Source organism: Mesorhizobium sp. J428 (assembly GCF_024699925.1).
Lineage (GTDB): Bacteria > Pseudomonadota > Alphaproteobacteria > Rhizobiales > Rhizobiaceae > Mesorhizobium_A.
On the sequence record NZ_JAJOMX010000001.1, the window covers coordinates 614119 to 669336 of the forward strand.

Genomic DNA, 55218 nt, shown 5'->3' on the forward strand with positions numbered 1-55218 from the left:
GGCCATGCGCGATGCGGGTTCCGTGCGGCGACGTCCTGGCGAAGGTCTCGTCGACATGGATCGGCGTGAAATCGCCGACGAGGCCGGCGAACAGGTTCACGTCCCCTTCCCCGATGGTGCGGCCCGCCGTCATGGCGGATTGGCCGACTTGCAGTGGAATCATGGTCTGTCCTCAGTTCAGCTTGCCGAGCTCGACTCGGGCGAGCGCCTCGCGATGGACCTCGTCGGGCCCGTCGCCGATGCGCAGGAAGCGGGTTTCGGCGAAGGCCTCGGCCAGGAAGAAGTCCTGCGACAGGCCGGCCCCGCCATGCACCTGGATCGCACGGTCGATCACCTTGCCGGCGGTCTCGGGCACGACGATCTTGGCGACGGCGATCTCGTTGCGCGCGGCCTTGTTGCCGAGCCTGTCCATCGTCCATGCCGCCTTGAGCGTGACGAGGCGGGCCTGCTCTATGTCGCAGCGCGACTGGCCGATCGCCTGGCGGATGGCGCCCATCTCGGCGAAGCTGGAGCCGAAGGCAGTGCGCGACCTCGCCCGCTCGCACATGATCTCCAGCGCGCGCTCGGCGAGCCCGATGAAGCGCATGCAGTGATGGATCCGGCCGGGGCCGAGCCGCCCCTGAGCGACCTCGAACCCCCTGCCCTCGCCGAGGAGAATGTTCTCGGCCGGCACGCGGACATTGTCGAACACGACCTCGCCATGGCCGAGGGGCGCGTGCTCGTAGCCGTAGACGCTCAGCGCCCGCTCGACCGTCACGCCGGGCGTTTCCATCGGCACGAGGATCATCGACTGCTGCTTGTGCTTCGGCGCCGAGCGGTCGCTCTTGCCCATCACGATCGCTACCTTGCAGCGCTCGGAATTGGCACCTGTCGTCCACCACTTGCGGCCGTTGACGACGTAGTGGTCGCCATCGCGGCGGATGTCGGTCTCGATATTGGTGGCGTCGGACGAGGCGACGCGCGGCTCGGTCATGGCGAAGCAGGATCGGATCTCGCCGGTGAGCAGCGGCTTCAGCCAGCGCTCCTTCTGGGCATCGGTGCCATACATGGAGATGATCTCCATGTTGCCGACGTCGGGTGCGTTGCAGTTGAAGATCTCCGGCGCGGCGAGCGAGCGGCCGAGGATCTCGCAGAGCTGCGAATATTCCCAGTTCGACAGGCCCTGTCCTTCCGGGCCGTGGTTGTAGAACAGGTTCCACAGGCCGGCGGCCTTGGCCTTCTGCATCAGCTCCATGGCCAGCGGACGCGGCGACCATTTCTCCGCCTCGCGCGGCGGCTTCAGCAGCGCGTGCTCGTTGGGGTAGACGTGCTCTTCCATGAAGGCGACGAGCTTGTCGCGCAGGGCCGTGGCATGAGGGGACAGTTCAGCGAACATCGATCATTCTCCGTCAGGCGCTCTTCAGCCCGACCTTCTCGCGCTTGATGCGGATGCCGGCGGCATCGCGGTCCCAGGTGTCGTCGGTGATGCCGGCCTCGCGCAGCTTCACCTTCTCGATCTTCGCCGTCGGCGTGCGCGGCAGGCCGTCGACGACGCGCACGTAGCGGGGGATCATGAAGTGGGCCATGCGCGGGCGCAGGAACTCGATCAGCTCGGCGGGATCGAACTCGACGCCCTCCTTGAGGGCCACCACGGCCATGACCTCGTCCTCGGCGATCTCGCTCTTCACCGCCACCGCGGCCGCCTCGCGCACTGCCGGATGGGAGAGAACTTCGGATTCCACCTCGAAGGAGGAGATGTTCTCGCCACGCCTGCGGATCGCGTCCTTGAGCCGGTCGACGAAGTAGAAGTTGCCCTCGGCATCCTTGCGGAAGCCGTCGCCGGTGTGGAACCAGCCATTGCGCCAGGCCGTGGCCGTGGCTTCGGGGTTGCCGGCATAGCCGTGGTTCAGTGCCCACGGGCATTCCGTGCGGACGATGAGCTCTCCGACCGCGCCGACCGGCACCTCGCAATCGTTCTCGTCGACGATCCGCACCTCGACGCCGGAGCGCATCTTGCCGGCGCTGCCCAGCGCTGTCGGATTGGGATCCGATACGATCGGCATCGAGATCTCGGTCATGTTGAAGTGCGTGTGCACCTCGGTGCCGAAGCGCTCGTGGAACTGCGGCGCGGTGTCGTTGAGCGGCACATAGGTGCAGGTGCGCAGCGTGTGGTTCTTGTCGTCGGGGCTCGGCGGACGCTTGAGCAGGAAGCCGCCCATCACGCCGAGCAGGATGACAGTCGTGATCTGCCGCTGCCGGATCGTGTCCCAGAACGTGTTCGTGTCGAAGGCGTCGACCATGACGATCGAGCCGCCATGGACGAGCATGGCAGTCACCGGCATGACGCCGCCGGAATGGAACATCGGCAGGTTGACCATGTAGCGTTCGTCGGAACGCAGGAAGGGCGCCGCCTTCGCCATCGAATAGAGATGCATGTAGGACGACATGACGCCCTTGGACGGACCAGTCGTTCCCGAGGTGAAGATGATCGACTGCATGTCCCACGGCGCGATCTCGCGCTCCAGCGCGGGCGCGGTCGTATCCGTCGACTTGAATGCCTGCGACTGGTGAACCTTGAGGCCCGTGACGTCCTGGCCGGCGCCGCCGAGGACCACGATCTCCTCCAGCCGGCTGAGCTCGACCTCGCCGAGGCGCTGGTGCAGGTCGGCGTGGATCAGGCCGAGGCGGGCTTCCGAGAGCTTGACCGCATGGCGCAGAAGGTTGCCGCGATAGGCAAGGTTGATCGGCACGAAGACCGCGCCCAGCATGTTGAGGCCGAACCAGGCGCGCAGGCAGTCGGCGCTGTTGGGCAGCCAGCACAGCACGCGTTCGCCCTGCTTCACACCCAGCGCCTTCAAGGCATTGGCGGTGGTGATCGCCTCGCGCAGCGTGTCGGCATAGGTCCAGGTCTCGCCGTCCTGGAAGACGGCGAAGACCTTGTCCGGCTGCGCCTTTGTCCAGCGCTCCAGCATGTAGCGCTGGATGCACTGGTCGGGGGGCGGCATTCTGGGATCAAGATGATAGGTCATGGTTCAACCTCGCAGTCATGCTGCCTTCATCACACTTTGGCGCCGTCGCCGCCGCTCGCGATCTCGGCGAACAGCGGCTTGCGCGTGATCTTCATTTCGGCGGCCATCTCGTCGTGCAGGTGCGCCTGGACGAGCGCGGCGGCACGCGCGAAATCCGGCTCGTGCCGGCGCGGCCAGATCGCCGCGATCGCATCGCCGATCGCAGCGTCGAGCATGCCCTTGGCGAGAAGCAGTTCCTCCGCTGTGGCGGCCTGCGCGTCGGCCGTGTCAGGCAGCGCGCCGGGCACGACCTCGGCGATGCCGGCGAGAAGCGCACGCTTCTCCTCGATCTGCCGGGCAAGCGGCGCCTGCGCCCACTCGACGCGCGGCGCGATGTTGTTCAAGAGGTCGATGACGCCGACGGCCTGGCCGCGGGCATAGGAGTCGGCGACGTGCGGGATGACGTCGGAGCGCATGGTGGCGATGATGCCGTCGATCATGCGTTGCAGCGGAATGTTCACGAGGCGCGCTCCATTGCCGATTCCACCTGCAGCAGCAGGCGCGGGATCTGCGCCCCCATGCCGGCCATTCTGAGATCGTTGAAGCCGCGGCGGGCGAAGCAGTCGGTCGCGCCGTAATGCATGATGGCGAGCTTGAAGGTGCCGAACGCCTCCCAATAGGCCATGTCGGCGAGCGAGACCTCGTGGCCGGTGAGCGCGCCGTAGCGGTCGCGCAGCTCCTCGCGCTCGAAGAAATGGCACATATAGGGCGAGCGGCCGCGCCAGGCCTGCAGGCAGACCCAGCCGAGATCCTCCACCGGATCGCCGAGCCGGACCAGTTCCCAGTCGAGGATGGCGGTGATCTCGCCGTCGACCTCGAGGAAATTGCCGATGCGATAGTCGCCATGGGTGATCGAGATGCGCGAGGCGACCGGCGCGTTCTCGCGCAGCCAGGCGGCAGCAAGCTCCAGCATCGGCACGCGGCCAGGCGACCAGCGGGCGAGGTTCGCCATCCAGTTGTCGACCTGCTCGCCTGCCGTACGGCGGACATCCTTGGTGCCGTCGATCGAGGCGACCGGCGTGTCCTCCCAGCGGAACTTGTGCAGGGCGGCAAGGGCAGCCACGAACTGGGTGCCGAGCAGCACGCGCCGCTCCTCGTCGAAGGCCGGACCGCCATCATGCGTCCACGGGATCGGCGCCTCGCCGGGGACGAGGTCGCAGACGAAGAAGGGCGCGCCGAGGATCGAGGTGTCGTCACTGTACCAGTAGACGCGCGGCACCGGCACGGCACTGTCGGAGAGCGCCTTGAGCGTCACGAATTCGGGATAGGCGTGATACGGCCCGAAGATGCCCGTCGGCGGCCCGGCCCGCAGGATCAGGTCGCGCTCGATAGCGACGCCACCCTCCGACCACTTCGCCTGGAAGCCGTAGGTGACCCAGGAGAAGCCGACGGTGAAGCGCCTGAGCGGGCCGATCTCGACCGCGCCGCCCACCTGCGCGCTGGCGAAGGCGGCGAGCGTCGAGCGGATCGCCTCGACGGCGGTCGGGTCGAACGGGACGGGACCATCCCGACGCATGCGAAGGGCACTCGCTGTCATACTGCTGAACTTCCATTATGCACATCGGCGGCGCCGGAGACCGGCAGTCCGAGAAGGCGGCGCATATCGCGGTAGAGGAGACGCGCCATCTCCAGGATCATCAGGCCGAAGGCGAGCGGCATCATCACCAGGATCGGCCAGAGCGGCAGGAAGTTGGTGCCGATCTGCATCGTCCGGTTCTGGACGATGCTGCCCCAGACGAAGCGGAAGATGAACCACATGAAGACGGCATAGACGGCGATCTCGACGATCATGGCCACAGCCGCGATCAGTGCCCGCCGGCGCGGCGGCTGCGCGTCCGCGAAGGTCTCCAGCCGCGGGAACAGCCCGTCGCGATGGGCGATCGGCATCGCCCAGAAGACGAGCAGCGGGAAGAGGATGCGCTCGACGATGTTGTAGGCGCCGGGGATCAGGTCCATCTGCAGGAAATAGCGGCCGGCGACGCTGATGACGGTCACCATCATCATGATGAACAGCATCGAGCCCGCCCCGACCGCCGCGAGGCCCCATTCGAACGCCCAGATCGCTCTCCAGAAACGCATGGGCGGACCTCAGTTCAGGTGGCTCGGCAGCCAGGTGGCAATGCCGGGGAAGAGCATCATCGCTGCGACGACCACAAAGGCGGAGATCGAGGAAAACAGCATGCACGGCCGGAACACCGGTCCGACCGGCGTTCGCGCCGCTGTCGCGGCCGAGAAGGCGACGAGACCGACGGGCGGTGTGAGCAGGCCGAGCGAAATGACGAAGCAGGCGATGACGCCGAACCAGATGAGGTCCACGCCGGCAGCCTGCACCATCGGCAGCACGATCGGGATCGAGAGGACGATGATGGTCACTTCCTCGAGCACCATGCCGGCGACGAACAGGCCCAGCATCAGGACGAGGATCAGCGCGGTCGGATTGGCGACCAGCGGCTCGGCGAAGTGGAGCAGTTCCGTCGGCAGGCGCGAGAAGGACATGAAGCGCGAGAAGATCTGTGCCGCGATGAGCAGCATGAGCAGCATCGCCGAAACCTTGACGGAATCGACCAGCGCGCGGCCGATGTCGCCGAGCCCGACGCGGCGCATCGCGATCATGCCGACGAAGGCCGCGAAGGCCCCCAGCGCACCGGCCTCGCCCACGGTAACGATGCCGCCGTAAATGCCGCCGAAGACAACGACCATCAGCGCCACGACGAAGATGAAGGCGCTGACCGAGCGGCGCGTCGTCGCCGGATCGTCGTCCTCGACCTCGCCGCGCACGCCGTCCTCGACGCCGGGAACGACATCGCCGAAGGCATAGAGGCATCCGACATAGACGAGGATGCACAGAAGCGCCGGCCCGATCGAGCCGATGAACAGGTGGCCGATCGGCGTCTCCGTCAGCGAGCCGTAGATCATGATCAGCAGGCTTGGCGGGATGATGACCGACAGCGAGCCGGAAATGGCTGCGAGCGCTACGGAGAAGCTGCGCGTGTAGCCGACGCGCTGCAGCTCCGGGCCGGCGAGCGTGGCGAGCGCGGCCGCACTTGCCGTGCCGGAGCCGGACACCGCGCCGAGCAGGCCGCCGGTGATGAGCGTTGCGACACCGAGCGGAAAGCGCCGGTAGCCGGCGATGCGGTGGCCGACGCGGAACAAGTCGACGATGACGCCGCCCTTCAGCAGCAGCTGCGCCATGAGGAGATAAAGCGGAATGATCGACAGCGTGTAGGTGGACGCCGTGTAGAACGTATCGGTTCCGATGATGCCGTTGAGCACGCCCGGCCCGATCCACAGAATGATGCCGAGAATACCCGCCCCGAGCAGGCAGGTCGCGACCGCCTGACCTGCCATCATGAAGACGACAATCCACGCGGTGACGGCCCAGATGATCCAGTCCTTGGACATGCCCGATCCCTCGTCCGATCCGACGGCGCCGCGCGAACGCGACGCCGCAAGGATGGTCCTTACTTGGCCAGATAGTCGGCGACGCCGTCCGGCAGGGTGCCGCCCTCGGCCTGGATGAGCTCGGCATAGAGCTTCGCAGCTGCCTTGGCCGGATGGCCGTTGGCCTCGGTCTTCTCGATCCACGCCACCCACGTGTCGGCGGCGGCCTTCTCGATGTGCTGCTTCATCGCGGGCGACAGGTCGTTGATCGAGGTGAACTCGCCGCCATCCTTGGCGATCGACTCGTCCTTCACCTTGGTCAGACGCGTCTGCCACTCCGTCGCATTCGACGCGGCGACCTCGCGGGCGGTCTTGTCGAAGGTCGCCTTCTGCTCGTCGGTAAGCTCGTTCCAGGCGGCGTCGCTGATCGCGAGATAGCTCTCCCAGTGACCGATCGACACGTCGACGATCGAATGGCGCAGCAACTGCTGCAGCGAATAGGACGGCCAGTCGGAGATGGCGATGACGAGACCCTCGATCGTGCCGCGCGACGCCGCCTCGAAAGCCTGCGAACCGGGCAGCGTCACCGGGGTGGCGCCAAGCTTCTCCAGCATGATCGTGTGCAGCGCTGAGCCAGCGCGCAGCGGCGTGCCGTTGAAGTCGGCCGGCTCCTTCAGCACCTTCTTCACGGTCGAGATCGAATAGGGCGCGGTGGCGCCGAGCGCCCAGGCGCGGATGCCCTTGTCGGCGATCTCGTATGCTGATAGAACGTCTTGCCGTCCTTCAGCACCACGTCGGAATCGAGCATCTTCTGGAAGGCGCGTGTGACCATCGGCGAGTCCGTGCCGTAGGCCGGCAGTTGGGTCACGTCGGACAGCGGGAAGCGGCCTTCATGGTACGGCGCGAGCAGAGGTGCTGCGACGGCAATCGTGCCGCTGGTGAGTGCATCCAGTTCCTTGCCGACGCCGACCAGCTCGCCGGCGTAGAAGCGGGTGAACTTGACGTCCGGTATGCCCTTCTCAATCGCATCGGCGAACGGATCCATATGCGCGCCGACCCAGGGGTGCGGCTTGCCGAGGCCGGTCGAGATGATGAGATCGGCCGCGCTGGCGGAGGTGCCCAGCGCCGCACCGAGAAGTGCGGTCGCCGTCACCAATTTACGTGCGAAATGAAACATATGCCCTCCCTTGGGACAGCCGGAATCGTTTCGAGGCCAGGGGGCTCGACATTCGCGGCGCTACATTGGATACGACCGGCCTCCACCGGTCCCGCAAACGTCCCTTCTGCCTGGATCGGCACTCCTCCGGGAACGTCCACATCATTCATGCTAATCTCTTTTGCCGGTTTGTAAACAGAAATGAATCACGAGTCATAATTCATTTCGGTTTGACACATCCGCTTTGCGTCATTAGCGTCCGGTGAGCCATGGCTACCAATCCAACGACAGCAACAGCCGCATCCCGCCTGCCGCGCGAGGTCCGAAAACCCCGGCTTTCCCGCGCGGAAAAGGCAGAGGCAACGCGGGCACGCCTGTTCGAGGCGGCGATCGAGATCGTCGGCGAGCTGGGCTATGCGGGCGCGTCGGTGGCGCTGATCACGGCGCGGGCGAATGTGGCGCAGGGCACGTTCTACAACTACTTCGAGTCGCGGCAGGACCTGCTCGACCAGCTGCTGCCCTCGATCAGCGAGCGGCTGCACGAACTGATCCGCCAGAGGGTCATGGAAGCGCCGGACGACCCGATCGAGCGCGAGAAGGCCCGTCTCGCCGGCTTCTTCGAATTCCTCGAAAAGGAACCGCACCTCTTCAAGATCCTCAGCGAAGGCTCCGTCCAGGCCCCGCGCGGCTTCCGCGCCCATCTGGAAAAGCAGTCGGCGAGCTATCGCCGCGCGCTGGAATATGAGCGACGGCGCGGCAACCTGCTGATCGACGATCCGCTGGAGATCGACATCCTGATGCAGATGCTGATCTCGACCCGTGAATACCTGTCGGGCCGCTTCTGTTATGAGGACGGCGACTTCGTGAGGCCTGCACCGGGCGTCGTCGACACCTATGTGAAGCTTCTGCGCGGCAAGGTCTTCAAATGACGGCAGTCGAAACCGCCCGCGCCGAACGCGGCGACGTGCCGTCCTTCTTCCACATCAACGTCAACTGCTCCGACTTCGACCGGTCGATGGCCTTCTACCGGCTGATCGGCTTCGAGGTCGTCAACGCCTTTGCCGGCGACGCCTCCTTCGGCGAGGTGGGCCTCGGACCCGTGCTGCGGCTGCCCGACGACTGCAAGGGACGCGCCGCGCTGATGATGCTGAAGGGCGACGAGCGCGGCATGCGGCTCGACCTTCTGGAATGGACCTCGCCGCGACTGCCTGCCCCTCCCCCTCGCTCGATGGCCCAGCCGGGCGTCGGCCGCATCTGCCTGCGCACCTTCGACGCCGAAGCGGTCTACCGGCGCCTCTCGGCCGCCGGGCACCTTTGCTACACGGAGCCGACGCGGGTTGTCCTGGGCGGGTCGGTGATCAACGTGTTCTGCGCGGAAGATCCGGATGGGGTGGTGATCGAGTTCATGGAGTTTCTGGGGGCGGCGTAGGGCGTGCCTTTGACGCCCGAGGAAAAAGAGAGCCCCTCACCGTCTCGGGCTACGCCCGATCCACCTCTCCCCCATGCAATGGGGGAGAGGAGTGGCGCCAAGATTTCCGCTGCTACTCCTCTCCCCCACCTCGTGGGGGAGAGGTGGCACGCGAAGCGTGACGGTGAGGGGGAACTCGTAAAGAGCAACCTGACTAAAGCAGCATTGTCGGCATATCCGCGTAAGTCGATAGTTCTCAGCGCAACCGCCGTCGGGAGCCATTGATGGACGACGATGCGTCAAAGCCGTCACGCAGCCGGCGCCGGCCGGGCACGACCGAGCGCGCGCGGGAGCTTCGACACGGCGACAACCTGGCCGAGGGCAAACTCTGGAGCGAACTGAAGGATCGGCGACTGGGCGGCCACAAGTTTGTCCGGCAGTTTCCCATCGGGCCATACTTTGCCGATTTCGCCTGCCGGGAAAAGCGGCTGGTCGTGGAACTGGATGGCAGCCAGCACGCGGATTCACAGCGCGACCGACGACGCGATGCATTCATGCAGCAGGCGGGATGGTCGGTGATCCGATTCTGGAGCCACGAGGCACGGTCGCAGACGCAGTCGGTCTGCGAGACGATCCTGGCGGCACTTGCAGGGGAGATCGGCGAGGAGGTTGTCGCGCGGGATCTGCGGTTTGTGCCTGGTCGAAGGGACGGGTAGCACCGTGGGAGAGGTTTGCGCCAAGTCCCCCTCACCGTCTCGGGCTACGCCCGATCCACCTCTCCCCCACAAAGTGGGGGCGAGGAGTAGCAGCTCAAACCTTGGCGCCACTCCTCTCCCCCATGGCATGGGGAAGAGGTGGCACGCGAAGCGTGACGGTGAGGGGGAACTCGTAAAGAGCCAGCGAGGGCGGCGCACCTATTCTTTAAAATAATCCGGCTTACCCGTCGTCCAGGTCTCACCCCAGAGCTGGCCGCCGCCGTCGACGGTCAAGAGTTCGCCAGTGACGAACTTTCCGGTGGGGCCGCCGAGATAGACGCAGGCTTCGGCGATGTCCCAGGCGTCGCCGGCGCGCATCATGGGGTTGGAGCGCGGATAGGCGGCGCGGGCTTCGGGGGTGTAGACCTTCCAGCCGTCGGTCTCGATGGCGCCGGGCGCGACGCAGTTGACGCGGATGCCGAGCGGCGCCCATTCGACGGCGACGCTCTTCGACAGGCCGATGACGCCGGACCGCGCCGCGATGGTGTGCGCCACGCCGTAGAGGCCGTGCGTGGTGACGACCACGACATTGACGATGCTGCCCGGCTGGCCCGCGTCGCGCCACTTGCGCGCAGCGGCCTGCATCATGAACCAGGTGCCGTTGAGATTGGTGTTGATGACCGCGTTCCAGCCCTTCACGCTGAAATCGATCGCAGCCTGAGGGAACTGGCCGCCGGCGCTGTTGACGAGGATGTCGAGCCGGCCGTGTTCGGCCCAGACGGTGTCGAAGAAGGCGGCGACGCCTTCCGGCTCGCGGACGTCGACCGTGTGGCCGCTGCACTTGAGCCCGTTGGCGGTGATCGCCTTGACGACATCGGCGACCTTGCCCTCGCTGCGGCCGGAAATGACGACATGCGCGCCCATGCGCGCGAACAGCCACGCCGTCGCACGGCCGATGCCGCCCGCGCCGCCAGAGACCAGCACGACCTGGCCGGCGAGCGAACCCTCGGCGTAGACGGTGGGGTGGACCGCGAGGTCGGCGTCGGTGAAGCCGAATTGTTCGGGCGTCTCACTCACCGCTCCATCCCCTTCAGCAGTTCGCCGGCGATGATCATCTTGCGCACCTCGGTGGTGCCGGCGCCGATCTCCATCAGCTTGGTCGAGCGGAACAGGCGGTTGATCTCCGATTCCCAGATATAGCCCGTGCCGCCATGCACCTGCACGGCGAGGTCGAGAACCCTGTGGGTGGTCTCGGCGGCGTACATCACCGATGCGGCGGTGAGCTTGTGGATGTCGCCGCGCCCTCCCCCGCCGATCTCCAGCGGCGCGGCCGCGGCAAGCACGCGGTAGGTGAAGGCGCGGATGGTCTCGACCTGGACATACATATCGGCCAGCATCGACTGCACCATCTGGAACGAACCGATCGGCTTGGCGAACTGCTTGCGCGTCTTGGCGTATTCGACCGACAGTTCCAGCGCGCGCTCGGCGATGCCGAGGCAGAGCGGCGAGATCATCGCGCGCTCGAGGTCGAGCCCGCTCATGACGATGGCGACGCCGCGATTCTCGCCGCCCACGAGGTTCTCCGCAGGCACGCGGCAATCCTCGAACAGAAGCTCGCCGGTCTGGCTGCCGCGATAGCCCATCTTCTTCAGCTTCTGGGCGACCTTGAAGCCCTTCATGCCCTTCTCGACGATGAAGGCCGAGATGCCGTGCGCGCCCTTTTCCCTGTCGGTCTTGGCGTAGACCAGCAGCACGTCGGCCACCGGGCCGTTGGTGATGTAGATCTTCGAGCCGTTGAGCACGTAGTGGTCGCCGTCGCGGCGCGCCGTGGTGCGCATCGAGCCGAGCGCATCGGAGCCGGCGCCGGGCTCGGTCAGGCCGAGCGCGCCGATCTTGCGGCCGGAGCAGAGGTCGGGGAGGTATTTCCTGCGCTGCGCGTCATTGCCGTTGCGATAGATGTTGTTGGCGCAGAGATTGTCGTGCGCGACCCAGGCGAGCGCCATGGCGTGGTTCCAGCGCGCCATGCCCTGCAGGACGAGGCCCGCGGCGACGAGATCGAGCCCGGCCCCGCCAAACTCTTCGGGGATGGTGATGCCGAACAGGCCGTTGTCGCCGATCTTCGGGAAGGCGTCCTCGGGCCACCATTCCTCATTGTCCATCCGTTCGGACAGCGCATAGAGCTCGTTGCGGGCGAAGCGGTCCGCATTGTCGAGGATCATCTGCTGATCGGCGTCGAGGTCGAACAGGTTCGGCTTCTCGTTGAGCCCGGTGAAGTCCTGCATTTTCCTCAATCCTCCCGTTTCAGCCGCGCCCGGCAGCCCTTTCTCCGTCGTTAATGAGATCATTTCATCATTTACGCAAGAGGCCAATGCGCAGTTTTGCCACGGAAACGGCAGGAACCCCTGCCTGACAATGACTTGGCTGCGGAAAAGCACTGCATTGCGGTTGACAACGTTGATGAACTGAAATCATTTAGATGGAGACAAAGCAGGAAAAGCAGCGGGGGAGACCGTGACAGAGCCAGTCCTGATCGAGCGCCGCGGCGCGGTTCAATGGATCACGATCAATCGCGAGGAGCGCCGCAACGCGCTGAACGAGAAGGTCGCGCTCGGCATCCAGGCGGGGCTCGACTCGGCCGAGGCGGACAGGAGCGTGCGCGCCGTGGTGCTGACGGGCGCCGGCGACAAGGCCTTCTGCGCCGGCGGCGACCTGCAGCTCCAGGCGGACGGAACCCCGTTCACCATCGACGCCGCCGACCCGCGCCACTACGTCGCCCGGCTGTTGCGGCGCATGGACGCCTGCCGGCTGCCGATCATCGCCCGCGTTAACGGGCCGGCGCTCGCCGGCGGCTTCGGCATCTTGTGCGCCTGCGACCTCGCGGTGGCCCGTGAAGATGCGAAACTGGGCGTCACCGAGGTCAAGGTCGGCATCTTCCCGATGATGATCCTGCCTTATCTGCTGCGGATCGTTTCCTACCGGCGCATGATGGAACTGTGCCTTACCGGTGAACTGATCACCGGGGCGCAGGCAGTCGCAGACGACATCGTGAACTATGCCGTGCCGGCCGCCGAGCTGGATACGAAACTCGACTGGCTGCTTGCCCGCGTCACCGACAAGTCGCCAACCGGGATCAGGCTTGGCAAGCAGGCGCTGGCGAAGATCCGCGAGATGTCGACAGACGCCGCACTCGAATATGCGCAGTTCATGCTCGCCAACATGACCCGCACCAAGGACGCCCGCGAAGGCATGCTCGCCTTCAACGAGAAGCGCGCCCCCAACTGGACGGCGGAATGAGCCCGATGAGCAAGATCGTTCGCATCGGCTGCGGCGCGGGCTTCTGGGGCGACAGCCCGGAAGGTCCGGCCCAGCTCGTCCGCAAGGGCGACATCCACTACCTCGTGATGGACTACCTGGCCGAGATCACCATGTCGATCCTGGCCCGGATGAAGGCCAAGAAGCCGGAACTCGGCTACGCCACCGACTTCGTGACCATGGTGATGAAGCCGCTGGCGAAGGAGATTGCGGCCAAGAAGATCCGTGTCGTCACCAATGCCGGCGGCGTCAATCCCGACGCCTGCCGCGATGCGCTGCTGGCTGTCTTCAGGGAAGCCGGTGTCGACCTGAAGGTCGCAGTGGTGCGCGGCGACGACCTTTCCGCCCGCGTCGATGCCTATCGCGCGGCGGGCACGACGGAAATGTTCTCCGGCGCCGCAATGCCGGAGAAGCTCGCAAGTGTGAACGCCTATCTGGGAGCCTTCCCGATCGCGGCGGCACTGGACGACGGCGCCGACGTGGTCATCACCGGGCGCGTGGTGGATTCGGCCGTGGTGCTCGGGCCGCTGATCCACGAATTCGGCTGGAAGCCGGGCGACTACGATCTGCTTTCGGCGGGCAGCCTCGCCGGCCATGTCGTCGAATGCGGCACGCAGGCGACCGGCGGCATCTTCACCGACTGGCGCGCGGTGGCGGACGACTGGGCCGACATGGGCTTCCCGATCGCCGAATGCGCCGCCGACGGTTCGTTCGTGGTTTCCAAGCCCGAGGGCACCGGCGGCCTGGTCTCGACCGCCACCATTGCCGAACAGGTCGTCTACGAAGTCGGCGATCCCCGGCGCTACATCCTCCCCGACGTGACCGCTGACTGGAGCGCGGTCCGGCTCGAACAGGTCGGGCCGGACCGCGTGAAGGTCAGCGGCGCGAAGGGGGCGGCGCCCACGGCCAGCTACAAGGTCAGCGCCACCTATGCCGACGGCTACCGTGCGCAGGTGACGATGATGATCGCCGGCCGCGAGGCGAAGGAACGCGCCGAGGCGACCGCGAAGGCGATCCTTGCCCGCTCCGAACGGCTGATGCGCGCCGCCGGCTTCGACGGCTTCGCCGACAGCTCGGTCGAAATCCTCGGCAGCGAAGCGAATTTCGGCGCGCAGGCGCGGGCGGGGGCGACGCGCGAGGTCGTGCTCAAGATTGCCGTGCGCCACGCCAGCAAGGATGCGCTTGGCATCTTCGCCAAGGAGATCTTCCCGGCTGCTACGGCCATGGCGCAGTCGATCACCGGGTTCGCCGGCGGGCGGCCCGAGCCGCAGCCGATCGTGCGGCTGTTCTCCTTCCTGGCGCCCAAGGCCGATATCCGCGTGGCCTACGAGTTCGACGGAAAGACCCGCGAGATCGCGCCGCACCTGCCGAACGATATGCAGGACGATCTGCCTCCGGAAGCGTCGGGCGAGATCCCGGCTGCCACCGGCAAACTCGTGACCGTGCCTCTGATCGCGCTGGCGCATGGGCGCAGCGGCGACAAGGGCGACATCGGCAATATCGGCGTGCTGGCGCGGAAAGCGGACTACCTGCCATGGATACGCCGCAGCGCCACGCCCGAGGCGGTCGGCCGCTACTTCGCGCATTTCGTCAAGGGCAAGGTCGAACGCTTTGAATGGCCGGGGCTGAACGGGCTGAACTTCATGCTGCATGAAGGCCTGGCCGGCGGCGGCATCGCCTCGCTGCGCCACGACCCGCAGGGCAAGGCGCTGGCGCAGATCTTCATGGACTTCCCGGTCGAGGTGCCGGCCGACTGGCTCGCCGAGGGTGGCGCGCTCGACGGATGGGACAAGGACGCCGCAGCATGAGCACGCCGCTGTTCAACAAGGTTCTCGTCGCCAACCGCGGCGAGATCGCCTGCCGGGTGATGCGCACGCTGAAGGAGATGGGCATCGGCTCGGTCGCGATCCATCACCGCGTCGAGGCCCGCGCCAAGCATGTGCGCATGGCGGATGAAGCGGTCGAGATCGCGGGCGACACCCCCGTCGCGGCCCATCTCGACATCGCCCAGATCATCGCGGCGGCGAAGAAGACCGGCGCGGATGCGATCCATCCCGGGGTACGGCTTCCTGTCGGAGAATGCGCGTTTCGCAGCCGCCGTGGCCGAGGCCGGCATCACCTTCATCGGCCCGGATGCCGAAACGATCTCGCTGATGGGCGACAAGATCTCGGCGCGCAACTTTGCCGAAAGCCACGGCGTGCCGGTGGCACCCTCGGTGATGCCGACCGGCGACCTGGACGCCTTCATCAGCCAGGCCGAGGCGATCGGCTTTCCGCTGCTGATCAAGGCCGCGGCCGGCGGCGGCGGCAAGGGCATGAACATCGTGCGCAGCGCCGCCGACCTGCGCGAGGCCGCCCGCCTCGCCTCCAGCGAGGCGCAGCGCTATTTCGGCGACGGGCGCGTCTATGCCGAGACCTATGTCGAGCGGCCGCGCCATATCGAGGTGCAGGTGCTGGGTGACGGCAAGGGCGGCGCGATCCACCTGTTCGAGCGCGAATGTTCGGTGCAGCGCCGCTTCCAGAAGATCATCGAGGAGGCCCCGTCGGCGAACCTGCCGGCGAAGCTGGCAGCCGACATCTGTGCGTCCGCCGTGCGGCTCGCAGCGGCCGCGAACTACAAGAACGCCGGCACGGTGGAATACATCCTCGGCGCCGACGGCCGCTTCTTCTTCCTCGAGATGAACACCCGCCTGCAGGTGGAACATCCGGTGACGGAGATGATCACCGGGCTGGACCTCGTGCGCTGCCAGATCGAGATCGCGGCCGGCAAGGGACTGCCGCTCGCGCAGAGCGACGTGAAGGCCAACGGCCACGCCATCGAATGCCGTATCTGCGCGGAGGATCCGGACCACGACTTCATGCCGGAGACGGGCGTCATCCAGTATCTCGGCGTGCCCGAGGAGGAGTGGCTGCGCTTCGAGAACGCGGTCGACCAGGGGCAGAAGGTGACGGCCGACTTCGACCCGATGCTGGCGAAGCTGGTGGTGCATGGGGCGGATCGCGCCGAGGCCGTGGATCGCTCGATCGCCGCGCTGGATGGGCTGGCTCTCCTCGGCGTCAAGACGAACATCGACTACCTGGCCCGCGTGCTCGACCACCGGGCGTTCCGCGCCGGCGACCTGCACACCGGCTTCGTCGCCGAGCACAAGGCCGATCTGGCGCCGGTGCCGCTGGACGAGACGCACCGCGTGCAGCTGCTCGCGGCGGCCGCGCTCGGCTTCCGCGACTTCCAGGACCTGGCCCTCGGAACGCCGGAGCCCTACGCCGCCATTGGCGGCTGGAGGAACTGACCATGGCCATCAAGCTGACACTGGACGGCAAGGTCCATGACGTCACCATTGCCCGCCGCCGCCCGCATCTGGTGCTTGTCATCGACGGGGTGGAGCACGAGGTCACGAGCCTGCCCGGCCTCGGCGACGGCCGCAAATCCATCTCGGTCGGCGGACACGATGTCGAGTTCGCCCGCGCGCTGCTGCGCGACCGCCAGATCGTCCGCATGGGCGGACGCACCTTCGACGTCGGCGTGGTCGATCCGTTCTCGCAAGGCGGTGCCGGCGGCGGCGGACAGGACGCGCTGAAGGCGCCGATGCCCGGCGCCGTGGTCTCGGTGCAGAAGCAGGCCGGTGACAAGGTGGCGCGCGGCGAGGCGGTCGTCACCATCGAAAGCATGAAGCTGCAAACCGCCTTGCCCGCCCCGCGCGACGGCGTGATTGCGAAGATCCTCAAGGGCGAAGGCGAGACGTTCGAGAAGGACGAGGTGATCGTCACGCTCGAGCCGGAAGGTGAGAAGGCCTGACGATGCGCAAGATCCAGTCCATGATCTCGACGTCGTCGGCGGATTTCCGCCGCTTCGACGCGCACAACCGCAAGGTTCTGGCCGAATTCCGGGAGAAGCAGGAGGCGGCGCGCCATCAGCGGCCGCAGCGCGACCTCGACCGGCTCGCCAAGCAGGGCAAGATGCGCCCGCGCGAGCGGATCGAGAAGCTGCTCGACCCCGGCACGCCCTTCCTCGAACTGTCCTCGCTCGCAGCCAACATGGCCTATGACGGCGACTCGCCGTCGGCAAGCTCGATCGTCGGCATCGGCGTCGTATCGGGCCGCGAGGTTGTCATCCGCGCGGACGACCCGACGGTGAAGGGCGGCGCCTGGTATCCGCTGACCGCGAAGAAAATCGTCCGCGCGCTCGACATCGCGATGGAGAACCGGCTGCCGGTGATTCACCTGTGCGATTCCGCCGGCGGCTTCCTCCAGCTCCAGTCGGAGGTGTTCCCGGACAAATACATGGCCGGGCGCATCTTCCGGAACCAGTCGATCCTGTCGAAGATGGGCGTCAAGCAGCTGTCGCTGGTATTTGGCCACTGCACGGCCGGCGGCGCCTACATCCCCGGCCTGTCCGACTACAGCGTCATCGTGCGCGGCACGGGCGCGGTGTTCCTTGGCGGACCGCCGCTGGTGAAGGCCGCCACCGGCGAGGAAGTGAGCGTAGAAGAGCTCGGCGGCGCCGATATGCACACCTCCGTGTCCGGCACCGCCGACTATCCGGCCGCGACCGAGGACGAGGCGATCCACATCGGCCGCGAGATCGTCGCCCAGTGGGACCGGCCGAAGAAGTGGGACTGCCAGCAGGAGACGCCGGAGGACCCCGCCTACGACCCCGAGGAGATCTACGGAATCATTCCGGACGACATCAAGAAGAGCTTCGACATGCGCGAGATCATCGCCCGCATGGTCGACGGCAGCCGCTTCCACGAATACCAGCCGAACTACGGCACGACGCTGATCTGCGGCTATGCCAACATCTGGGGCTACAAGGTCGGCATCCTTGCCAACAACGGCGTTCTGTTCAACGACTCCTCGCTGAAGGGCGGCCACTTCATCGAGCTGTGCAACCAGAACAACACGCCGCTGGTGTTCCTGCAGAACATCACCGGCTACATGATCGGCCGCGAATACGAACGGCGCGGCATCACCAAGGACGGCGCCAAGATGATCATGGCGCAATCGTGCTCGGCGGTGCCGAAGTTCACCGTGATGTGCAACGGTTCGTTCGGCGCCGGCAATTACGGCATGTGCGGCCGCGCCTTCGACGGCCGCTTCCTGTTCACCTGGCCGAACCACCAGATCGGCGTGATGGGCGGCGACCAGGCGGCGAACACGCTGGCCGAGGTGAAGCTCAACCAGATGAAGCGCGCCGGTCAGGTCGACCAGTCGGAGGTCGACCGGGTGTGGGAGGAGACGCGCAAAGCCTACCAGGAGCAGCTGTCGGCCTACTACTCGACCTCGCAGCTCTGGGACGACGGCATCATCGACCCGGTCGATACCCGCAACGCGCTCGGCATGGCGATCTCCGCCTCACTCAACGCGCCGCTCGCCGACGTCGGATATGGCGTGTTCAGGTTCTGAGACGATGGCCGACCCGATCCGCTTCTACCTCGATTTCGCCTCGCCCTACGCCTACTTCGCGGCGCAGCAGATCGACGGGATCGGGCAGGAGTTCGGGCGCGAAGTCGAGTGGCGGCCGATCCTGATGTGGGCGGTGCTCAAGGCGCACGGCATCGCAGCCCCGATGGATGCGCCGGTGAAGCGCGCCTACATGCTGAACGACATGGAGCGCTCGGCGGCGTTCTTCGGCATGCCCTATCGCAAGCCGGTGAAGCTGCCGCTTTCCTCGCACCTGGCCGGCCGCCTGTTCTATGCGGTGCGCGAGCAGGACTCGGACAAGGCTATGGCGCTCGCCCGCCGCCTCCTGCCCGCCTTCTTCGCCGAGCAGCGGGACATCTCGGACACGACGACCCTGTCCGAACTAGCGGCGGAGGTCGGGATCTCGCCTGAGACGGTGGCCGAGGCGATGCAGGGCACCGTCGGCCGCGCCGGCCTGGAGGCGGCGGTGGCGGAAGCGGTCACAGCGGGTGTGGTCGGTTCGCCACACTTCCTGGTCGACGGCGAGGGCTTTTTCGGTGCAGACAGGCTGCCGCAGCTGCGCTGGTTCCTTGGAGGAGGATGGACGTGACCGCGTATGACGACATCAGCTATTCGGTCGAGAACGGCCGCGCACGCATCGCGGTCAATCGGCCCGACAAGCTCAACGCCTATCGCAACGAAACGGCCGATCAGCTGCGCGACGCGATCCAGACGGCCGGAAAGGATGCTTCCGTCCGCGCCATCCTGCTGACGGGCGAAGGCCGCGCCTTCGGCGCCGGCTACGACCTTGCCACCGTCGACCCGAACGAAACGCCGGCGCTGGACGACGTGCTGCAGCGCCATTTCAACCCGCTGGTCATCGCCATGCGCCAGTCGCGCCTGCCGATCGTGGCCGCGGTCAACGGCCCCTGTGCCGGCGCCGCCGTCGGCATTGCACTCGCGGCCGACATCGTGATCGCCGCGCGCTCGGCGTATTTCTACGAACCCTTCGTCGGCATCGCGCTGGTGCCGGATGCCGGCAACACACTGTTCCTGTCGCGCATGCTGGGCCATGTGCGGGCGTCCGGCATGATGCTGCTCGGCAACCGCATCCCGGCCGAGAAGGCGCTGGCCTGGGGCCTGCTGTGGGATGTGGTGGACGATGCCGACCTCGTGCCCAACCGCCGAGGCAATCTGCGCCCGGCTTGCAAAGCTCGACCCGGCCGCCCTTGCAGGCACAAAGCGCCTGATCGATCGCGCTTCCGAGTTCGGCATCGACGAGCAGCTGGCGCTCGAACGCGACCTGCAGGGCGAGGCCGGACGCACCCCGGCAATGAAGGCACAGATCGCCGCCTTCTTCGCAAAGCGGAAGGGTTGAGCGGTTGACGACGAACGCCGAACTGGAACCCGGGCTGCTCGCGGACGGCTGGGAGCCCATCCGGCCCGGCGCCTTCATCACCCTGATCGGGCCGTTCTATACGCGTATCGTCGCAGGCCGACCCCAGTATTGCTTTCGCGTCGCGACCAAGCATGACAACACGCAAGGCCGCCCGCACGGCGGCATGATCATGACCTTCCTGGACGAAGCCCTGGGCTGGTCGGCGCACATCGCCCGCCCGAACGACCGTTTCTTCACCGTCGGCTTCGACTGCCAGTTCGTCGGCGGCAGCGTCGACGGCGATCTCGTCGTTGCCGAGACGGAGGTGGTGAGCGCGACCAGTTCGCTGATGTTCATGCGCGGCGACTGCAAGGTCGGCGACCGGGTGATCGCCACGGCCAGCGGCATCTGGAAGAGGGTCGGGGGCAAGAGCTCCCCGGGAGGGTGAGGATGGACCAGACGCTCAGGTCAACACGCTTCGTCGACGCCGACAGCCAGGTCGTCCGCGACTTCGCGGCAGAGCATGCGGGGACGGGCGACGACGTTTCGAAGGCGGTGAACCTCTACTATGCGCTGCGCGACGCGGTGTCCTACGACATGCGCACCTTCGGGCTGGACGAGGACCAGTTCGTCGCGTCCACCGTGCTGCAGTCGACGGCCGCGTTCTGCGTGCCGAAGGCGGTGGCTCTGGCCGCACTCGCCCGCGCGGTCGGCATTCCCTCGCGCATCGGCTTCGCCAATGTCCGCAACCACCTCGCCTCGCCGAAGCTGATGGCGCTGATGGACGACGACGTCTTCTACTGGCACGCCTACACCTCGCTCTTCCTCGACGGGAAATGGGTGAAGGCGACGCCCGCCTTCGACATCCGGCTGTGCGAGAGGCACGGCGTGACGCCGCTCGATTTCGACGGGCGCGAGGACTCGATCTTCCAGCCCTACGACCGGGCGGGCCGCCCCCACATGGAGTATGTGGATTTCATCGGCGAATTCGACGACATGCCCTATGACGGCTTTGCCGGCGCGATGCGCACCCATCACGCCCGCATGCTCAAGCACCTGGACGACGAACGGGCCGGCCGCCCGACCACCTGATTCTTTACAACACGATTGGCTGACAGATGACTGAAACCACCTACATTCTTTCCGGTGCGCGCACCGCGATCGGCACCTTCGGCGGCACCCTGTCCGGCGAGGAGCCGGCCTCCCTCGGCGCGGCGGTCGCGGTCGAGGCGATGAAGCGTGCGGGGGTCGAGCCGTCCGTGATCGGCCATGTCGTCTACGGCAACGTGATCCCGACCGGGCCGAAGGACGCCTATCTGGCGCGCGTCGCGGCGATCAATGCGGGCATCCCCAAGGAGACGCCGGCGATGACGCTGAACCGGCTGTGCGGCTCCGGCACGCAGGCGATCATCTCGGCGGCGCAGAACGTCATGCTGGGCGACGCGGAGGTGGCGCTGGCCGGCGGCGCGGAGGTGATGAGCCGCGCGCCGCACTACGTGCAGTCCGCCCGCTTCGGCCAGAAGATGGGCGACGTGAAGATGGTCGACGGGCTGACCGGCGTGCTGACCGACCCGTTCGGCAACGGCATCATGGGCGTGACCGCCGAGAACGTCGCCGAGAAATACCAGATCACCCGCGGCGAGCAGGACGCCTTCGCCGTCGAGAGCCAGAAGCGCGCCGCAGCCGCCATCTCGGCCGGCCACTTCACGTCGCAGATCCTGCCGCTGGAGATCCAGGCGGGCCGCAAGACGGTGGTGTTCGACACCGACGAGCATCCGAAGCCCGACACGACGCTGGAGACGCTGGCGACCCTGAAGCCGGCCTTCAAGAAGGACGGCGTGGTGACGCCCGGCAACGCGTCCGGCATCAATGACGGCGCGGCCGCGGTGGTGCTGGCCTCCGAGACCTACGTCAAGCGCACCGGCGCCAGGCCGATCGGCCGCATCGTCGCCTATGCCCATTCGGGCGTGGAGCCGGGCATCATGGGCGTCGGGCCGATCCCGGCCGTGCGGGCGCTGATTAGCCGTGCCGGCATGAAGCTGACGGATTTCGACGTGATCGAGATCCAACGAGGCCTTCGCCTCGCAGGCGCTGGCCGTCAACCGCGAGCTCGGGCTCGACCCGGCGAAAGTCAACCCCGACGGCGGCGCGATCGCGCTCGGCCATCCGGTCGGCGCCACCGGCGCGATCCTGACCGTCAAGGCGCTCTACTACCTGCAGCGCACCGGCGGCCGCTACGGCCTGATCACCATGTGCATCGGCGGCGGCCAAGGCATCGCGCTGGCTGTGGAGAGGGTGTGAGGGAAAGTTCTCGACGCAAGTCGCGCCGAAGCCCCCTCACCGTCTGCCTTCGGCAGCCACCTTGCCGGGCCGAGCCAACGGTCTCGCCCGTCCTTCGGACCCCCCACTGCGTGGGGGCGAGGAGACGCCAATCGCCGACGCTGCTACTCCTCACCCCCTGCAAGGGGGAGAGGTGGCACGCGAAGCGTGACGGTGAGGGGGTGATTTTGCGTGCCCGGCATCACGCGTGACCTCTTCCTCGTCCCCCTCGTTTCGTGCCAAAAGCCGGCGAGGAGGACATCATGACCAATCCGCTCTATGACGCCCTGGTCCTGCCGCATCGCGGCGGGGAAAAGACGTTTCTCGATCTCGACGGCAAGGGGCGGATCAGTTTCGGCGAGTTCGCCGACCTCGTCGCGCGGATCGCAACGGTGCTGGTCGAGAACGGTGTGAAGCCGGGCGACCGGGTGGCGGTGCAGGCGCCGAAGACGCCGGAGACGCTGGCCGTCTATCTCGCCTGCCAGCAGGCGGGCGCGGTGTTCCTGCCGCTCAACACGGCCTATACCCCCTCCGAGGTCGAGTTCTTCCTGACCGACGCGGCCCCTCGCCTCTTCGTCTGCGACGACGCGTCGAAGGCGGGCTACGCGGCACTGGCGCAGAAGCTCGGCGTCGGGCTGCTGACCATCGCGGCCGACCGGGGCGGCAGCCTGCCGGACGCGGCGGCGAAGGCGCAGCCGATGGCCGACGTGGTCGAGCGCGGGCCGGACGACCTCGCGGCGATCCTCTACACCTCGGGCACCACCGGCCGCTCCAAGGGCGCGATGCTGTCGCACGACAACCTGCTGTCGAACACGCTGGCGCTCACCGACATCTGGCGCTTCACCGGCGACGACGTGCTGGTCCATGCGCTGCCGATCTACCACACGCACGGCCTGTTCGTGGCCTGCAACATCATGCTGAAGGTCGGCGGCACGATGATCTTCCATGCCGCCTTCAACCCGGACGCGGTGCTCGACGCGATCCCGCGCGCGACCACGCTGATGGGTGTGCCGACCTTCTACACGCGGCTTCTCGGCTCGCCGCGGCTGACGAAGGACCATGTCGCGAACATGCGGCTGTTCATCTCCGGCAGCGCGCCACTGCTGGCCGAGACGCATGTCGAGTTCGAGGAACGCACCGGCCACCGTATCCTCGAGCGCTACGGCATGACCGAGACCTCGATGACGGCGTCGAACCCCTATGACGGCGAGCGCCGGCCCGGCGCTGTCGGCTTCCCGCTGCCGGGCGTCAGCGTCCGCGTTGCCAGCACCGAGGGCAAGGTGCTGCCGCAGGGCGAGATCGGCATCCTGGAGGTGAAGGGCCCGAACGTCTTCAAGGGCTACTGGAACCTGCCCGAGAAGACGGCGGCCGAGTTCCGCCCCGGCGGCTGGTTCATCACCGGCGACATGTCGATGATCGACGCCAATGGCTATGTCCACATCGTCGGCCGGCAGAAGGACCTGATCATCGCCGGCGGGCTGAACATCTACCCGAAGGAGATCGAGGAAGTCATTGATGCGATTCAGGGTGTGGTCGAGACGGCCGTCGTCGGCGTGCCGCATCCCGACATGGGCGAGGCGGCGGTGGCGGTGATCGTGGCGAAGCCCGGCCTCGACCTGGAGGCGGTGAAGGCCACTGTCGGCGAGAAGCTCGCCCGCTTCAAGCATCCGCGCCGCTACGAGATCGTCGCAGAGCTTCCGCGCAACACGATGGGAAAAGTACAGAAATCGCAGTTGCGCGAGAGCTACAAGGACAGCTTCACGGGGTGATCAGGTCGCGATGGACCAACGGAAATCGCGACTGTCCGGCCTTGCGGTCGGCCCTGTCGGCGTGGTCACCTGACCGGCGAGGAGCACATCAGCCATGCGCGCGGCGAGCGGCGATTTTCCCGATTTCGGCCTGACCGAGGATGAGCGGCGCGAGGCGGTGCTTGGCCACTATTATGAGTGGCCGGGCATGGACGGCGAGCGCGGCGAGATCTGGGGCTACACCGGCCACTACGCCTACTTCCCCGGCGACGTAGTCGACCTGCATGTCAGCTCGACGGCGAAGAGCTTCCGGCTGGAGATCCTGCGCGACGGCGGTGTCGAGACGCCGGTATTTTCGCGGGACGGCATCGCCGCGCGCTGGGAGGACACGCCAGACCAGTGCTCGGTCGACGGCTGCGGCTGGGAGACGAGCTTCACGTTCCGGGTCGGCGAGGACTGGCCGTCGGGCGCCTATCGCGCGACGCTGACAGCGGAGGGCCGCGACGGCAGGCCGATCGCCTCGCACCATCTGTTCATCGTCAAGCCGAGGCCTGGCAGACGGCCGGGACGTGTGCTGCAGGTCGCGGCCACCGGCACCTGGCACGCCTACAACAGCTGGGGCGGCTCGAACCACTATCAGGGCATCACCGGGCCGAACCGGGACCAGTTCGCCACGACTGTCTCCAACCAGCGGCCGTGGTGCCGCGGCTTCGTCGTGCTGCCGAAGGAGGCGCCGCGCGTGCCGCTCGACTTCGCCACGCCGATGGCCACCGTGCCGCGCTATCCGCACATGGAATGGGCCTTCGCCACCGGCCATTCCAAGAAATACGCCTCGGCCGGGTGGGCGAGCTATGACGGCCATTTCTTCCGCTGGGCCGAGCGGGCCGGTTATCAGGTCGACCTGATCGGCCAGCACGAGCTGCATTACCAGCCCGACATCCTCGACGGCTACGACTGCGCGGTCTTCGTCGGCCATGACGAATACTGGACGTGGGACATGCGCGACACGGTAGACGCCTGGGTGGCGCGCGGCGGCGGCGCGGCCCGCTTCGCCGGCAACTTCATGTGGCAGACGCGCCTCGAGGACGAGGGTCGGAAGCAGGTCTGCTACAAATACAAGGCGCGCGCCGAAGACCAAGCCTATCTGCCCGGAGGCGACGTGACGCGCGCGACGAATTCCTGGGAGGCGCCGGAGATCGGCCGGCCCGGGGCTTCCACCTTCGGTCTTAACGCCGCCAAGGGCGTGTATGCCGGCTGGGGCGGCTGCGCGCCGCGCGGCGTGCGCGGCTTTCCGGTCTACCGGCCGGAGCACTGGGCGTTCAAGGGCACCGGCATCTACTATGGCGACCTGCTGGGCGCCGAGGGCGGCGTCTACGGCTACGAGGTCGATGGGCTAGACCACGAGATCCGCGGCGGCCTGCCATGGCCGACGGCCGGCAGCGGCGCGCCGGAAGGGCTGTCCATCCTTGCCGTCGGCATGGCGAGCCAGGTCGAGGAGAGCGCCGACCTGCCCGCCAGCGCCCGCTTCCTCGCCGACGAGGACGGCCGCTTCATCGCCGAGACGCTCTACGGACGGCCAAGCGACGAGAACCTCGACAAGGTGAAGCGCTCCAACGGCATGATCGTCAACTTCCCCAAGGGCGACGGCGAGGTCTTCCATGCCGGCTCCTGCGAATGGGTGGCAGGGCTGTTGCGCAAGGACGCGATGGTGGAGAAGGTGACGGCGAATGTGCTGGACCGGTATTTGAAGAGATGAACCGCTCCGCCCCTCAGACCCCCCTCTGGCCTGCCGGCCATCTCCCCCTCAAGCGGGGAGATTGTCGGTTCGAGCGTCTCCGCGAATTCTCGAATGTTGACGATTGGCGAAAGCTCCCATGCCATTCGATCTCCCCCCTTGAGGGGGAGATGGCCGGCAGGCCAGAGGGGGGGTCTCGTTTCGCAAGGTGCTGCCATTGTCCACTGATCCCCGTCCCTCCCACCTCTTCTACGTCACTCGCCTGCGCCGGCCGCTGGTCGACCGCGCGGAGGGAATCTACCTGTGGACGCAGGACGGACGCCGTTTCATCGACGGCTCGTCGGGTCCGGTGGCCGTCAATCTCGGCTATTCCAACCGGCATGTGCTGGACGCCATGAAGGCGCAGATGGAGAAGACGACCTTCGCCTACCGGCTGCATTTCGAGAACGACGCCGCGGAAGATCTCGCCCGCGACATCGCCGGCCGGATGCCGAACGGGCTCGACCGCATCTTCTTCGTCTCGGGCGGCTCGGAGGCGGTGGAATCCTGCGTCAAGCTTGCGCGGCAATGGGCCGTCGCGACCGGCCAGCCAAGCCGCTGGAAGGTGATCGGCCGCATGCCTTCCTACCACGGCGGGACGCTGGGCGCGCTGACCGTTACGCATGACGGCCAGCTCACCGGGCCGTTCGAGGCGCAGATGAGGCCGATGCCGTCGATCCCGGCGCCGACGGCCTATCGCGACCGCGACAACCTCACCATGGAACAGCGCGGGCTGAAATATGCCGACATGCTGGAGGAGAAGATCCTGGCCGAGGGGCCGGAGAGCGTCGTCGCCTTCATCATGGAGCCGATCGGCGGCGCCGCGACCAACGCGCTAGTGGCGCCCGACAGCTACTATCCGCGCGTCCGGGAGATCTGCGACCGCTACGGCATCCTGCTGATCCACGACGAGGTGATGAGCGGCGTGGCGCGCACCGGAAAATTCCTCGGCGGCGACCACTGGGACGGCAAGCCGGATATCGTCTCTTTGTCTAAGGGGATCGGCTCCGGCTACATGCCGCTCGGCGCCATGTGCGCGCCGATGCGCATCGTCAAGCCGGTGCTCGACATGGGCGGCTTCGCGCACGGCCACACCTATGCCGGCAACCCGCTCGCCTGCGCGGCGGGGCTGGCGGTGCTGCAGGAGGTCGACCGGCTGAACCTCGTCGACAATGCGGCGGCGCGTGGGAACGACCTGATCGCGGGGCTGCAGTCCCTGGCCGACCGCTTCCCCTTCATCGGCGACGTGCGCGGCAAAGGGCTGATGACGGCGATCGAATTCGTCGCCGACAAGGAGACGATGCGGAACCTGCCGCTGGAGGTGAACATCGGCCAGCGGGTGCTGGACCTCTGCTACGAGCGCGGGCTGATCGTCTATTTCCGCCGCGTGAAGGGCGGCGTGCAGGGCGACTGCGTGATGGTCGCGCCGCCGCTGATCGTGACGCGGGAGCAGATCGGGGAGATCGTGTCGATCCTGGGGGATGCGATTGCCGTGGCGGCGCGGGAGTTCGGGCTGCCGGTGAACGGGTAGTTGGCAATCGTGAGCGAAACTGCCCCCTCATCCGGCCGCTTCGCGGTCACCTTCTCCCCGCTGGGGAGAAGAGGTCCTGCGCGACCGTCTGCGACCTCCTCTGCCCTCGGGGAGAGGTCCGCCGAGCGAAGCGGAGGCGGGGTGAGGGGGGCGTGCGCCGCGACGCCAGGACCGCGATGAGCCCTCGCCTCCTCATCCGCGACGCCACGCCCGCAGACGCCGAGGCGATCCACCACGCCATCCTAGCCATGGGCGAACTGCTGCGAACGGCGCACAAGATCACCAGCACCCCCGACATCCTTGCCCGCGAGGGCCTGGCGCCAGGCCGTGCCTTCGAGGGGCTCGTCGCCGAGGTCGACGGCGCGTTTGCCGGCATGTGCCTTTATCTGCCGGTGTTCTCGACGTGGCTCGGCAGGCCCGGAGTCTATGTGCAGGATTTGTTTGTAGACGAACGATTTCGCGGCATGAAGATCGGCGAGGCGCTGATCCGGCGCGTCGCCCGCATCGGCCGCGCGCGAGGTGCGAGCCATCTCAGGCTTGCGGTCGACTTCGACAACGAGAAGGCGCAACGCTTCTACGAACGCATCGGCGTAACGCGCTATGCCGACGACCACATCCACGCCGCCTATGGCGAGGCCTTCGACAGATTGAGTGAAGAGGACGGAACATGAAGGCATTCTATGCCGCCGAGCAGAAGCGGCACGACCCCAAGGCATTCCGCACGTCGGGAGGCGTCGCCAGAAATCCGGAAACGCCGGAACGTGTCGAGCGTCTGCTGGCGGGAGCGAAAGCGGCGGGATGCACGGTCCTACGGCCGAACAATCACGGCATGGGTCCGATCGCGGCCGTCCACACGCCGGAATATCTCGATTTCCTCGAACATATCCATCCGCGCTGGCGGCGGGTGGACGGCGCGCCGGAAGAGGTGGTGCCGAGCATTCATCCGATCGCCCGCGACGGCACTTACCCCGCTTCGGCGATCGGCCAGGCGGGCTATCACATGGCCGACACGTCCTGCCCGATCTCGGCCGAGACGTGGGAGAGCGCACAGTGGAGCGCCTGGAGCGCGGTCGAGGCGGCAGACGCCGTGCGGGCCGGCGAACGCGTCGCCTATGCGCTCTGCCGACCGCCCGGCCACCACGCTTTCGCCGACGTCGCCGGCGGCTTCTGCTTCATCAACAATTCGGCCGTCGTGGCGCAGCATCTGCGCAAGGATGCCGCCCGGGTCGCGATCCTCGACGTGGACCTGCACCACGGCAACGGCACGCAAGGCATCTTCTATGCCCGTCCCGACGTGCTGACCGTGTCGCTGCATGTCGATCCGGTGCGCTTCTACCCATTCTTCTGGGGCCATGTCGACGAGCGCGGCAAGGATGCGGGGCTCGGCTACAACCTCAACCTGCCGCTTCCCCGCAAGACGGCGGACGACGGCTTCCTCGAAGCACTCGACGCCGGCCTGAAGCGCATCCGCGCCTTCGCGCCGGAGGCGCTGGTGGTGGCGCTCGGGCTCGACGCTTTCGAGGGTGATCCGTTCGGCGGCCTGTCGGTCTCGACCCCCGGCTTCGCGAAGATTGCGGAGAAGATCGCAGGCCTCGGCCTGCCGACCGTCATCGTCCAGGAGGGCGGCTATCTCTGCGACGAGCTGGGCGACAACCTGACCTCGTTCCTGACGGGGTTCGGTGAGCGACAAGGTTGAAACGCTGTTCGCCTTCGAGCCATAACTGCGACCGCCAATGGGTCCCGGCTGACCTCCGGTCGCCGGGATGACGTCGCGCTAAATCTCCCGCAAAGAGCACTCAGGCGGCGGTAGGGACTTCCGCGCGCATCCACGCGTCGAGGGCCGCCGTTTGCGTGGCGTCCATGTGCAGGCCGCGCTTGGTGCGGCGCCAGAGCACGTCGTCGGCGGTCTGGGCCCATTCGTGGCCGATGAGGTAGCGCACCTCCGCTTCGGTCAAGTCGCCGCCAAAGTCGCGGCCGAGGTCGGCGAGGGAGCGGGCGTCACCGAGCAGAACCTTTGCCCGCGTGCCGTAGAGGCGGGTGAGACGACGTGCCAGGCGGGCGTCGAGGAAGGGGTAGTCGCGAGACAGTGCGGCGACCTGCGCGTCGAAGCCGGTGGCCGGGAAATCGCCGCCGGGCAGCGGCGCGCCGGCGGTCCACGGCCTGCCCTTCTTCCCGAGGAAATGCTCGATCTTCTCCAGCATGGATTCGGCGAGCCGGCGGTAGGTGGTGATCTTGCCGCCGAAGGCGTTGACGAGCGGCGGCTCGCCATGGCCACCCTCGGCCTTCAGCACGTAGTCGCGCGTCGCCTCCTGCGCCTTGGATGCACCGTCGTCATAGAGCGGGCGCACGGCCGAATAGGTCCAGACGATGTCCTCGCGCCGCACCGGCTCGGCGAAATATTCGCTGGCCGCCGCGCAGAGATAGTCGATCTCCTTGTCGGTGATCGCCACCTTGGCGAGGTCGCCCTGATAGTCCTGGTCGGTGGTGCCGATGAGGGTGAAGTCGTCTTCGTAAGGGATTGAAAAGATGATGCGTCCGTCGCGGTTCTGGAAGAAGTAGGCGCGCAGGTCGGAGAACTTCTTGCGGACGACGATGTGGCTGCCCTGGACGAGGCGGACATTGTGGACATCGTTCTGGCCGACGGATCCCGACAGCACATTGTCGACCCAGGGGCCGGCGGCGTTGACCAGAAGCTTCGCACGGACTTCCTCGGTCGCGCCCGAGCGCGTGTCCGCGACCGTGACGCGCCACAGGCCGCCGTCACGGCGGGCACTGGTGACCTTCGCGCGGGTGCGGATGGTGGCGCCGCGATCGGCGGCATCGCGCGCATTGAGCACGACGAGGCGGGCGTCGTTGACCCAGCCGTCGGAATATTCGAACGCCTTGCTGAACAGCGGCTTCAGCGGCTTGCCGGCCGGATCGGTGCGCATGTCGAGTGTGCGGGTGGCCGGCAGCAGCTTGCGGCCGCCGATATGGTCGTAGAGGAACAGGCCGAGCCGGATCATCCAGGCGGGGCGGATGCCCTTGGCGTAGGGCAGCACGAAGCGCATCGGCCGGATGATGTGCGGCGCCATCTTCCACAGCACCTCGCGCTCCATCAACGCCTCGCGCACGAGACGGAACTCGTAATATTCGAGATAGCGCAGGCCGCCATGGATCAGCTTGGTCGAGCCGGAGGAGGTGCCGCTGGCGAGATCGTTCATCTCGGCGAGGTAGACCGAGTAGCCGCGCCCCACCGCGTCGCGCGCGATGCCGCAGCCGTTGATGCCGCCGCCGATGACGAAGATGTCGTGGACCACGCCGCTCATGGGTTCCTCCAGCGCTTTCGCAGGAAGCCGTTCTTGCGGATTTCGAAAGCCGTTCGGATTATTTCGAACCATAAACGAATGTCAAACGAAATGCCACATTGATAGGCGCGCGACATTGTCTCACGCCGGCGAGACCGCCGCAGCGCATGTGAGAGCTGTAGAGGTTCGCTATGCGACCGAAATCGTGTCGAGCGCCGCGCGCAGTGGGGAATTGAGCGGCTTTGGGCGGCGGGTCTGGCGGTCGACATAGACGTGGACGAAGAACCCTTCGGCCGCGGCGACGTCCTCCTCGTTGCGGAACAGGCCGACCTCGTAGCGCACCGAGGACGAGCCGATCTGCGCGACGCGGATGCCCGCGGTCACCACGTCGGGAAAGGCGAGTTCGCCGAAATAGCGGCAGCCGGTCTCGACCACGAGGCCGATCTGGTCGCCGCCATGGATGTCGAGCACCTTGTTCTCGATCAGCCAGCCGTTCACGGCGGCGTCGAACAGCGAGTAGTGGACCACATTGTTCATGTGGCCGTAGATGTCGTTGTCCATCCAGCGCGTGGTGAGCGTGCGGAAGGTGCGGTAGGCGCTGCGCTCGGAGGGAACGGGCCGCGTCATCACCAGGCCGCCCGGTAGATCGTCAGCGCATCCGCCTCCTGCACCTCGCGCGGATTGTTGACCAGGAGGCGCTGCTGCTTCATCGCGTCGGAGGCCATCTTGGCGAGATGTTCCTCGCCGATGCCGACTTCGCGCAGCTTCGTCTGCATGCCGAGCTTCTTCGACAGGGCGGCGAGCTCCTCGATGAAGGCGGCGCAGCGGCCCTGCGTGCCCTCCTCCCTTGCCAGATGCGGGAAGGCATCCGCCGCGATCTCGGCATAGAGATGCGCGGCATCCGGCGCGTTGTAGCGCAGCACATGCGGCAGGACGAGCGCGTTGGAGAGGCCGTGCGGGACGTGGAACGTGCCGCCGATCGGATAGGCGAGCGCGTGCACCGCCGCGACCGGCGAATTGGCGAAGGCCTGGCCGGCGAGCATCGAGCCGAGCAGCATCGCGCCGCGGGCGGCAACGTCCTCGCCGTTGAACACGGCGGTCTCGATGTTGGCGCCGAGGAGCTGCAGCGCCTGCTTCGCCAGCATCCTCGACAGCGGATTGTTGTTGGCGCTCTTCGAGGCATAGGCCTCGATCGCATGCACCATCGCGTCAACGCCGGTGGCGGCGGTGATGGCGGCAGGCAGGCCGAGCGTGAGTTCGGCGTCGAGGATCGCGACATCGGGCAAAATGACGGGAGACGACACGCCGCGCTTCTCTTCCTCGCCGACGGTGATGATCGAAACGGGAGTGACCTCCGATCCGGTTCCGGCCGTGGTCGGCACCAGCGCCAGCGGCAGGCGCGGCCCCTTGGCCTGGGCGACACCCCAGGCGCCGTCGAGATCCTCGCCCGAGCCGAGCAGGAGTGCGACAAGCTTGGCCACGTCGAGCGACGAGCCGCCGCCGAAGCCGGCGACGCCGGTGACACCGGCCACCCTGCCCGCTTCCACCGCCTTCATCAGCGTCGCGCGCGACGGGTCGGCTTCGACCTGGTCGAACACGGTGACGATCGCCCCCGCCGCTTCGAGCGAAGCGATCGCGGGATCGGCGAGGCCGAGCCTGCGCAGGCCGGGATCGGTCACCACCAGCACCTTCGGCCCGAGCCTCCTGCCCGCGATCTCGCCGAAGCGCCGCGACGAACCGGCCTCGAAGACGATCGACGGCGTTGTGTTGAATACGAAGGGGGTCATGCTGTTCCTCCACGGTCTGCGCTGGCGGCGGCCGCGCATGGCTGGCATAGGAGGGACCAGGTTTTCAAGTCCGTCCCGATCGGATAGAAGGGGCCAGGGGACGACCCCTTGCGAAATTCACATGGATGGGACGACCCGTCCCGCAAGGAGCATCCCATGCACTGGACCTACCTTTTCTTCGCCGGCCTGTTCGAAATCGGCTGGGCGATCGGCCTTAAATACACCGAAGGCTTCACCCGCCCGCTGCCGACCGTGCTGACCGTCGCCTCGATGGTGATTAGCCTCGGCCTTCTCGGCCTCGCGCTGAAATCGCTGCCCGTCGGCACCGCCTATGCGGTCTGGACCGGCATCGGCACGATCGGCACCGCCATCCTCGGCATCGCCCTTTTCGCCGAGCCCGCGACCTTTGCCCGCCTCGCCTGCATCGGCCTGATCGCGGCCGGAATTATCGGGTTGAAAACGGTCGCCTGAGATTGACTCAAAGACTTTTTGGAGTCCGTCGCTTGACGCGAGTCGCCAGTCATGAAATCTCTGCAAATCAGCGAAGCAGTGCTGCTTCGCTGACCAGTGAGCGAGAAGCGGGCACCAGCCCGCGCAGCCGCAAATAGCGTGTGTTCACCGAGTTGGGCAACGCGCCGGGCGACCGGCGCGAATGGGAAGTCGTGCGCGGCGGGGCACGGCATCCATCTCCCCGAGGCCGGAAGAGCCGAAGGGAACAGGATTGGGTACGCGCCGGGAACGGCCGGGGGAATGACGATAGCAATTCTGGATGGCGCGATCCGCCATCCGCAAGGAGCGAATCCGGAGCAGCTGCGCGATTGGTCGATACCTTCTCTCGACCATCTGAGCGGCTCCCTCACACGAAGCCTTCTGTCGCGCTCGATGCGCGACCTGTGCGCGAGCATCGGAGCCGAGCAGTTCTGCCTCGCCGACATGTCCCGCAGCCATGCGGAAGAGCCGCCGCGGGTCCTGTGCTCCAACTGGTCCTACGACGCGGTCGAGATCATCGGGTACCGCCTCGATCGAACTGCTGTACCAGAGCCCGTTCGCAGCCTCGCCCGGCGAGACGCCCGTTGCCTTTGAGACGGCGTTCCCGGAGCGGACGCCGCGCGTCGTCGACGAAACGGTGGCGCTGCGCCTGATCGAATTCGGCCACGCAGAAGTGTTCCTGCTCAGGCTGCGCGCCGGCCTGCGGCGGGGCGTGTGCCTGTTCTCCGCCCCCGTGCAGGGCATGATCCGGCGCGAGGCGCTGCCGAAAGCACATCTGCTCGCGAACTACCTGATGTCGCGCTATTGCGAGGAGGTGGGCGACGCGGCGAGCGATCCGCTGTCCGAGCGCGAGCGCGAATGCCTGTTCTGGGTGTCGGAAGGCAAGACGACCGACGAGATCGCGCTGATCCTCGGCGTCTCGGGCAACACGGTCAACAAATACATCGTCAGCTCGATCCAGAAGCTCTCGGCCGGCAACCGGACGATGGCGGTCGCAGTCGCGATCCGCAACGGGGTCATCTGATGAGCGTCGAGCCGGTCGACCTCGCAAGGCCGACAGTCGGCGCGGACGAGCCGCGTCCGCTGGCCGAAATCTCCCGCCTGGCGCGGATGGCGTCGAGCGGGGTGATCCCGGAAGCGATCCGCCGCTGCCGCCGGCTGTCGTCCAGCTTCGGCGCGTCCGGCTTCGCGCTCTATTTCGCCGGGCGCGGCGTCGGCAAGGCGAGGCTCCTGCCCTGCTTCGACGAAGCCTTTCCCGGCCGCTCGCCGGTCACCTCAGCGCTGATCGCCGAGGGCGCCGATACGCTCAGCCGGCACGCGGGCGCCTCCTGCCTGCCGGGCTCCTGGACCATTCCGGGCGCGACGCGGACGACGAACGATCCGTTCTGCGTCAAGCTTCCCGCGATCCTGCGCGACAGAGCGGGCCTGGTCCTGCCGGTGTCGGCGGACTCGGTCTATTCCGGCGTCTTCGTCTTCACCGGTCCCGAGCTGCGCTTCGACCCGGACGAACTGCTCGACCTGCACCGTCAGTGTTTCGAGATGTTCCTGCGGATCGCCCAACTCAAATCGAGCAGCACGTCGAGCTCATCCTCGATCTCCAAGCGCGAGCTCGAATGCCTGCGGCTGACGGCAGCGGGGCGCACCAGCGAGGACATCGCCCGCATCCTCGGCCTCTCGGTCCACACCGCGAACCAGTATCTGACGTCGGCCGCATCGAAGCTCGACGCAGTGAACCGCACCCATGCCGTCACGAAAGCGATCAGGCTCGGCCTGATCGAATAGCAGTCAGGCGACGCGGCGCTCCGGCGCTGGCGCAACCGTCTTGCGGATGCGCGCCCGCTCCAGCTCGTCCTCGAGCCGGCGAGTGTTGACGCCGGGGTCGGGATCGGGTGCGTCGAAGGAGACGTAGTTGACCTCGATGCCGGCATATTCGTCGGTCATGGTCAGCGAGAAGTAGATCGTGACACCGCTTGGCCGCAATTCGAGATCGAGCACGATCTTGGGCGGCGACGACCATGCGACCTGCGCCTCACCGCCATGGCCGAGCCGCAGCGTGCCCGGCATGAAGTAGAGTTCCGCGGCCGAATCCACGATGTCGGAGATGTTGCCGAACCGCTCCATCCGGATGAAGGCGATATAGTCGATCACGTCGACCATGCGCAGCTCGCTCACCACCTCCTGGATCGCGTTGGCGACCAGAGCTTCCCGCGAGGTCGTATGGGGCTGTCGGATCATGCTGGCCTTGGGCTGGGCGATTTCTTCGCCGCGTTTGCGTAGATGATGCGGATCAGTTCGGCCACAGCCTGGTAGAACTGGGGCGGTATCACACTATCGACCGAAACTTGACTGTACATGGAGCGGGCAAGCGCCACCTCCTCGAACACCGGAATGTTGTGCTCTTTGGCGATCTCGCGGATCTTGAGGGCGACGAGGTCCTGGCCCTTTGCCACCACCACGGGCGCATTGTCCCTGCCCCGCTCGTAGCGCAGCGCGATCGAGAAGTGGGTCGGGTTGGCGATGACGAGCGTCGCCTGCGGCACCGCCGCGATCATGCGATTGCGCGCGCGGTCGCGCTGCAGCGAGCGGATGCGCGCCTTGACGATCGGGTCGCCTTCCTGCTGCTTCAGCTCGTCCTTCACCTCCTGCCGGGTCATGCGCAGGTTGGTCCGCCACTGGAAACGCGACCAGATCAGGTCGGCGGCGGCGATCAGCGCCATGATGAGCGTGATCGTGGTGAGCATGTCGGTGGCAATGTCGAGCATCACCGGCATGAAGGATGTCGGGCTGGTTCCCATGCCGTCGAGAAGACGTGCCGGCGCGTTGCGGAGCGTAAACACCACGAAGGCGCCCGCGAGCACGACCTTGGCGACCGACTTGACGAATTCCGACAGGCCTTGCGCGCCGAACATGCGCTTCCAGCCCTCGATCGGCGAGATGCGGGAGAACTTCGGCGTGATGCGGTCGACGGCGAACTGCGGCGGATGCTGGAGCAGCGCGCCGGCCAGGCCGAAGACCATCATCATCGCGAAGATGACGACCAGCGCCCGGGCGATCTCCATGAACACCATCTGCGACAGGCCGATAGCGTCGGCATTGTTGTCGAGCAGCCAGTCGTTCGGCCTTTCCAGGAAGGTCGCCAGGAATTCGCCGAGCCGTATGGCGGTGCCGTAGGCGAAGAAGAAAACGAAGAGCAGGATCGCGACGAAGGAGGCGAAGAGCGGCGTTTCCTTCGAGAAGGGTGTCTGGCCCTTCTCGACGCTGTCACGGATCTTCTTCTCCGTGGCTTCTTCTGTTTTGCTTTCCTTGTCGTCCGTATCCGCCACGGGAGCGAACTCCGATCAGGTTGACCGCCCCGGCAGGGGCTCGCTCACGGCGCGGCTCAGGCCGCTTCCTGGGTCTGAGGAAGTTGCAGAGCGCCCTCGCCAGACAGGCGGATCGCGGTGGAGGCGATCTGCTTGCGGGCCTTGTTGATGTCGTTGGCGGAGACGTTGCCCGGATCGGCCTTGAGTTCGGCCTCGATCATGCGCCGCGCACGCGCGCCCTGGGCGGAGAGGATCGCTTCCGTCAGTTCCGCGCTCGCATTGCGCAGGGCGAGCGTGACGATATCGGCCGCGATGCCGTCGAACAGCGTGACCCGCGCCTTCTGGTCGAGGAAGACGATGTCCTCGAAGGCGAAGAGCTGCGCGCGGATGGCGTCGAGATTGACCGCGCCGGCCGAGGCGAGATCGTCCATCACCTCGTCGAGCTGCGACTTGTCGAGTTCGTTGAGGACGCTGGCCACCCGCATCTGGGCGCCGGAGGCCGCCTTGCCGGAATCGTCCTCGATCAGGGCGGCGCGGACATGCGCCTCCATCATCGCTACCGCGGCCGGCGAGGCCGGATTGAGCGCCAGCATCCGCTTGACGATCTCGCCGCGCACCGGCTTGTCCAGCACGATCATCACCTGCGCGGCGAAGGACGGCGCGAGCTTGGAGAGCGCGAAGGCGGCGGCCTGCGGATGCTCGTTGGTCAGGAACGCGCCGACGCGGGCGGGTTCGATCTGTTCGAGTTGCGGCCAGACCGGCTTCGGCTCGTCCGTCGCCGTCTCGACCGGTCCGTCATTCATCAGCGCCGTCATTTCCTCGGGCGTCAGCGTCTCGCTGAAGATCGTGCCCATCGTGTCGGCGGAATCCAGCAGGCCCGCTCCCTCGGCGAACTCGGCCTCGAACTCGGCGACGATCCGCTCCAGCTCGGCCTGCGGAATGGTGCGCAGCTCGCGCGCACCGTCCATCAGCGCTCTCAGCTCGTCCTGCTTGAAGAACTTGAGCAGGCGGCCGGCAGCCGGCTTGCCCAGCGCCACGAGGATCGCGGCGGCCTTCTGGGTGCGGGTGAGACTGGGGAGATCGGACGTCGCGGTCATTCTTCGGTCTTAGGACTTCGCCGCCGCGATGATCTCGGTCAGCTTGACGCCGAAGCGCGAAGGGTCGCTCTCCAGCACCGTGATCTCGCCGCGGGCGATCTTGCGCCCGTTGACCACCACGTCCACCGGCTCGCCGATGCGACGGTTGAGCGCGACCGTTGAGCCCTTCTGCAGCGCCAGCAGATCAGACACCGGCATCTCCGCGCCGCCGAGCACGATCTGGACCTCCACGGGAATATTCATGATGATGTTCGGGTTCGAGGCGGGAGCCGCGCCGGGGGCGGCGGCGGTCGCGGCCGGGCGCGCGGCGGCCGGCTGCGCGGGGGCCGCCGGCTCTTCCTTCAGCACGCCGCGAAGCTCCTCGATCGCCTTGGTGAGCTCGTCCTCGCCTTCCGTCAGCGTCTTGGCCGTTGCTTCTTTCATTATCCGTCTCCGTAGCCTCGCGCCGATTTCAGTGCGGCACGAGGTTGTTCATCAGATCCGCTTCGGGATCGAAAGGTTGCTTGACCCGCACGGTGTAGTGACCGCCGAGCCTGCCGAATTCGCAGATGAAGAGCGTCTTGTCCTTCGAGGACAACCGCGTCTCGCCCGGCGCCTCGGCCGGCATCTCCAGCACCTGTCCCTCGACCAGCGACGCCACCTGGCCGAGCGTCAGCGTGCCCATCGATACGGTCGCCTCCACCGCCACCTTCGAGCGCATGACTTCGCCACCGAGGCGCGCCTGCCATTCGCCGGAGCCGGCTTGCAGCGCATCGTCGGAACCACGCGTCGACAGGACGATCCGTTGCGGCATGGTCACGCAGAACAGGCCAGACCCGCCTTCGTTGAAGATGCGGAAGATCAGCCGCGCCGACGGGCCGTCGCGGTGCACCTGCTTGCGCCGGTCCTCGCCGGCGATCGGCCGCGGCAGCGGGAAGCGCACGTTGAGCGCCCGTGCGCCTGAGCCGTTGAGCGCCTCGGCAAGGCCCTGGAACAGCATGCCGCTGATGTCGAGTTCCATCGCCGACAGCGGACGCATGATCGGAGCGAGGGAGGAATCGGATGCGGCGCCGAACAGGAGCCCGGTGAACAGCGACACAGCTGCGGCGTCCATCGACAGGATCAGCGCGTCGGGCGAGTTCGTCGAGGGAGCGACCGTCAGCGGCTCGTTGTCGCTTTCGGTCAGGAAGACCTGGGAGATGCGGCCGAGTTCGACGTTCTCGAGCTCGACCTGGAGCAGCGAGGGCAACAGTTGCGACAGCGCCTTCGCGATCGGCGGCAGCGCGCGTTCGCCGAGAGCGCGCGCGGAGGCGGTCACCTTGTCCGGCTCCGCCGTGTCGCCGATCAACCGCTCGACGAGCAGGTTGCGCAGGGCGGCGGGAGATCCGGGGGTGACGCCGAGCGAGCTCATCGGATCAGGCCGCCTTCTTCTCGGCGCCGCCGTTCAGCGTGCTCTGCTCGACGGCGTCGATCGACGGCCGGTCGTAGGAGGAGATGGTCTTGCGGCCGAACTCGATGGCGACCTGCGGCAGCGAGCCGTTCATGTAGGCGATCAGCGTCTGCTTGACGATGATGTAGAGGCGCATGTTCTTCTCGCGCACCGTCTTGATCTTGGTCGCGATCGGGCCGGCGACGCAGTAGGACATGAAGATGCCGAGGAAGGTGCCGACGAGGGCGGCACCGATAAGACCGCCGAGGATTTCCGGCGACTGGTCCAGCGCGCCCATCGCCTTCACCACGCCCAGCACCGCCGCGCAGATGCCGATGGCCGGAAAGCCGTCGCTCATCTGGTTGAGCGCCTGGTAGGCCTTCAGCCGGTCGTGCTTGATGGTCTGGATCTCCTCGTCCATCAGCGCCTCGATCTCATGGCTCTTGGCGTTGCCGATGATGATCAGGCGGCAGTAGTCGCAGATGAAATACATCAGGCCCTTGTTCTTCAGGATCGTCGGATAGGCCTGGAACAGGGCGGATTCTTCCGGATTGTCGATATGCGCCTCGACCTCGTTGCGCGACTTGGTCCTGAGTTCGCGCATCAGGCTGTGCAGGACGCCGAGCACTTCGAGATATTCGGTTTCCTTGGGAACGGCCTGCTTGAACGCCTCGATGACGCCCTTGCCGGTGTCCTTCACCGTCTTCATCGGATTGGCGACGAGGAAGGTGCCGAAGGCCGCGCCGCAGATGATGACCACCTCCCACGGCTGGACGAGCACTTCGATGTGACCGCCCATGGCCATGAAGCCGCCGAGCACGCAACCGAGCGTCACGACCAGTCCGATGATGATTCCCACGGCGACCTGCCTTCGCTGTTTCAGCAGAGGATGCGTAGCCCTTCTTCCTTGCGTGGGGCTTGAATCGGCGGCGGGGCCGACCGGCGGCGATTCAGCTTCACGCAAGGAAGTTGCGCTACTCCTCGACGCTGGCGAGCCACGCGAAGGATCGGGCGCTTGATCAACACCTATGTGAGCTATCAGCTGATCGCGAAGGATATCGGCAAGTCGCTGGACCGCGTCCAGAACCAGCCGGTCGTCGAGCGCGAGACGGAATACTATCTCGAGAACATCACAAAGGTTAAGTCGATCAAGGAGTTCGTCGCGAACGACCGTCTCTTCCGCTACGCCATGAAAGCGCACGGGCTGGAGGACATGGCCTACGCCAAGGCCTTCATGGTGAAGGCGCTGGAAGGCGGCGTCGAGGACAAGGACTCCTTCGCAAACAAGCTCAGCGACAAGCGCTACAAGGAGTTCGTCAGCACGTTCAACTTCGAGGCCTATGGCGAGACCGCGACGCTGTTCAACAAGGCCCAGCAGGGAACGGTCGACAAGTATCTGCGCCAGACACTGGAGGAGAACGCCGGCGACCAGAACGAGGGCGTCCGCCTGGCGCTCTATTTCGAGCGCAAGGCCCCGTCCATCACCAATGCCTACGAGATCCTGGCCGATCCTGCGCTCAAGAAGGCTGCCTTCACTGCACTCAGCCTCCCCGACGCCTTCGGCAATGCGGACATCGACAAGCAGGCAAAGCTGATCGAGGAGCGGATCGACCTTGAGGATTTCAAGGATCCTGAACTGCTGGGCAAGTTCATCAACCGCTTCACGACGCTTTGGGAGATCAAAAATCCGACGGTGTCCGCGGCGTCCCTCGTGACGACGCTGTTCACCCAGCCCGAATACGGCATCTCGACGAACCTGCTGCTGACCATGCAGTCGATGAAAGCCTACTGAGATGCAGGATTCGCTCTACGTCGCCCTGTCCTCGCAGATTGCGCTCGAAAGGCGGCTCAACACGATCGCCGACAACGTCGCCAATGCGGGCACGGTGGGCTTCCGGGCGACGCAGATCAAGTTCGAGGACGTGCTGACCGGCTCCGGCGCCAACGAGACCGCCTTCGTCTCGACCGGCGGCACCTTCCTGTCGCAGGCCAAGGGCGCGTTCCGCGCCACGGAGAACCCGTTCGACCTCGCGGTGCGCGGCGACGCATGGTTCGCGCTCGCCACCCCCGCCGGCCAGGTGATGACGCGCGACGGCCGCTTCTCCATGCTCCAGACCGGCCAGATCGTCTCGGTCGAGGGTTATCCGGTGCTCGACGCCGCCGGAACGCCGCTGCAGCTCGATCCCGCCTCCGGCGCGCCGGTGGTCAGCGCCGACGGCTTCATCCGACAGAACGGCCAGCAGGTCGGCGCCTTCGGCTTGTTCAGCTTCGATCCCGGCGAGAACTTTACCCGCTACGGCAATTCCGGCGTCATCGCCAACGGCACGCAGCAGCCGGTGGTCGATCGGGCCGACACCGGCGTGCTGCAGGGCTATGTCGAGGATTCCAACGTCAATCCCGTCATGGAGATGACAAGGCTGATCATGGTGCAGCGCGCCTTCGAGAGCGCGGGCTCGGCGATCAAGCAGACGGAACAGACCTTCTCCGACGCCGTCAAGACGCTTGGCAGCCGCTGAGGCCTGAACGGTGACCTCGGACTCCTCCGCCACCTCCGGACCGAACCGGCTCGCGGCACTCGAACGCGCCATGGCGCGCTTTACCGCGCCAGACGCGCTCATGCATACGGGCGGCCGTGTCGTAGAAGTTTCCGCGACCCACTACCGCGTGCGCGGCCTGTCGCGGAAGGCCTGCATCGGCGACGTCGTGGAGCATGAGGGGCCAAAGGGGCGGCGCGCCGGCGAGATCGTGCGCGTCACACCGGACGACGTGCTCGTCTCGCCCTTCGAGACGACCGCAGACCTCGCCATCGACACGCCGGTGTTCAACCGCGGCCCGCTTGCGGTGCGGCCCGACCAGAGCTGGCGCGGCCGCGTCGTCAACGCGCTCGGCCATCCGATCGACGGTGGCCCACCCGTCGGCCACGGCGAGCAGACGGGCGGACATGCGGTGAGCGCGATGAGCCGCCAGCGTGTCGAAGCCGCCTTCAAGACGGGCGTGCGGGTGATCGACATCTTCACCCCGCTCTGCTTCGGCCAGCGCATGGGCGTCTTCGCCGGCTCCGGTGTCGGCAAGTCGACGCTGCTTGCCATGCTGGCGGCGGCCGATTCCTTCGACACGGCGGTCATCTCCCTGGTGGGCGAGCGCGGCCGCGAGGTGCGCGAATTCCTCGAGGATACGGTCGGGCCCAAGAATATGGCCAAGACCGTGGCCGTGGTCTCGACCAGCGACGAAAGCGCGATGATGCGCCGCCGCGCGCCGGCGACCGCGATGAGCGTCGCGGAATATTTCCGCGACCGCGGCGACCGGGTGCTCTTGATCGTCGATTCCGTCACCCGCTTCGCCCATGCATTGCGCGAGGTCGCGACCGCGGCCGGCGAACCGCCGATCGCGCGCGGCTATCCCGCCTCGGTGTTCACCGAACTGCCGAAGCTCTTGGAGCGCGCCGGCCCCGGCACGGCCGGCGAGACGGGCTCGATCACCGCCATCATCTCGGTGCTGGTCGACGGCGACGACCACAACGACCCGATTGCCGACAGCGTGCGCGGCATCCTCGATGGCCACGTCGTGCTCGACCGCTCGATCGCCGAGCAGGGCCGGTTTCCAGCGGTCAATCCCCTCGCTTCGATCTCGCGCCTGTCGGGGCGCGCCTGGAGCGGCGACGAGAAGACGCTGGTCGCCCGCCTCAAGGCGATGATCTCGCGCTTCGAGGAGACGCGCGACATCCGCCTGCTCGGCGCCTATGCGCCGGGTTCCGATCCAGAGCTCGACCTCGCGGTCCGCCAGGTCCCGCTGATCTACGAAGCGCTCGGCCAGTCGCCCGGCGACCCGCGCACAAAGGATCCGTTCGCGGACCTCGCACGTCACCTCAAGGCAAGAGAGGCGCAGAATGGCCAGCAAGCTGCCTGAGTGGAAGGACATCTCTATCGTGACCCCGGTCAACGAGCCAAAGAAACGCTGGTGGAAGCGCGGCTGGTCGAAACGGCAGAAGACGGCGAAGGCACCGGAGCCCCGCAAGGGCGTCGCGTCGGTGAAGGGGGTCAGCTGGCGCACACGCCTAGGCCTGTCCAGCAGCTATTCGCGCGACGACATCCTTCTGTTCGCGTCGGGCACCGTGCTGGCCGGCTTCTGCGCCTTCTTTCCCTGGTATGTGTTCCTCAACCAGGACCAGTTCGGCATCCGTGCGGTGAAGCTGGAGAACATTCCTTCGAGCGGCCCCTCGCCCCGCAGCGGGATCGCCGCCAACCGCATCGCTTCCGAGACGGCGACGAAGGAGAACCGGGAAACCGACCTGGACACCTTCACCACCGGCACCACGCCCGCGGAGGAAGAGGAAAAGGACCTTCCGCGGATCATCGAACAGCCTTTCCCGGTCGCCACGCCCGAATTCGAACTCGTCCACGTCGCCAACGGACGCGCGATGATCCAGGACGACCAGGGCCTCTACGTCGTGCAACGCGGCTCGCTCCTGCCCGACAATAGCCGCGTCGCCAAGATCGAGAAGCGTGACGGCCACTGGGTGCTGGTGACGACGGCCGACCGCGTGCTCGAAATCACCAACTAGCCCCGCCGCACCTCCCCTTCCCGCAAGGTCCGCGCAAGTCACGGTCCCTATCGTCGTTTCACTCGCCAGAGAAACGTCGCAAGGAACCGTTGATGGTTCAGTCAGTGCAACTGTTCCAGCTAGCCTCCTTCCAGGCAGACTGGCTGTCGGCCCGCCAGGCGGCGCTGACCAGCAACATCGCCAATGCCAACACGCCGGGCTACCGCGCGGTCGACGTCACCTCCTTCGAGAAGGTGCTGAAGAACTCGACCTCCGCTGTCTCGGTGACGAATCCGGGCCATATTCCGATCGGTGGTTCGGACTCCACCTTTGGCACGCAGGCACGCGCCCAGACCTCGCGGCTTCCTTCCGGCAACACGGTGCAGGTCGAGGACGAGCTGATCAAATCGAACGAAGTGCGCCAGGCGTTCGAGCTGAACACCGCGATCATCAAGTCCTTCCACCGCATGTTCATGATGACGGCGAAGTGAGGGACGCATGGATCCGCTGACAACCTCGCTCCGTGTCGCCGCCTCCGGGCTCACCGCCCAGTCGGAGCGGCTCCGCGTCGTGGCCGAGAACATGGCGAACGCGCAGTCGACCGCCAACAGCGCGCAGGAAGACCCCTATACGCGCAAGACCATCAGCTTCGGCTCGCTCGTCGACCGGCAGAGCGGGGTCGCCTTCGTTAACGTGGCGTCGCGCGCGACCGATCCGGCCGAGTTCCCGACCGAATACATGCCCGGGCACCAGGCGGCCGACGAAAACGGCTACGTCAAGATGCCGAACGTCAACATGCTGGTCGAAATGGCCGACATGCGCGAGGCAAACCGGTCCTACGAGGCCAATTTGCAGACCATCAAGCAGGCGCGCGAGCTCATCTCCATGACCATCGACCTCCTGAGGACCCAGTCATGATCGGCGGCATTTCCCCCGTAGGCAGCATCGGCGCCCGTAGTCTTCTGGAGAACCTGTCCGGCGCGGGCGAAACGGCAACGGGCGCGGACTTCGGCGCTTCGCTCGCAAAGGCACTCTCCAACGCGGCGAGCAACACGGTGACCACCCTCCAGAGCGCGGACCAGGTGTCGATGAAGGCGCTGCAGGGCGGCGACGTCACGGCCCGAGAGGTGGTGGATTCGGTGATGAGCGCCGAGCGCTCGCTCCAGGCAGCGATCGCCATCCGCGACAAGATCGTCACAGCCTATCTCGAAGTCAGCCGCATGGCGATCTGAGGACAAGTATATGAGAGCACTCGCCATCGCCGCGACGGGCATGAACGCCCAGCAGACCAATCTCGAGGTCATCGCGAACAACATCGCCAATATCAACACGACCGGCTTCAAGCGCGCCCGCGCCGAGTTCTCGGACCTGCTCTACCAGGTCGAGCGGCTGGCCGGCGTGCCCAACCAGGCGAACGCCTCCGTCGTGCCGGAAGGCGCGCATATCGGCCTGGGCGTGAAGACCTCGGCGGTGCGCAACCTGCATGTCCAGGGGTCGCTCACCAGCACCGGCAACAAATACGACTTGGCACTGGTCGGCGCCGGCATGTTTCAGATCGAGGGCCCGAACGGCGAGACGTTCTACACCCGCGCCGGCGCCTTCAACACCAACGCCACGGGCCAGCTCGTCACCATCGACGGCAATGCCGTGATGCCGGCGATTACCGTGCCGGCCGACGCGACCGAAGTGATCGTCAACAAGTCGGGCCAGGTCTTCGCCCGCATCGATGGGCAGACCGCGCTGCAGGAGCTCGGCCAGCTGACGCTCGCGACCTTCGCCAACGAGGCAGGGCTCACGCCGCTCGGCGACAACCTGTTCGCCGAGACCGAGGCGTCCGGCCCCGCCGTCGTCGGAGTCGCCGGCGATCCGGGCTTCGGCACGATCGAGCAGGGCTATCTGGAGAACTCCAACGTCGATCCGGTGAAGGAGATCACCGACATGATCTCGGCCCAGCGCGCCTACGAGATGAACTCCAAGGTCATCAAGGCCGCCGAGGAGATGGCCGCAACCATCTCGCAGCGGTGAGCGCGATGCGGCGGCTGGCGACATTCCTCGCAGGTGTCATGGCGGCCACGTTGTGGCTGTCGGCAGCACCTGCCGCGGAGATGGCGGTCGTCGTCACCCGCATCGTCTATCCGGGCGAGACCGTGACCGCCGACACGCTGGACCAGGTGGCGCTGCGGCCCAGTGCGCGCACCACCGCGCCTTTCGTGCAGGACGTCGACCAGGCCGACGGCAAGGTGGCGAAGCGCACCCTGCTGCCGGGCAAGCTCATCCCGGTCAGCTCGCTACGCGATCCCTACATCGTCGAGGCGGGCGAGCCGGTGACAGTCGTCTTCAAGCAGGGCGGCCTGACGATCCAGGCGACCGCCGTTCCGCTCCAGCCCGGCAGCCTGGGCGACGTGCTGCGCCTGCGCAACGCAGACAGCGGCAAGATCTTCACCGGCATCGTGATGGCCGACGGCACTGTCAGGGTCGGCGGATGAGACGCGTCCTCCTCGCCCTCCTCTTCGCCGCCCAGATCGCGGCGCCGGCCGCTTCGGCGGACCTGGCGGAGCCGATCGTGATCGGGCCCGGCGCCGGCGCACCCGCGGTCTATGGCGGCGGCGGATACATCCATGACACGCCGGCGGCGAAGACCGTGCGCTTCTCCGCCAATGGCGGACCTTCCTCGCTGCCTTCGCTGGGTGCGCCGTCGCGCATCAAGGACATCGCGACGCTGCAGAGCTCGCGCGACAACCAGCTGATCGGCTACGGCCTCGTCATCGGCCTGCAGGGTTCAGGCGACAATCTGCGCAGCGCACCCTTCACCGACCAGTCGATCCGCGCCATGCTGCAGAACCTCGGCATCTCGCTACAAGGCGGCCAGGCGCGCGCCAAGAACGTCGCCGCCGTCATCGTCACCGCGAACATGCCCGCCTTCGTCCAGTCGGGCGCCCGCATCGACGTCACCGTCTCCTCGCTTGGTGACGCGACCTCGCTCACCGGCGGCACGCTGGTGATGACGCCGCTGCGCGCGCCGGACGGCGAGATCTATGCCGTCGCGCAGGGACCGGTGATCGTCTCCGGCTTCGCCGCACAGGGCCAGGCGGAAACGGTATCGAAGGGCGTGCCCACCTCGGGCCGCGTGCCCGGCGGCGCGATCGTCGAACGCGAGGTGCCGTCGCAGTTCCGCGAGGACGCGGTGCTGACGCTGCAACTGCGCAATCCCGACTTCTCGACCGCGATCCGCATCACCGACGCGATCAACGAATACGGCATGAACCGCTTCGGCAAGCGCGTCGCCAGCGAGCAGGATGCCCGCACCGTCATGATCAAGCGGCCGGACAATATCTCCTCCGCCCGCTTCGTCGCCGAACTGGAGAACATCCTCGTCGCGACGGATTCGCCGGCCAAGGTGGTCATCGACGAGCGCACCGGCACGATCGTGATCGGCCAGGCGGTAAAGATCTCCAAGGTCGCGATCAGCTACGGCGCGCTCACCGTGCGCATCACCGAGATGCCGACAGTCGTCCAGCCGGAGCCATTCTCGAACGGCGAAACCGCGGTGGAGCCGTCGACCACGATCGACGCCACCCAGGAGGGGGGCGATGTCGCCACGCTCGACGGGCCGGACCTTGAGACGCTGGTCGCGGGCCTCAACCGCATCGGCGTCAAGCCCGACGGCATCATCGCCATTCTCCAGGGCATCAAGTCGGCCGGCGCGCTCCAGGCCGACCTGGTGCTGCAATAGGGATGCAGGAATGAACGCGCGAACGATCGAAATCAGGGTTCCGAGGCTGGCCGCGACCGTGTTCGCCTGCGCGGCGTTCACGGTGGCTGTTTCGGGCGTGCCCGGCGCGACACAGGACCAGACGACGCAGACGTTCAACTCGGCTGAGGAGATCGAGAAGTTCTGCGGCAACATCGCCGACGCCGCGCGCGACCGCCGCTATGCCATCCAGACCCGCGAGCTGGAGGCGCTGAAGGCCGACATCGACCAGCGCGTGAAGCAGCTGGAGGAAAAGCGTGCCGAATACGAGAAGTGGATGAAGCTACGCCAGGCCTTCATGGACAAGGCGACAGAGAACGTCGTGTCGATCTATGCCCGCATGCGCCCCGACGCAGCGGCCGAGCGCCTTGCCGAGATGGAGCCCAGCCTCGCTGCGGCCATCATGCTCAAGCTGCAGGTCAAGCAGTCGGGCCAGATCATGAACGAGATGGAAAGCGCCACGGCTGCGAAGCTGACCAGCATCATGTCGAGCGCGGCGCGAAAGGAAGACCCGACATGAAGCATATCCTCTTGACGGGAGCGCTGGCCTTCGGATTGGCCGGCTGCGGCGCCAACCTGGCAGAGGTGGGCAAGCCGCCGGTCATGTCGGCCGTGGGCACCGGGCTCGATGCCAATCCGCGCTCGAACTACTACTATCCCAAGGCACCGGCGAAGCCGGTGGCGCGCAATTCGCTGTGGGACGACCGCCAGAGCAACCTGTTCACCGACGCGCGCGCGCTGTCGGTCGGCGACGTGCTGACCGTCTACATCTCGATCAACGACAAGGCCAAGTTCTCCAACGAGTCCGAGCGCAAGCGCTCCGCCTCGCGCAACTTCGGCATCTCGGGCGACTACAACATCAACGGCGCCGGACAGGCGGCAGATGCAGGCTTCGACATCGGTTCCACCTCGACCAGCACCGGAAACGGCCAGACGGCTCGATCCGAGGCGCTGAGCCTGTCGGTCGCGGCCGTCGTCACCGACGTCTTGCCCAACGGCAACCTGATCGTCAGCGGCACCCAGGAGGTGCGCGTCAACGCCGAGCTGCGCGTGCTGACGATCGCCGGCATCGTCAGGCCCGCCGACATCGGCGCGAACAATACGATTTCCTACGAGCGGATCGCGGAGGCGCGCATCTCCTATGGCGGCCGCGGCCGCCTGACCGAAGTGCAGCAGCCGCCCTACGGGCACCAGATCCTCGACCAGGTCATGCCTTTCTAGGAAGAGATGATGGCCAAGGCCGCCGCACTCCCCGCACCGCAGGAAGGCGCCCCGTCCAAGGGGCCGTCGCTGGTCGTCCAGCTGGCGGTACTGCTCGTGCTGACGCTGGTCGCGGCCGGCGCGGGCTATTTTTCCGGCGGCATGCTGAAGGGCGAGACGGCTCCCGAGGAGAGCGCAGCAGCAGCCGAGGCCGGTCATGGGGCGAAGAAGGAAGGCGATCACGGCGCCTCGGCACCCGAGGACCCGGCCGCGGCGGACCTGAAGCGCGGCATCTACAACCTGCCGGCGATCACGACCAACCTGGCAGCCCCCACCGACACCTGGATCCGGGTGGAGCTCGCCGGCGTCTTCGAGGGCGAGGCGGACCCGACCGTCGCCGACGCCGTCCACCAGGACATCCTCGCCTATCTGCGCACCGTGAAACTGCACCAGGTCGAGGGGGCCAGCGGCTTCCTCCACCTCAAGGACGACATGGACGAGCGCGCGCGCATCCGCAGCGAGGGGAAGATGACGTCGGTTCTGATCAGGACGATCGTCTTCGAATGAAACGAGCCGCCCTCACCCTCACGGCGCTCGCCGCGCTTACCGCCGGGGCCGCCGCCCAGACGATCGATCTCGGCCAGATCACGCGCGGCGCGGACGGCCAGACCGTCGGCACGATCATCCAGCTCTTCGGCCTTCTGACCGTTCTCTCGGTCGCGCCGGGCATCCTGATCATGGTGACGAGCTTCACGCGCTTCGTCATCGCCTTCTCGATCCTGCGCACCGGCATCGGCCTGCAGACGACGCCGGCCAACTTCATCCTGATCAGCCTGGCGCTGTTCATGACCTTCTACGTCATGGCGCCGACCTTCGATCGCGCCTGGCAGGACGGTGTCAGGCCGTTGATGAACAACGAGATCAACGAGGAACAGGCCTTCCAGCGCATCGCCGAGCCGTTCCGCGCTTTCATGCTCGACAATGTGCGGGAGAAGGATTTCGACCTGTTCGCCGACCTCGCCCGCGAGCGCGGCCAGAACGTTGTCGAGGGACAGGCGGTCGACCTGCGCATCCTCGTGCCGGCCTTCATGATCTCGGAGATCCGCCGCGGCTTCGAGATCGGCTTCCTGATCGTGCTGCCCTTCCTGGTGATCGACCTGATCGTCGCCACCATCACCATGTCGATGGGCATGATGATGCTGCCACCGACGGTGATTTCGCTGCCGTTCAAGATCCTGTTCTTCGTGCTGATCGACGGCTGGAACCTGCTCGTCGGCAGCCTCGTTCGATCGTTTTCCTGATTATTAACCATGCTCCTTACCGGTTTGGTAGAGGAGCGGGCGCTATGACGGTCCAACGCATGACGGACTGATCATCGCAACGACGATCCCAGGCATGATGCCGCCCCGTCATACCGGAAAAGCCCGGTATGTCCCTGTATCCTTACAAAGTTAGGGGCGTTTTCCCATGTCTAGCATTAACACCAATTCCTCGGCCATGCTTGCGCTGCAGTCTCTGGCTGCGACCAACAAGGCTCTCGACACCACCCAGTCGCGCATCTCGACCGGCCTGCGCGTCGGCGAAGCCTCTGACAACGCCGCCTACTGGTCGATCGCCACGACCATGCGTTCGGACAACAAGGCGTTCTCGTCCGTCAAGGACGCGCTCGGCCTCGGCTCCGCCAAGATCGACACCGCCTATACCGGCATGAACAAGGCGATCGAGGTCGTCGATGACATCAAGCAGAAGCTGGTGTCGGCGCTCGGCGCCTCGGACGAGGACAAGACCAAGATCCAGGCGGAGATCGGCCAGCTGCAGGAACAGCTGAAGAGCACGGCGCTTGCCGCGAACTATGCCGGCTCGAACCTGCTCGCCAACGACGACAACGCGACGCCGCTGCAGATCGTCGCCTCCTATGATCGCGCCAGCGACGGCACGACGACCGTCAACCGCATCTCGGTCGACCTGACCAACGTCGTCCTGTTCAACTCCACCGGCGCAGCCGGCGGCCTGCTCGACGACACCATGCTGGTCGACGTCACCGGCGCCGACGACACCACGATCGAGGGCTTCCTGACCGACGTCGAGACGGCCCTGAGCGCGATGGCGACCGGCGCATCGAGCCTCGGCGCGGCCAAGACCCGCGTCGACATGCAGACCGAGTTCGTCTCGGCCCTGAAGGACTCGATCGAGCGCGGCGTCGGCCAGCTGGTCGATGCCGACATGAACGCCGAATCGGCCCGCCTGTCGGCTCTGCAGACCCAGCAGCAGCTCGGCATCCAGGCGCTGTCGATCGCCAACTCCAACTCGCAGAACATCCTCTCGCTCTTCCGCTAAGCCGAGCAGCGACTGTTCTGAACACGGGCCGCGCTCCGCAAGGAGCGCGGCCTTTGCGTTTCCGGCAGCATGGCCCGGCTCCGGGCCGCCACGCCTCTCCTTCCCACGCCGCGAATCACCTTGAAACCGGAGGTCCACTACAGCCTTCCGCACGCCTCCCCGCGCGTCCCAGGCCCTGAAAAACGTTGGTTTTCCGCGCTTAACCGCGCGTTAACCATAAGCCACTACCAATGATTAACCGTAGCCGACAGCGTAGTGGATTTTTAAGGGGGCTTAGAGGTGACATCAATTCTGACCAACGCGTCCGCCATGACGGCGCTTCAGTCGTTGCAGGCCACCAACAAGGCCCTGGAAACCACCCAGTCGCGCATCTCGACGGGTCTTCGGGTCGCCGAGGCGGCGGACAACGCGGCCTACTGGTCGATCGCGACCACGATGAAATCGGACAACAAGGCGCTCTCGTCGATCCAGGACTCGCTCGGCCTGGGCGCCAGCCGCATCGACACCGCCTACACCGCTATCAACAGCGTGGTCGGGCTCGTCGACGATATCAAGCAGAAGCTGGTGTCGGCGATCGGCGCGTCGGAGAGCGACAAGGCGAAGATCCAGTCCGAGATTACGGAACTTCAGAAGCAGCTGAAATTCGCCGCCGACGCGGCGACCTTCAGCGGCGCCAACTGGCTGTCGGTCGACTCGAGCGTCGCCAACGGCAACCCGGCCGACGGCGAACATGCCGACGCCAAGATCGTTGCCGCCTTCAATCGCAGCTCGGCCGGCGACGTCACGCTCGGCACCATCGACATCAACGTCCAGTCCATCAAGCTCTTCGATGCGGCGGCGACCACCGCCGAGAACCAGGGCATCGTCGAGGGCTTGCGGTCGAGCACCACCGGCCTGCGCGACGACAGCGCCACCGTGGCCGTGGCCGGAACCTACAACGCGACCGACGGCTACTCGGTCTACACGCTCACCGTCGAAGGCTTCCTCGACACGCAGATCGAGCAGATGCTGACCGTCGCCGACCAGACGCTCGCGGACCTGACCGACGCTGCAACCGTCATCGGCGCCGCCAAGACCCGCATCGACATGCAGCAGAGCTTCACCGCCAGCCTGATGGACTCGATCGAGCGCGGCGTGGGCCAGCTGGTGGACGCCGACATGAACGAGGAATCGACCCGGCTGCAGGCGCTGCAAGTGCAGCAGCAGCTCGGCATCCAGGCGCTCTCGATTGCCAACAGCAACGCACAGAACGTTCTCTCGCTCTTCAAGTAACGATCAAATATCCTGACATAGCAAACTGATTTCAAAAGGCCGCGTCTCTGACGCGGCCTTTCAATTTTCGCACAAGCTTCGATCTCTAGGCTGCCTCCAGACGGTGTTCCGGGGAGCCCAAAATCCGTGCCTGAGCAGATCCAGCGAATCATCGACAACCTCCAGGCCATGGGTGGCCGCCGGCTGTCGATCATGGGCGCAGTCGCGGCCCTCGTGGTGTTCGTGATCGTGGTCGGCTCGCTCTGGCTCAACCGACCGTCCTTCGAGACGCTCTACGTCGGCCTTGAGCGGTCCGACGTCAACCAGATCGGCATCGTGCTCGGCGATGTGGGCATTCCCTTCGACGTCTCCTCGGACGGCACGTCGGTCATGGTGCCGGTGGGCCGCACCGGGCAGGCGCGCATGCTGCTTGCGGAAAAGGGCCTGCCGACCAGCACGAATGCCGGCTACGAGCTGTTCGACAATGTCGGCTCGCTCGGCCTCACGTCCTTCATGCAGGAGGTGACCAAGGTTCGCGCGCTGGAGGGCGAGATCGCCCGCACCATCCAGTCCATCGCCGGCATCAAGGCGGCCCGCGTCCACATCGTCACCGGTGAGCAGGGCAATTTCCGCCAGGCGCAGCGCCAACCGTCGGCCTCGGTGGTGATCCGCACCGCCGGCCTCGACGCGAGCCGCAGCGCCGCCTCGATCCGCTACCTCGTCGCGGCGGCAGTGCCGGGTCTCGCGGCGGAGAACGTGACGATCCTCGATTCCGACGGAACGCTGCTTGCCGCAGGCGACGACCCGGCCAACAACACGGCGACGCGCTCGATGGGCGTGGAGCGCACGGTCGAGAACCAGATCCAGGACTCGATCCACCGGGCGCTCTCGCCCTATCTCGGGCCGGACAATTTCCGCACCAGTGTCAACGCCGTGGTCAACACCGACACCAAGCAGATCGAGGAGACGATCTTCGATCCGGAATCCCGCGTCGAGCGGTCGGTCCAGGTGGTCAAGGAAGCCAACCAGAACAATCAGAGCCAGTCGACCACCCCCACCTCGGTCGACCAGAACCTGCCCAACGAAGGTGCGCCCGGCGCGGGCGGTCCCTCCTCCAGCGAGAAGAACGACCGCAAGGAGGAAGTGACCAATTACGAGATCAACTCGAAGCGTATCGCGACCGTCAGCAACGGTTACTCGGTGACGCGCCTATCGATCGCCGTCGTGGTCAACGAGGCCCGCATCAAGGCCGTGCTCGGCGAGGGCGCGACGCCGGAGAAGGTGCAGGAGCGTCTCGCCGCCATCCGCGAGATGGTCGCGACGGCCGCCGGCCTGACGGAAAGCCGCGGCGACGCGATCAGCGTCAATGCCGTCGAGTTCATCGACGGCATTGACGGCGAGGCGATCAGCGGGCCGAGCTTCCTCGAGACGGCAGGACGCCATACCGGGACGATCATCAATTCCGGCGCCTTCGTGCTCGTCGTCTTCCTGGTCGTCTGGTTCGGCCTGCGCCCGCTCACCGCCGCGCTCCAGGCGGGTCCGGCCGCGGCTCCCAGCTTCGACGAGATCCAGCGCTCGCTTCCGGGCGCGGCGGACAATCTCCAGATCGCAGCCGGCGGCGCCGCACCTAGCGGCGAAGGCGGCGAGGCGACGACCGCCCAGCTCGCGCGTTCGAACGTCAACCCGATCGACGAGCTGCGCAACAAGCTGAAACCCGCCCCGCAGGACCGGCTCGCCCGGATGCTTGAGCTGAACGAGGAGCGCACGGCGCAGATCCTGCGCAAATGGGCGCATCAGGAGGCGAGCTGATGGCGCTGGCGATCGCCGACTTGCTGCCCGACTTCGCACCGTCGCCCCCGCGCCCGGCGCCCGTTGCCGTGCAGGTCCCCTCCCGCGTCGAACTGGTCCGCCCTGCCCCGCAGCCGGAACCAGCGCCTGTCGACATCGACAAGATCGTCGCCGAGGCGGTCGCGAAGGCGGAGGCCGATCTCGCGCAAAGACTGGAGGCGCTTTACGAGGAGCGCGCCGCCGAGGACCGCAGCCGGCACGAGGAGGAGATGGCGGCGCTGCGCACAACGCTCTCGGTCGAGCTGGCCTCGAAGGCGGCCGCGGCACTTTCCGAGCTGGAGCGCAGGGCGATCGAGGAGTCGACCTCGATCTGCGCGCGCATCCTGGGACAGATCGTCGACGAGAACGTGCGCAACCGCGCGGTGGCGGCCCTCGCAACCGCCGTCGGCAACGCGGTCGGCGACGCCGACGCGATCCGCGTTCGGGTCAGCGGGCCCCAATCCCTGTTCATGCCCTTCGCTGCCGCGATGGGAGACCATGCGCGCCATCTCGAATTCGTCGAGACGAATACCTGCGACCTGACGGTCTCGCTAGACGAGACGCTGTTCGAGACCAGGCTCGGCGAATGGTCGTCCGCACTCACGGGAGCAGTCGGTTGAGCACCGTCAATCACGCGGAACCGCATCAAGAGATTCTGATCATCCGCCACGGCGGGCATGACGACCATGACGACCACCATGGCGGCGCGTGGAAGATCGCCTTTGCCGACTTCATGACGGCGATGATGTGCTTCTTCCTCGTGATGTGGCTGATCAACGCTGCCAACGAGGAGACGAAGGCTGCGGTCGCGAGCTACTTCAACCCGATCAAGTTGACCGACAAGAACGCCAGCCGGCGCGGGCTCGACGAGGAAGGGCAAGGCTCCACCTCCGCCCAGACCCAGGCCCAGAGCGAGACGGACCCGGCGGCATCGATCGCGGGTGTCGGCGCGGCCGAGACCGGCAACATGAAGCAGGAGGTCGCGAGCGAATCGGCCGACGCCGAGAAATACACCGACGAGCACCTGTTCTCGAACCCCTATGCGGTGCTCGCCGAAATCGCGGCCGAGACCGGGAACCTGCAGAACCTGAGCGAGAAAGGCGATGGCGGCGCGCAGCTTTCCGGCCCCGCGACGGGAGCCTCCGGCGGGGAATCCTTCCGCGATCCGTTCGCGCCCGACTTCTGGTCCCAGCAGATCATACCGGGCGTCGACTCGCCTCCAGCCGAGGACAACGCGTTGTCGGAGGCAGGCGACGAAAAGACGCCCGAAGCCGCGCAGCGCGCGGCACAGACCGCGGAAGCAGGGAAGACATCGGATCCGGCCGCCGAAGCCGAAAAGCCGGCCGCGCAGGCCGAGCGCGCACCGGCGAAACCGGTCGATCCCGCCAAGGCCTCGGAAGCAGTGGAGAAGCAGGCCGCCGAAATCCGCAAGGAGATCGCCCAGGCGCTCGGCGCGAACGGCAAGCTCGCCGACGGCCTGAGCGTGGAGGCGACGCCGCAAGGCGTGATGATCTCCGTGACCGACCAGCTCGACTTCGGCATGTTCGAGATCGGCTCCGCCGTGCCCAGGCGCGACCTCGTGCTGGCGATGGAGAAGATCGGCAAGATCCTCTCGGAACGCAGCGGCAGCCTGCACATCTACGGCCACACCGACGGCCGCCCCTTCGCGGGCGGCCAGTACGACAACTGGCGGCTTTCCACCGCGCGCGCCCATTCCGCCTACTACATGCTGGTGCGCTCCGGCCTGGACGAGAAGCGCCTGACCGAGGTGGCGGGCTTTGCCGACCGCAAGC

The 55218-nt window shown here is 66.5% G+C and carries 59 protein-coding genes and 2 pseudogenes (2 of these 61 cut by a window edge); 41 read left to right on the forward strand and 20 right to left on the reverse strand.

The window, feature by feature from the left end; genetic code table 11:
- The 9 genes in view from LRS09_RS03145 to LRS09_RS03185 are tightly spaced (at most 59 nt apart) and all read right to left on the reverse strand, a layout consistent with a single transcriptional unit that may run on beyond the window.
- A protein-coding gene (locus LRS09_RS03145; RefSeq protein WP_257804196.1) for a MaoC/PaaZ C-terminal domain-containing protein crosses the window boundary here: on the reverse strand, positions 1-163 show its 5' portion. The gene continues 284 nt to the left of window position 1, outside the view; only the first 163 of its 447 coding nucleotides appear in the window; its start codon is at positions 161-163; the stop codon falls past the left edge of the window.
- 9 nt (positions 164-172) lie between these two features.
- Positions 173-1375 (reverse strand): acyl-CoA dehydrogenase family protein, encoded by a 1203-nt coding sequence (locus LRS09_RS03150; RefSeq protein ID WP_257804200.1) that lies wholly within the window; start codon positions 1373-1375, stop codon positions 173-175.
- A 13-nt stretch (positions 1376-1388) separates the two neighbouring features.
- The gene (locus LRS09_RS03155; RefSeq protein WP_257804201.1) at positions 1389-3008 is read right to left on the reverse strand and encodes an AMP-binding protein; all 1620 of its coding nucleotides are present in this window, start codon (positions 3006-3008) and stop codon (positions 1389-1391) included.
- A 29-nt stretch (positions 3009-3037) separates the two neighbouring features.
- Positions 3038-3508: a hypothetical protein gene (locus LRS09_RS03160; RefSeq protein WP_257804202.1), complete on the reverse strand. Its 471-nt coding sequence runs from the start codon at positions 3506-3508 to the stop codon at positions 3038-3040.
- A complete protein-coding gene (locus LRS09_RS03165; RefSeq protein WP_257804203.1) occupies positions 3505-4584 on the reverse strand; it encodes a phosphotransferase family protein in 1080 nt (359 codons plus the stop codon). Before LRS09_RS03165 ends, LRS09_RS03160 begins: the two co-directional genes overlap by 4 nt.
- The gene (locus tag LRS09_RS03170; RefSeq protein ID WP_257804204.1) at positions 4581-5126 is read right to left on the reverse strand and encodes a TRAP transporter small permease; all 546 of its coding nucleotides are present in this window, start codon (positions 5124-5126) and stop codon (positions 4581-4583) included. Before LRS09_RS03170 ends, LRS09_RS03165 begins: the two co-directional genes overlap by 4 nt.
- Positions 5127-5135: 9 nt before the next feature.
- Positions 5136-6449, reverse strand: coding sequence for a TRAP transporter large permease (locus LRS09_RS03175; RefSeq protein ID WP_257804206.1), 1314 nt, complete (start codon positions 6447-6449; stop codon positions 5136-5138).
- Positions 6450-6508: 59 nt separating this feature from the next.
- Entirely contained in the window at positions 6509-7180 is a 672-nt protein-coding gene (locus tag LRS09_RS03180; RefSeq protein ID WP_308240346.1) for a hypothetical protein, read from the reverse strand.
- A complete protein-coding gene (locus LRS09_RS03185; protein ID WP_257804208.1) occupies positions 7114-7605 on the reverse strand; it encodes a hypothetical protein in 492 nt (163 codons plus the stop codon). Before LRS09_RS03185 ends, LRS09_RS03180 begins: the two co-directional genes overlap by 67 nt.
- A gap of 248 nt (positions 7606-7853) precedes the next feature.
- Between LRS09_RS03185 and LRS09_RS03190 the strand changes: the two genes are divergently transcribed.
- The 3 genes from LRS09_RS03190 to LRS09_RS03200 all read left to right on the forward strand — a co-directional run bounded on the left by LRS09_RS03190 (position 7854) and on the right by LRS09_RS03200 (position 9708).
- A complete protein-coding gene (locus LRS09_RS03190) occupies positions 7854-8513 on the forward strand; it encodes a TetR/AcrR family transcriptional regulator (RefSeq protein ID WP_257804209.1) in 660 nt (219 codons plus the stop codon).
- A complete protein-coding gene (locus tag LRS09_RS03195) occupies positions 8510-9013 on the forward strand; it encodes a VOC family protein (protein WP_257804210.1) in 504 nt (167 codons plus the stop codon). Before LRS09_RS03190 ends, LRS09_RS03195 begins: the two co-directional genes overlap by 4 nt.
- Positions 9014-9276: 263 nt before the next feature.
- Positions 9277-9708 (forward strand): endonuclease domain-containing protein, encoded by a 432-nt coding sequence (locus LRS09_RS03200; RefSeq protein ID WP_257804211.1) that lies wholly within the window; start codon positions 9277-9279, stop codon positions 9706-9708.
- Between the two features lie 198 nt (positions 9709-9906).
- On the opposite strand, the gene LRS09_RS03205 is transcribed toward LRS09_RS03200, so the two are convergent.
- Positions 9907-10764 carry an SDR family oxidoreductase gene (locus LRS09_RS03205; RefSeq protein ID WP_257804212.1) on the reverse strand — a complete coding sequence of 286 codons (858 nt, stop codon included), beginning with the start codon at positions 10762-10764 and terminating at the stop codon, positions 9907-9909.
- The gene (locus tag LRS09_RS03210) at positions 10761-11969 is read right to left on the reverse strand and encodes an acyl-CoA dehydrogenase family protein (protein ID WP_257804213.1); all 1209 of its coding nucleotides are present in this window, start codon (positions 11967-11969) and stop codon (positions 10761-10763) included. The genes LRS09_RS03205 and LRS09_RS03210 overlap by 4 nt, the downstream gene beginning before the upstream one ends.
- A gap of 229 nt (positions 11970-12198) precedes the next feature.
- On the opposite strand from LRS09_RS03210, the gene LRS09_RS03215 reads away from it, so the two are divergent.
- The 16 genes and pseudogenes from LRS09_RS03215 (at position 12199) to LRS09_RS03290 (ending at position 28845) form a co-directional block, all read left to right on the forward strand.
- Entirely contained in the window at positions 12199-12981 is a 783-nt protein-coding gene (locus LRS09_RS03215) for an enoyl-CoA hydratase-related protein (RefSeq protein ID WP_257804214.1), read from the forward strand.
- A gap of 5 nt (positions 12982-12986) precedes the next feature.
- Positions 12987-14807 carry an acyclic terpene utilization AtuA family protein gene (locus LRS09_RS03220; RefSeq protein WP_257804215.1) on the forward strand — a complete coding sequence of 607 codons (1821 nt, stop codon included), beginning with the start codon at positions 12987-12989 and terminating at the stop codon, positions 14805-14807.
- Between the two features lie 59 nt (positions 14808-14866).
- Positions 14867-14989 (forward strand): annotated as a pseudogene (locus LRS09_RS03225) (biotin carboxylase N-terminal domain-containing protein); the annotation flags it as partial.
- A 52-nt stretch (positions 14990-15041) separates the two neighbouring features.
- On the forward strand, positions 15042-16289 hold the full coding sequence (locus LRS09_RS03230; protein ID WP_257804216.1) for a biotin carboxylase N-terminal domain-containing protein: 1248 nt from the start codon (positions 15042-15044) through the stop codon (positions 16287-16289).
- Positions 16290-16291: 2 nt separating this feature from the next.
- Positions 16292-16795 (forward strand): biotin/lipoyl-containing protein, encoded by a 504-nt coding sequence (locus LRS09_RS03235; RefSeq protein ID WP_257804217.1) that lies wholly within the window; start codon positions 16292-16294, stop codon positions 16793-16795.
- Positions 16796-16797: 2 nt separating this feature from the next.
- Positions 16798-18402, forward strand: coding sequence for an acyl-CoA carboxylase subunit beta (locus tag LRS09_RS03240; protein WP_257804219.1), 1605 nt, complete (start codon positions 16798-16800; stop codon positions 18400-18402).
- Positions 18403-18406: 4 nt separating this feature from the next.
- Positions 18407-19009: a 2-hydroxychromene-2-carboxylate isomerase gene (locus LRS09_RS03245; protein ID WP_257804220.1), complete on the forward strand. Its 603-nt coding sequence runs from the start codon at positions 18407-18409 to the stop codon at positions 19007-19009.
- Positions 19006-19785 (forward strand): enoyl-CoA hydratase-related protein, encoded by a 780-nt coding sequence (locus LRS09_RS03250; protein ID WP_257804224.1) that lies wholly within the window; start codon positions 19006-19008, stop codon positions 19783-19785. The genes LRS09_RS03245 and LRS09_RS03250 overlap by 4 nt, the downstream gene beginning before the upstream one ends.
- The gene (locus LRS09_RS03255) at positions 19782-20225 is read left to right on the forward strand and encodes a PaaI family thioesterase (protein ID WP_257804225.1); all 444 of its coding nucleotides are present in this window, start codon (positions 19782-19784) and stop codon (positions 20223-20225) included. Before LRS09_RS03250 ends, LRS09_RS03255 begins: the two co-directional genes overlap by 4 nt.
- Before the next feature lie 2 nt (positions 20226-20227).
- On the forward strand, positions 20228-20869 hold the full coding sequence (locus tag LRS09_RS03260; protein WP_257804226.1) for a transglutaminase domain-containing protein: 642 nt from the start codon (positions 20228-20230) through the stop codon (positions 20867-20869).
- Between the two features lie 26 nt (positions 20870-20895).
- Positions 20896-22078 (forward strand): annotated as a pseudogene (locus LRS09_RS03265) (acetyl-CoA C-acyltransferase family protein).
- A gap of 281 nt (positions 22079-22359) precedes the next feature.
- Positions 22360-23865: a malonyl-CoA synthase gene (locus tag LRS09_RS03270; protein WP_257804227.1), complete on the forward strand. Its 1506-nt coding sequence runs from the start codon at positions 22360-22362 to the stop codon at positions 23863-23865.
- A gap of 94 nt (positions 23866-23959) precedes the next feature.
- A complete protein-coding gene (locus LRS09_RS03275; protein WP_257804228.1) occupies positions 23960-25600 on the forward strand; it encodes a N,N-dimethylformamidase beta subunit family domain-containing protein in 1641 nt (546 codons plus the stop codon).
- Positions 25601-25796: 196 nt separating this feature from the next.
- The gene (locus LRS09_RS03280) at positions 25797-27149 is read left to right on the forward strand and encodes an aspartate aminotransferase family protein (RefSeq protein ID WP_257804229.1); all 1353 of its coding nucleotides are present in this window, start codon (positions 25797-25799) and stop codon (positions 27147-27149) included.
- A 176-nt stretch (positions 27150-27325) separates the two neighbouring features.
- On the forward strand, positions 27326-27820 hold the full coding sequence (locus tag LRS09_RS03285; RefSeq protein ID WP_257804231.1) for a GNAT family N-acetyltransferase: 495 nt from the start codon (positions 27326-27328) through the stop codon (positions 27818-27820).
- Entirely contained in the window at positions 27817-28845 is a 1029-nt protein-coding gene (locus tag LRS09_RS03290; RefSeq protein WP_257804232.1) for a histone deacetylase family protein, read from the forward strand. Before LRS09_RS03285 ends, LRS09_RS03290 begins: the two co-directional genes overlap by 4 nt.
- Before the next feature lie 100 nt (positions 28846-28945).
- Here LRS09_RS03290 and glpD read toward each other — a convergent pair whose 3' ends face one another.
- From glpD to LRS09_RS03305, 3 genes are all read right to left on the reverse strand, one after another.
- Positions 28946-30457: a glycerol-3-phosphate dehydrogenase gene (gene glpD, locus LRS09_RS03295; RefSeq protein WP_257804233.1), complete on the reverse strand. Its 1512-nt coding sequence runs from the start codon at positions 30455-30457 to the stop codon at positions 28946-28948.
- Positions 30458-30625: 168 nt separating this feature from the next.
- A complete protein-coding gene (locus LRS09_RS03300) occupies positions 30626-31063 on the reverse strand; it encodes a thioesterase family protein (protein WP_257804234.1) in 438 nt (145 codons plus the stop codon).
- Entirely contained in the window at positions 31063-32223 is a 1161-nt protein-coding gene (locus tag LRS09_RS03305) for an iron-containing alcohol dehydrogenase (protein WP_257804235.1), read from the reverse strand. The genes LRS09_RS03300 and LRS09_RS03305 overlap by 1 nt, the downstream gene beginning before the upstream one ends.
- A 156-nt stretch (positions 32224-32379) precedes the next feature.
- Here LRS09_RS03305 and sugE point away from each other — a divergent pair, with 156 nt between their 5' ends.
- The 3 genes from sugE (at position 32380) to LRS09_RS03320 (ending at position 34494) form a co-directional block, all read left to right on the forward strand.
- Positions 32380-32694 (forward strand): quaternary ammonium compound efflux SMR transporter SugE, encoded by a 315-nt coding sequence (gene sugE / locus LRS09_RS03310; RefSeq protein ID WP_257804236.1) that lies wholly within the window; start codon positions 32380-32382, stop codon positions 32692-32694.
- A 475-nt stretch (positions 32695-33169) separates the two neighbouring features.
- Complete coding sequence (locus LRS09_RS03315; RefSeq protein ID WP_257804237.1) at positions 33170-33736, forward strand: helix-turn-helix transcriptional regulator; 567 nt, start codon at positions 33170-33172, stop codon at positions 33734-33736.
- Entirely contained in the window at positions 33736-34494 is a 759-nt protein-coding gene (locus LRS09_RS03320; protein WP_257804238.1) for a LuxR C-terminal-related transcriptional regulator, read from the forward strand. Before LRS09_RS03315 ends, LRS09_RS03320 begins: the two co-directional genes overlap by 1 nt.
- A gap of 3 nt (positions 34495-34497) precedes the next feature.
- Here the strand turns inward: LRS09_RS03320 and LRS09_RS03325 are convergent, their stop codons facing one another.
- Genes LRS09_RS03325 through motA form a run of 6 tightly spaced genes read right to left on the reverse strand, consistent with a single transcriptional unit; the run spans position 34498 to position 39378 of the window.
- Complete coding sequence (locus LRS09_RS03325; RefSeq protein WP_257804239.1) at positions 34498-34947, reverse strand: hypothetical protein; 450 nt, start codon at positions 34945-34947, stop codon at positions 34498-34500.
- On the reverse strand, positions 34944-36035 hold the full coding sequence (flhB, locus tag LRS09_RS03330) for a flagellar biosynthesis protein FlhB (RefSeq protein ID WP_257804240.1): 1092 nt from the start codon (positions 36033-36035) through the stop codon (positions 34944-34946). The genes LRS09_RS03325 and flhB overlap by 4 nt, the downstream gene beginning before the upstream one ends.
- A 56-nt stretch (positions 36036-36091) precedes the next feature.
- The gene (locus tag LRS09_RS03335; protein WP_257804242.1) at positions 36092-37111 is read right to left on the reverse strand and encodes a flagellar motor switch protein FliG; all 1020 of its coding nucleotides are present in this window, start codon (positions 37109-37111) and stop codon (positions 36092-36094) included.
- 9 nt (positions 37112-37120) lie between these two features.
- Positions 37121-37537: a flagellar motor switch protein FliN gene (gene fliN, locus LRS09_RS03340; protein ID WP_374684894.1), complete on the reverse strand. Its 417-nt coding sequence runs from the start codon at positions 37535-37537 to the stop codon at positions 37121-37123.
- A gap of 25 nt (positions 37538-37562) precedes the next feature.
- Positions 37563-38501 (reverse strand): FliM/FliN family flagellar motor switch protein, encoded by a 939-nt coding sequence (locus tag LRS09_RS03345; protein ID WP_257804247.1) that lies wholly within the window; start codon positions 38499-38501, stop codon positions 37563-37565.
- 4 nt (positions 38502-38505) lie between these two features.
- Complete coding sequence (motA, locus tag LRS09_RS03350) at positions 38506-39378, reverse strand: flagellar motor stator protein MotA (protein WP_257804249.1); 873 nt, start codon at positions 39376-39378, stop codon at positions 38506-38508.
- Between the two features lie 156 nt (positions 39379-39534).
- On the opposite strand from motA, the gene LRS09_RS03355 reads away from it, so the two are divergent.
- The 19 genes from LRS09_RS03355 to LRS09_RS03445 all read left to right on the forward strand — a co-directional run.
- Positions 39535-40311, forward strand: coding sequence for a DUF1217 domain-containing protein (locus tag LRS09_RS03355; RefSeq protein WP_257804250.1), 777 nt, complete (start codon positions 39535-39537; stop codon positions 40309-40311).
- A 1-nt stretch (position 40312) separates the two neighbouring features.
- Positions 40313-41035, forward strand: coding sequence for a flagellar basal-body rod protein FlgF (gene flgF, locus LRS09_RS03360; RefSeq protein ID WP_257804252.1), 723 nt, complete (start codon positions 40313-40315; stop codon positions 41033-41035).
- A 70-nt stretch (positions 41036-41105) separates the two neighbouring features.
- Positions 41106-42425, forward strand: coding sequence for a flagellar protein export ATPase FliI (gene fliI, locus LRS09_RS03365; protein ID WP_257810109.1), 1320 nt, complete (start codon positions 41106-41108; stop codon positions 42423-42425).
- Positions 42406-43080, forward strand: a complete 675-nt coding sequence (locus LRS09_RS03370; protein WP_257804253.1) for a hypothetical protein — start codon at positions 42406-42408, stop codon at positions 43078-43080. The genes fliI and LRS09_RS03370 overlap by 20 nt, the downstream gene beginning before the upstream one ends.
- A 92-nt stretch (positions 43081-43172) precedes the next feature.
- A complete protein-coding gene (locus LRS09_RS03375) occupies positions 43173-43550 on the forward strand; it encodes a flagellar basal body protein (RefSeq protein ID WP_257804254.1) in 378 nt (125 codons plus the stop codon).
- A gap of 7 nt (positions 43551-43557) precedes the next feature.
- Complete coding sequence (gene flgC, locus LRS09_RS03380) at positions 43558-43977, forward strand: flagellar basal body rod protein FlgC (RefSeq protein WP_257804255.1); 420 nt, start codon at positions 43558-43560, stop codon at positions 43975-43977.
- A complete protein-coding gene (locus LRS09_RS03385; protein ID WP_085466262.1) occupies positions 43974-44291 on the forward strand; it encodes a flagellar hook-basal body complex protein FliE in 318 nt (105 codons plus the stop codon). Before flgC ends, LRS09_RS03385 begins: the two co-directional genes overlap by 4 nt.
- A 10-nt stretch (positions 44292-44301) precedes the next feature.
- Positions 44302-45084 (forward strand): flagellar basal-body rod protein FlgG, encoded by a 783-nt coding sequence (flgG, locus tag LRS09_RS03390; protein ID WP_257804256.1) that lies wholly within the window; start codon positions 44302-44304, stop codon positions 45082-45084.
- Positions 45085-45122: 38 nt separating this feature from the next.
- On the forward strand, positions 45123-45545 hold the full coding sequence (gene flgA, locus LRS09_RS03395) for a flagellar basal body P-ring formation chaperone FlgA (protein WP_257804257.1): 423 nt from the start codon (positions 45123-45125) through the stop codon (positions 45543-45545).
- Entirely contained in the window at positions 45542-46792 is a 1251-nt protein-coding gene (locus LRS09_RS03400; RefSeq protein ID WP_257804259.1) for a flagellar basal body P-ring protein FlgI, read from the forward strand. Before flgA ends, LRS09_RS03400 begins: the two co-directional genes overlap by 4 nt.
- 10 nt (positions 46793-46802) lie before the next feature.
- Positions 46803-47330, forward strand: a complete 528-nt coding sequence (locus LRS09_RS03405; protein WP_257804261.1) for a MotE family protein — start codon at positions 46803-46805, stop codon at positions 47328-47330.
- A complete protein-coding gene (gene flgH, locus LRS09_RS03410) occupies positions 47327-48031 on the forward strand; it encodes a flagellar basal body L-ring protein FlgH (protein ID WP_257804262.1) in 705 nt (234 codons plus the stop codon). The genes LRS09_RS03405 and flgH overlap by 4 nt, the downstream gene beginning before the upstream one ends.
- A gap of 9 nt (positions 48032-48040) precedes the next feature.
- Positions 48041-48577: a flagellar basal body-associated FliL family protein gene (locus tag LRS09_RS03415; RefSeq protein ID WP_257804264.1), complete on the forward strand. Its 537-nt coding sequence runs from the start codon at positions 48041-48043 to the stop codon at positions 48575-48577.
- On the forward strand, positions 48574-49311 hold the full coding sequence (gene fliP, locus LRS09_RS03420; protein WP_257804266.1) for a flagellar type III secretion system pore protein FliP: 738 nt from the start codon (positions 48574-48576) through the stop codon (positions 49309-49311). The genes LRS09_RS03415 and fliP overlap by 4 nt, the downstream gene beginning before the upstream one ends.
- Positions 49312-49477: 166 nt before the next feature.
- Positions 49478-50347 (forward strand): flagellin, encoded by an 870-nt coding sequence (locus tag LRS09_RS03425; RefSeq protein ID WP_257804268.1) that lies wholly within the window; start codon positions 49478-49480, stop codon positions 50345-50347.
- A gap of 279 nt (positions 50348-50626) precedes the next feature.
- Positions 50627-51619, forward strand: a complete 993-nt coding sequence (locus tag LRS09_RS03430; RefSeq protein WP_257804270.1) for a flagellin — start codon at positions 50627-50629, stop codon at positions 51617-51619.
- Between the two features lie 126 nt (positions 51620-51745).
- Positions 51746-53407: a flagellar basal-body MS-ring/collar protein FliF gene (fliF, locus tag LRS09_RS03435; protein WP_257804272.1), complete on the forward strand. Its 1662-nt coding sequence runs from the start codon at positions 51746-51748 to the stop codon at positions 53405-53407.
- The gene (locus LRS09_RS03440) at positions 53407-54045 is read left to right on the forward strand and encodes a hypothetical protein (RefSeq protein WP_257804273.1); all 639 of its coding nucleotides are present in this window, start codon (positions 53407-53409) and stop codon (positions 54043-54045) included. The genes fliF and LRS09_RS03440 overlap by 1 nt, the downstream gene beginning before the upstream one ends.
- Positions 54042-55218, forward strand: the 5' portion of a protein-coding gene (locus LRS09_RS03445) for a MotB family protein (RefSeq protein ID WP_257804274.1). The gene runs 71 nt beyond the window's last position; the window shows 1177 of its 1248 coding nt (coding positions 1-1177); the start codon lies at positions 54042-54044; the stop codon falls past the right edge of the window. Before LRS09_RS03440 ends, LRS09_RS03445 begins: the two co-directional genes overlap by 4 nt.

Excerpts from the sequence above, each read along its gene's own strand:
- LRS09_RS03220 (WP_257804215.1), top strand. The coding sequence starts at position 12,987 with ATGAGCAAGATCGTTCGCATCGGCTGCGGCGCGGGCTTCTGGGGCGAC.
- LRS09_RS03335 (WP_257804242.1), bottom strand. The coding sequence starts at position 37,111 with ATGACCGCGACGTCCGATCTCCCCAGTCTCACCCGCACCCAGAAGGCC.
- LRS09_RS03320 (WP_257804238.1), top strand. The coding sequence starts at position 33,736 with ATGAGCGTCGAGCCGGTCGACCTCGCAAGGCCGACAGTCGGCGCGGAC.
- LRS09_RS03150 (WP_257804200.1), bottom strand. The coding sequence starts at position 1,375 with ATGTTCGCTGAACTGTCCCCTCATGCCACGGCCCTGCGCGACAAGCTC.
- LRS09_RS03425 (WP_257804268.1), top strand. The coding sequence starts at position 49,478 with ATGTCTAGCATTAACACCAATTCCTCGGCCATGCTTGCGCTGCAGTCT.
- LRS09_RS03170 (WP_257804204.1), bottom strand. The coding sequence starts at position 5,126 with ATGCGTTTCTGGAGAGCGATCTGGGCGTTCGAATGGGGCCTCGCGGCG.
- flgF (WP_257804252.1), top strand. The coding sequence starts at position 40,313 with ATGCAGGATTCGCTCTACGTCGCCCTGTCCTCGCAGATTGCGCTCGAA.
- flgH (WP_257804262.1), top strand. The coding sequence starts at position 47,327 with ATGAAGCATATCCTCTTGACGGGAGCGCTGGCCTTCGGATTGGCCGGC.
- LRS09_RS03385 (WP_085466262.1), top strand. The coding sequence starts at position 43,974 with ATGATCGGCGGCATTTCCCCCGTAGGCAGCATCGGCGCCCGTAGTCTT.
- LRS09_RS03370 (WP_257804253.1), top strand. The coding sequence starts at position 42,406 with ATGGCCAGCAAGCTGCCTGAGTGGAAGGACATCTCTATCGTGACCCCG.
- sugE (WP_257804236.1), top strand. The coding sequence starts at position 32,380 with ATGCACTGGACCTACCTTTTCTTCGCCGGCCTGTTCGAAATCGGCTGG.
- LRS09_RS03325 (WP_257804239.1), bottom strand. The coding sequence starts at position 34,947 with ATGATCCGACAGCCCCATACGACCTCGCGGGAAGCTCTGGTCGCCAAC.
- LRS09_RS03405 (WP_257804261.1), top strand. The coding sequence starts at position 46,803 with ATGAACGCGCGAACGATCGAAATCAGGGTTCCGAGGCTGGCCGCGACC.
- LRS09_RS03210 (WP_257804213.1), bottom strand. The coding sequence starts at position 11,969 with ATGCAGGACTTCACCGGGCTCAACGAGAAGCCGAACCTGTTCGACCTC.
- LRS09_RS03315 (WP_257804237.1), top strand. The coding sequence starts at position 33,170 with ATGCGGAAGAGCCGCCGCGGGTCCTGTGCTCCAACTGGTCCTACGACG.
- LRS09_RS03260 (WP_257804226.1), top strand. The coding sequence starts at position 20,228 with ATGGACCAGACGCTCAGGTCAACACGCTTCGTCGACGCCGACAGCCAG.
- LRS09_RS03190 (WP_257804209.1), top strand. The coding sequence starts at position 7,854 with ATGGCTACCAATCCAACGACAGCAACAGCCGCATCCCGCCTGCCGCGC.
- LRS09_RS03290 (WP_257804232.1), top strand. The coding sequence starts at position 27,817 with ATGAAGGCATTCTATGCCGCCGAGCAGAAGCGGCACGACCCCAAGGCA.
- LRS09_RS03400 (WP_257804259.1), top strand. The coding sequence starts at position 45,542 with ATGAGACGCGTCCTCCTCGCCCTCCTCTTCGCCGCCCAGATCGCGGCG.
- flgA (WP_257804257.1), top strand. The coding sequence starts at position 45,123 with ATGGCGGCCACGTTGTGGCTGTCGGCAGCACCTGCCGCGGAGATGGCG.
- fliP (WP_257804266.1), top strand. The coding sequence starts at position 48,574 with ATGAAACGAGCCGCCCTCACCCTCACGGCGCTCGCCGCGCTTACCGCC.
- LRS09_RS03165 (WP_257804203.1), bottom strand. The coding sequence starts at position 4,584 with ATGACAGCGAGTGCCCTTCGCATGCGTCGGGATGGTCCCGTCCCGTTC.
- flgC (WP_257804255.1), top strand. The coding sequence starts at position 43,558 with ATGGATCCGCTGACAACCTCGCTCCGTGTCGCCGCCTCCGGGCTCACC.
- LRS09_RS03285 (WP_257804231.1), top strand. The coding sequence starts at position 27,326 with ATGAGCCCTCGCCTCCTCATCCGCGACGCCACGCCCGCAGACGCCGAG.
- LRS09_RS03440 (WP_257804273.1), top strand. The coding sequence starts at position 53,407 with ATGGCGCTGGCGATCGCCGACTTGCTGCCCGACTTCGCACCGTCGCCC.
- LRS09_RS03175 (WP_257804206.1), bottom strand. The coding sequence starts at position 6,449 with ATGTCCAAGGACTGGATCATCTGGGCCGTCACCGCGTGGATTGTCGTC.
- LRS09_RS03195 (WP_257804210.1), top strand. The coding sequence starts at position 8,510 with ATGACGGCAGTCGAAACCGCCCGCGCCGAACGCGGCGACGTGCCGTCC.
- LRS09_RS03305 (WP_257804235.1), bottom strand. The coding sequence starts at position 32,223 with ATGACCCCCTTCGTATTCAACACAACGCCGTCGATCGTCTTCGAGGCC.
- LRS09_RS03375 (WP_257804254.1), top strand. The coding sequence starts at position 43,173 with ATGGTTCAGTCAGTGCAACTGTTCCAGCTAGCCTCCTTCCAGGCAGAC.
- LRS09_RS03415 (WP_257804264.1), top strand. The coding sequence starts at position 48,041 with ATGGCCAAGGCCGCCGCACTCCCCGCACCGCAGGAAGGCGCCCCGTCC.
- fliI (WP_257810109.1), top strand. The coding sequence starts at position 41,106 with ATGGCGCGCTTTACCGCGCCAGACGCGCTCATGCATACGGGCGGCCGT.
- glpD (WP_257804233.1), bottom strand. The coding sequence starts at position 30,457 with ATGAGCGGCGTGGTCCACGACATCTTCGTCATCGGCGGCGGCATCAAC.
- flgG (WP_257804256.1), top strand. The coding sequence starts at position 44,302 with ATGAGAGCACTCGCCATCGCCGCGACGGGCATGAACGCCCAGCAGACC.
- LRS09_RS03345 (WP_257804247.1), bottom strand. The coding sequence starts at position 38,501 with ATGAGCTCGCTCGGCGTCACCCCCGGATCTCCCGCCGCCCTGCGCAAC.
- LRS09_RS03185 (WP_257804208.1), bottom strand. The coding sequence starts at position 7,605 with ATGTTTCATTTCGCACGTAAATTGGTGACGGCGACCGCACTTCTCGGT.
- LRS09_RS03300 (WP_257804234.1), bottom strand. The coding sequence starts at position 31,063 with ATGACGCGGCCCGTTCCCTCCGAGCGCAGCGCCTACCGCACCTTCCGC.
- LRS09_RS03235 (WP_257804217.1), top strand. The coding sequence starts at position 16,292 with ATGGCCATCAAGCTGACACTGGACGGCAAGGTCCATGACGTCACCATT.
- LRS09_RS03155 (WP_257804201.1), bottom strand. The coding sequence starts at position 3,008 with ATGACCTATCATCTTGATCCCAGAATGCCGCCCCCCGACCAGTGCATC.
- LRS09_RS03245 (WP_257804220.1), top strand. The coding sequence starts at position 18,407 with ATGGCCGACCCGATCCGCTTCTACCTCGATTTCGCCTCGCCCTACGCC.
- LRS09_RS03230 (WP_257804216.1), top strand. The coding sequence starts at position 15,042 with ATGCGATCCATCCCGGGGTACGGCTTCCTGTCGGAGAATGCGCGTTTC.
- LRS09_RS03200 (WP_257804211.1), top strand. The coding sequence starts at position 9,277 with ATGGACGACGATGCGTCAAAGCCGTCACGCAGCCGGCGCCGGCCGGGC.
- LRS09_RS03270 (WP_257804227.1), top strand. The coding sequence starts at position 22,360 with ATGACCAATCCGCTCTATGACGCCCTGGTCCTGCCGCATCGCGGCGGG.
- LRS09_RS03240 (WP_257804219.1), top strand. The coding sequence starts at position 16,798 with ATGCGCAAGATCCAGTCCATGATCTCGACGTCGTCGGCGGATTTCCGC.
- LRS09_RS03275 (WP_257804228.1), top strand. The coding sequence starts at position 23,960 with ATGCGCGCGGCGAGCGGCGATTTTCCCGATTTCGGCCTGACCGAGGAT.